The 57,671-nt window shown below is 45.1% G+C and carries 48 protein-coding genes and 1 pseudogene (2 of these 49 cut by a window edge); 25 read left to right on the top strand and 24 right to left on the bottom strand.

The window, feature by feature from the left end; all coding sequences use genetic code 11:
* Positions 1 to 255, bottom strand: the beginning of a protein-coding gene (locus tag L4D79_RS04895) for an RluA family pseudouridine synthase (RefSeq protein WP_428648131.1). It extends 1,425 nt beyond the left edge of the window; only the first 255 of its 1,680 coding nucleotides appear in the window; it begins with the start codon at positions 253 to 255; the stop codon falls past the left edge of the window.
* A gap of 425 nt (positions 256 to 680) precedes the next feature.
* Here L4D79_RS04895 and L4D79_RS04890 point away from each other — a divergent pair, with 425 nt between their 5' ends.
* A complete protein-coding gene (locus L4D79_RS04890; protein ID WP_428648128.1) occupies positions 681 to 1,520 on the top strand; it encodes an EAL domain-containing protein in 840 nt (279 codons plus the stop codon).
* A 107-nt stretch (positions 1,521 to 1,627) separates the two neighbouring features.
* On the opposite strand, the gene L4D79_RS04885 is transcribed toward L4D79_RS04890, so the two are convergent.
* Positions 1,628 to 3,028, bottom strand: a complete 1,401-nt coding sequence (locus L4D79_RS04885; RefSeq protein WP_428648125.1) for a class II fumarate hydratase — start codon at positions 3,026 to 3,028, stop codon at positions 1,628 to 1,630.
* A 272-nt stretch (positions 3,029 to 3,300) separates the two neighbouring features.
* Here L4D79_RS04885 and L4D79_RS04880 point away from each other — a divergent pair, with 272 nt between their 5' ends.
* The gene (locus L4D79_RS04880; RefSeq protein WP_428648122.1) at positions 3,301 to 3,579 is read left to right on the top strand and encodes a PepSY domain-containing protein; all 279 of its coding nucleotides are present in this window, start codon (positions 3,301 to 3,303) and stop codon (positions 3,577 to 3,579) included.
* A 97-nt stretch (positions 3,580 to 3,676) separates the two neighbouring features.
* Here L4D79_RS04880 and L4D79_RS04875 read toward each other — a convergent pair whose 3' ends face one another.
* Positions 3,677 to 5,068: an alpha-amylase family glycosyl hydrolase gene (locus tag L4D79_RS04875; RefSeq protein ID WP_428648119.1), complete on the bottom strand. Its 1,392-nt coding sequence runs from the start codon at positions 5,066 to 5,068 to the stop codon at positions 3,677 to 3,679.
* Between the two features lie 365 nt (positions 5,069 to 5,433).
* On the opposite strand from L4D79_RS04875, the gene glgC reads away from it, so the two are divergent.
* Positions 5,434 to 6,651 (top strand): glucose-1-phosphate adenylyltransferase, encoded by a 1,218-nt coding sequence (gene glgC / locus L4D79_RS04870; RefSeq protein WP_428648116.1) that lies wholly within the window; start codon positions 5,434 to 5,436, stop codon positions 6,649 to 6,651.
* Complete coding sequence (glgA, locus tag L4D79_RS04865; protein WP_428648114.1) at positions 6,641 to 8,158, top strand: glycogen synthase GlgA; 1,518 nt, start codon at positions 6,641 to 6,643, stop codon at positions 8,156 to 8,158. The genes glgC and glgA overlap by 11 nt, the downstream gene beginning before the upstream one ends.
* A gap of 102 nt (positions 8,159 to 8,260) precedes the next feature.
* Here glgA and L4D79_RS04860 read toward each other — a convergent pair whose 3' ends face one another.
* A complete protein-coding gene (locus tag L4D79_RS04860; RefSeq protein WP_428648111.1) occupies positions 8,261 to 8,566 on the bottom strand; it encodes an ArsR/SmtB family transcription factor in 306 nt (101 codons plus the stop codon).
* 436 nt (positions 8,567 to 9,002) lie between these two features.
* On the opposite strand from L4D79_RS04860, the gene rsgA reads away from it, so the two are divergent.
* A complete protein-coding gene (gene rsgA / locus L4D79_RS04855) occupies positions 9,003 to 10,046 on the top strand; it encodes a ribosome small subunit-dependent GTPase A (protein ID WP_428648108.1) in 1,044 nt (347 codons plus the stop codon).
* Between the two features lie 65 nt (positions 10,047 to 10,111).
* On the opposite strand, the gene L4D79_RS04850 is transcribed toward rsgA, so the two are convergent.
* Entirely contained in the window at positions 10,112 to 11,059 is a 948-nt protein-coding gene (locus L4D79_RS04850; protein ID WP_428648106.1) for a bile acid:sodium symporter family protein, read from the bottom strand.
* 285 nt (positions 11,060 to 11,344) lie between these two features.
* A complete protein-coding gene (locus L4D79_RS04845) occupies positions 11,345 to 12,124 on the bottom strand; it encodes a transporter substrate-binding domain-containing protein (RefSeq protein WP_428648104.1) in 780 nt (259 codons plus the stop codon).
* A gap of 312 nt (positions 12,125 to 12,436) precedes the next feature.
* Between L4D79_RS04845 and L4D79_RS04840 the strand changes: the two genes are divergently transcribed.
* From L4D79_RS04840 to L4D79_RS04830, 4 genes and pseudogenes are all read left to right on the top strand, one after another.
* A complete protein-coding gene (locus L4D79_RS04840; RefSeq protein WP_428648101.1) occupies positions 12,437 to 13,468 on the top strand; it encodes an AbrB family transcriptional regulator in 1,032 nt (343 codons plus the stop codon).
* Positions 13,469 to 13,606: 138 nt separating this feature from the next.
* Positions 13,607 to 14,290: pseudogene (locus tag L4D79_RS04835) on the top strand (endonuclease); the annotation flags it as partial.
* On the top strand, positions 14,267 to 14,539 hold the full coding sequence (locus tag L4D79_RS29910; protein ID WP_489685939.1) for a sunset domain-containing protein: 273 nt from the start codon (positions 14,267 to 14,269) through the stop codon (positions 14,537 to 14,539). The pseudogene L4D79_RS04835 and the gene L4D79_RS29910, both read left to right, overlap by 24 nt.
* 340 nt (positions 14,540 to 14,879) lie before the next feature.
* Complete coding sequence (locus L4D79_RS04830) at positions 14,880 to 15,182, top strand: hypothetical protein (RefSeq protein WP_428648098.1); 303 nt, start codon at positions 14,880 to 14,882, stop codon at positions 15,180 to 15,182.
* A gap of 35 nt (positions 15,183 to 15,217) precedes the next feature.
* Here the strand turns inward: L4D79_RS04830 and L4D79_RS04825 are convergent, their stop codons facing one another.
* Positions 15,218 to 15,898, bottom strand: a complete 681-nt coding sequence (locus tag L4D79_RS04825) for a hypothetical protein (protein WP_428648095.1) — start codon at positions 15,896 to 15,898, stop codon at positions 15,218 to 15,220.
* 88 nt (positions 15,899 to 15,986) lie between these two features.
* Complete coding sequence (locus L4D79_RS04820) at positions 15,987 to 16,319, bottom strand: hypothetical protein (RefSeq protein ID WP_428648093.1); 333 nt, start codon at positions 16,317 to 16,319, stop codon at positions 15,987 to 15,989.
* 307 nt (positions 16,320 to 16,626) lie between these two features.
* Between L4D79_RS04820 and L4D79_RS04815 the strand changes: the two genes are divergently transcribed.
* Positions 16,627 to 18,117 (top strand): DUF726 domain-containing protein, encoded by a 1,491-nt coding sequence (locus L4D79_RS04815; protein WP_428648091.1) that lies wholly within the window; start codon positions 16,627 to 16,629, stop codon positions 18,115 to 18,117.
* Positions 18,118 to 18,402: 285 nt separating this feature from the next.
* Here the strand turns inward: L4D79_RS04815 and L4D79_RS04810 are convergent, their stop codons facing one another.
* Positions 18,403 to 20,007 carry a BCCT family transporter gene (locus tag L4D79_RS04810; RefSeq protein ID WP_428648088.1) on the bottom strand — a complete coding sequence of 535 codons (1,605 nt, stop codon included), beginning with the start codon at positions 20,005 to 20,007 and terminating at the stop codon, positions 18,403 to 18,405.
* A 419-nt stretch (positions 20,008 to 20,426) separates the two neighbouring features.
* Here L4D79_RS04810 and modA point away from each other — a divergent pair, with 419 nt between their 5' ends.
* From modA to L4D79_RS04790, 4 genes are all read left to right on the top strand, one after another.
* The gene (modA, locus tag L4D79_RS04805; protein ID WP_428648085.1) at positions 20,427 to 21,209 is read left to right on the top strand and encodes a molybdate ABC transporter substrate-binding protein; all 783 of its coding nucleotides are present in this window, start codon (positions 20,427 to 20,429) and stop codon (positions 21,207 to 21,209) included.
* Positions 21,209 to 21,898 (top strand): molybdate ABC transporter permease subunit, encoded by a 690-nt coding sequence (gene modB / locus L4D79_RS04800; RefSeq protein WP_428648082.1) that lies wholly within the window; start codon positions 21,209 to 21,211, stop codon positions 21,896 to 21,898. Before modA ends, modB begins: the two co-directional genes overlap by 1 nt.
* Positions 21,895 to 22,980, top strand: coding sequence for a molybdenum ABC transporter ATP-binding protein ModC (gene modC / locus L4D79_RS04795; protein WP_428648080.1), 1,086 nt, complete (start codon positions 21,895 to 21,897; stop codon positions 22,978 to 22,980). Before modB ends, modC begins: the two co-directional genes overlap by 4 nt.
* A 492-nt stretch (positions 22,981 to 23,472) precedes the next feature.
* Complete coding sequence (locus L4D79_RS04790; protein ID WP_428648078.1) at positions 23,473 to 24,132, top strand: CAP domain-containing protein; 660 nt, start codon at positions 23,473 to 23,475, stop codon at positions 24,130 to 24,132.
* Between the two features lie 58 nt (positions 24,133 to 24,190).
* Here the strand turns inward: L4D79_RS04790 and L4D79_RS04785 are convergent, their stop codons facing one another.
* From L4D79_RS04785 to malT, 8 genes are all read right to left on the bottom strand, one after another.
* The gene (locus tag L4D79_RS04785; protein WP_428648076.1) at positions 24,191 to 25,471 is read right to left on the bottom strand and encodes an LssY C-terminal domain-containing protein; all 1,281 of its coding nucleotides are present in this window, start codon (positions 25,469 to 25,471) and stop codon (positions 24,191 to 24,193) included.
* 3 nt (positions 25,472 to 25,474) lie between these two features.
* Positions 25,475 to 26,206 carry a glycosyltransferase gene (locus L4D79_RS04780; RefSeq protein WP_428648074.1) on the bottom strand — a complete coding sequence of 244 codons (732 nt, stop codon included), beginning with the start codon at positions 26,204 to 26,206 and terminating at the stop codon, positions 25,475 to 25,477.
* Between the two features lie 98 nt (positions 26,207 to 26,304).
* Entirely contained in the window at positions 26,305 to 27,105 is an 801-nt protein-coding gene (locus tag L4D79_RS04775; protein ID WP_428648072.1) for an alpha/beta fold hydrolase, read from the bottom strand.
* A 21-nt stretch (positions 27,106 to 27,126) separates the two neighbouring features.
* Positions 27,127 to 28,185, bottom strand: coding sequence for a M14 family zinc carboxypeptidase (locus L4D79_RS04770; RefSeq protein ID WP_428648069.1), 1,059 nt, complete (start codon positions 28,183 to 28,185; stop codon positions 27,127 to 27,129).
* 164 nt (positions 28,186 to 28,349) lie between these two features.
* Positions 28,350 to 28,631 (bottom strand): D-fructose-6-phosphate amidotransferase, encoded by a 282-nt coding sequence (locus L4D79_RS04765; RefSeq protein ID WP_428648067.1) that lies wholly within the window; start codon positions 28,629 to 28,631, stop codon positions 28,350 to 28,352.
* Positions 28,632 to 28,774: 143 nt separating this feature from the next.
* Positions 28,775 to 29,419: an outer membrane beta-barrel protein gene (locus L4D79_RS04760; RefSeq protein ID WP_428648064.1), complete on the bottom strand. Its 645-nt coding sequence runs from the start codon at positions 29,417 to 29,419 to the stop codon at positions 28,775 to 28,777.
* 134 nt (positions 29,420 to 29,553) lie between these two features.
* On the bottom strand, positions 29,554 to 30,231 hold the full coding sequence (locus L4D79_RS04755; RefSeq protein WP_428648062.1) for a DUF4336 domain-containing protein: 678 nt from the start codon (positions 30,229 to 30,231) through the stop codon (positions 29,554 to 29,556).
* Between the two features lie 34 nt (positions 30,232 to 30,265).
* On the bottom strand, positions 30,266 to 32,974 hold the full coding sequence (gene malT, locus L4D79_RS04750; RefSeq protein WP_428648059.1) for an HTH-type transcriptional regulator MalT: 2,709 nt from the start codon (positions 32,972 to 32,974) through the stop codon (positions 30,266 to 30,268).
* Positions 32,975 to 33,453: 479 nt separating this feature from the next.
* On the opposite strand from malT, the gene L4D79_RS04745 reads away from it, so the two are divergent.
* The 8 genes from L4D79_RS04745 (at position 33,454) to L4D79_RS04710 (ending at position 46,871) form a co-directional block, all read left to right on the top strand.
* Positions 33,454 to 35,913: a glycogen/starch/alpha-glucan phosphorylase gene (locus tag L4D79_RS04745; RefSeq protein WP_428648057.1), complete on the top strand. Its 2,460-nt coding sequence runs from the start codon at positions 33,454 to 33,456 to the stop codon at positions 35,911 to 35,913.
* 84 nt (positions 35,914 to 35,997) lie between these two features.
* Positions 35,998 to 38,178, top strand: coding sequence for a 4-alpha-glucanotransferase (gene malQ, locus L4D79_RS04740; RefSeq protein ID WP_428648054.1), 2,181 nt, complete (start codon positions 35,998 to 36,000; stop codon positions 38,176 to 38,178).
* 20 nt (positions 38,179 to 38,198) lie between these two features.
* Positions 38,199 to 40,382 (top strand): 1,4-alpha-glucan branching protein GlgB, encoded by a 2,184-nt coding sequence (gene glgB, locus L4D79_RS04735; protein ID WP_428648051.1) that lies wholly within the window; start codon positions 38,199 to 38,201, stop codon positions 40,380 to 40,382.
* A 359-nt stretch (positions 40,383 to 40,741) separates the two neighbouring features.
* Positions 40,742 to 41,641 carry a hypothetical protein gene (locus tag L4D79_RS04730; RefSeq protein ID WP_428648049.1) on the top strand — a complete coding sequence of 300 codons (900 nt, stop codon included), beginning with the start codon at positions 40,742 to 40,744 and terminating at the stop codon, positions 41,639 to 41,641.
* 3 nt (positions 41,642 to 41,644) lie between these two features.
* Entirely contained in the window at positions 41,645 to 42,832 is a 1,188-nt protein-coding gene (locus L4D79_RS04725; RefSeq protein ID WP_428648047.1) for a BamA/TamA family outer membrane protein, read from the top strand.
* 5 nt (positions 42,833 to 42,837) lie between these two features.
* Positions 42,838 to 44,097, top strand: coding sequence for a DUF4056 domain-containing protein (locus L4D79_RS04720; RefSeq protein WP_428648045.1), 1,260 nt, complete (start codon positions 42,838 to 42,840; stop codon positions 44,095 to 44,097).
* Positions 44,090 to 45,043, top strand: coding sequence for a patatin-like phospholipase family protein (locus L4D79_RS04715; protein ID WP_428648042.1), 954 nt, complete (start codon positions 44,090 to 44,092; stop codon positions 45,041 to 45,043). The genes L4D79_RS04720 and L4D79_RS04715 overlap by 8 nt, the downstream gene beginning before the upstream one ends.
* 244 nt (positions 45,044 to 45,287) lie before the next feature.
* On the top strand, positions 45,288 to 46,871 hold the full coding sequence (locus L4D79_RS04710) for a methyl-accepting chemotaxis protein (protein WP_428648039.1): 1,584 nt from the start codon (positions 45,288 to 45,290) through the stop codon (positions 46,869 to 46,871).
* Positions 46,872 to 46,936: 65 nt separating this feature from the next.
* Here the strand turns inward: L4D79_RS04710 and L4D79_RS04705 are convergent, their stop codons facing one another.
* Together L4D79_RS04705 and L4D79_RS04700 are read right to left on the bottom strand one after the other, a co-directional pair.
* The gene (locus L4D79_RS04705; protein WP_428648036.1) at positions 46,937 to 47,596 is read right to left on the bottom strand and encodes an START domain-containing protein; all 660 of its coding nucleotides are present in this window, start codon (positions 47,594 to 47,596) and stop codon (positions 46,937 to 46,939) included.
* Positions 47,596 to 48,756: a glycosyltransferase gene (locus tag L4D79_RS04700; RefSeq protein WP_428648034.1), complete on the bottom strand. Its 1,161-nt coding sequence runs from the start codon at positions 48,754 to 48,756 to the stop codon at positions 47,596 to 47,598. Before L4D79_RS04700 ends, L4D79_RS04705 begins: the two co-directional genes overlap by 1 nt.
* A 328-nt stretch (positions 48,757 to 49,084) precedes the next feature.
* Between L4D79_RS04700 and L4D79_RS04695 the strand changes: the two genes are divergently transcribed.
* A complete protein-coding gene (locus tag L4D79_RS04695; protein WP_428648032.1) occupies positions 49,085 to 49,984 on the top strand; it encodes a hypothetical protein in 900 nt (299 codons plus the stop codon).
* Between the two features lie 98 nt (positions 49,985 to 50,082).
* On the opposite strand, the gene L4D79_RS04690 is transcribed toward L4D79_RS04695, so the two are convergent.
* Positions 50,083 to 51,732, bottom strand: a complete 1,650-nt coding sequence (locus L4D79_RS04690; protein WP_428648029.1) for a P-loop domain-containing protein — start codon at positions 51,730 to 51,732, stop codon at positions 50,083 to 50,085.
* Positions 51,733 to 51,933: 201 nt separating this feature from the next.
* Here L4D79_RS04690 and L4D79_RS04685 point away from each other — a divergent pair, with 201 nt between their 5' ends.
* Positions 51,934 to 52,173: a hypothetical protein gene (locus L4D79_RS04685; RefSeq protein ID WP_428648026.1), complete on the top strand. Its 240-nt coding sequence runs from the start codon at positions 51,934 to 51,936 to the stop codon at positions 52,171 to 52,173.
* Between the two features lie 81 nt (positions 52,174 to 52,254).
* Here the strand turns inward: L4D79_RS04685 and L4D79_RS04680 are convergent, their stop codons facing one another.
* Genes L4D79_RS04680 through L4D79_RS04670 form a run of 3 tightly spaced genes read right to left on the bottom strand, consistent with a single transcriptional unit; the run spans position 52,255 to position 54,585 of the window.
* Entirely contained in the window at positions 52,255 to 53,592 is a 1,338-nt protein-coding gene (locus L4D79_RS04680) for an ATP-binding protein (RefSeq protein WP_428648023.1), read from the bottom strand.
* Entirely contained in the window at positions 53,582 to 54,241 is a 660-nt protein-coding gene (locus L4D79_RS04675; protein ID WP_428648020.1) for a response regulator transcription factor, read from the bottom strand. The genes L4D79_RS04680 and L4D79_RS04675 overlap by 11 nt, the downstream gene beginning before the upstream one ends.
* The gene (locus L4D79_RS04670) at positions 54,238 to 54,585 is read right to left on the bottom strand and encodes a PepSY domain-containing protein (protein ID WP_428648018.1); all 348 of its coding nucleotides are present in this window, start codon (positions 54,583 to 54,585) and stop codon (positions 54,238 to 54,240) included. Before L4D79_RS04670 ends, L4D79_RS04675 begins: the two co-directional genes overlap by 4 nt.
* A 281-nt stretch (positions 54,586 to 54,866) precedes the next feature.
* Here L4D79_RS04670 and L4D79_RS04665 point away from each other — a divergent pair, with 281 nt between their 5' ends.
* The gene (locus tag L4D79_RS04665) at positions 54,867 to 56,753 is read left to right on the top strand and encodes a methyl-accepting chemotaxis protein (protein WP_428648015.1); all 1,887 of its coding nucleotides are present in this window, start codon (positions 54,867 to 54,869) and stop codon (positions 56,751 to 56,753) included.
* Between the two features lie 77 nt (positions 56,754 to 56,830).
* Here L4D79_RS04665 and L4D79_RS04660 read toward each other — a convergent pair whose 3' ends face one another.
* Positions 56,831 to 57,671 carry the 3' portion of an AMP-binding protein gene (locus tag L4D79_RS04660; RefSeq protein WP_428648013.1) on the bottom strand. It continues 854 nt past the right edge of the window, so the window shows 841 of its 1,695 coding nt (coding positions 855-1,695); the start codon falls outside the window, past its right edge; it ends in the stop codon at positions 56,831 to 56,833.

Below are 57,671 nucleotides of genomic sequence, written 5' to 3'. Positions count from 1 at the left end.
GAAGCCGATTTTTCCTTGCTGATTTTTAACCAGCAACACACCAAACATTTTCCCGATAGCGTTCTCGGTATCACCATCAAGGCCAAAATTATGCTGCCAGTCTGTTTGTGTCTCAAGGTGTTGTTGTAGTTGTTCTGCGGCGACAAGACACAATGGGTGTGGCTCGTAGTAGAACGGGTATGTAAAACGCTCGGGCAGTTCATAGTGCTCGATAGAAGACGTAAAAGGCGTAAAACAATGTTCCGTGGCGTGCATAAGCTGATCTATGATGAAGTAATCCAGCCCTATCAAGTCCTATTGGTACTGATAGGGAATAAGGGCGGCAATTCTACCTGTTCGACGAACGGAGATCACCTTTCGTCAGCATTTTCAATGAAAGTGGTTGTAAACTCGCAGAAGTATATGCAAGTTGTTGCTTTTCTAGGGAGGCGCTTCATTATGTAGTTTACTATTTAAGTCGATGTTAATAACAAATTGCGAGAGATAACCTTATACTCAAGCACCTCGAAGTTACTTGGGTGCAAGTAATAAATTGCTCCTTCTCGGTAGGTTGAATTGTCAGGATATTGTAAATACTCTGAATAACGATAAGATGTGGTCTAACCTATTTTAAATAGTTGATAATTTAATCACTAATGGCGATTTAATCGACAGTGCCATTTATTAGGGCAGTAATCTCAGTGGATAAAATTTTAAGAACAAGAGAAGACATAGAACGTCACCTCTTACGTCAAGGAGAGGGTCAGTATATTGCAATATATCAAGGTCTTGTTCTTAAAAGCGCCTTTCAGCCCATAGTAAAAATAGATGGAAGTGTATTTGCCTATGAAGCTCTAATGAGGGTGTATAACAATGGTGGGGGATTAGTGAACAATGGAGAGTTATTAAATTACTATCGGGGAAACCCTGTTCATCTAATGAATATTGACCGCCTTGCTCGGGTAATCCACCTTAGAAACTTCTCTCATTCCCATCTATCGACCAACCTATTTATTAATATGATGCCTGTCACCATCTTATTTTGTGAGAGTGAGGGGCTTGTTGATTCTGTCTTGTTGCCTCGAATCTATGAGCTGGGCTTAAAGCCGGAACAAGTATTTATCGAGATCATAGAGCACCACACAGACGATGATATAGCTTTGGCGAGAGCTATTCGCCACTTGAACCAGGCCGGTTTGAATATTGTCATTGACGACTATGGGGTTGAAGGGTCTTCCGAACAACGTGCTCGGTCAGTGTCGCCAAACATAATAAAGGCTGATAGTTCCTTATTGGCAGAATACCTGCAGGGACATACTCAACCGCTTCTCAATGTTTTCTCGCTGTGTCGAGAACTGGGGGCGAAGCTCATAATCGAAGGGGTTGAAGACTTAAGGGGGTATCATGCGGCAATATCACTTGGAGCCGACTACCTTCAGGGCTTCCATGTCGGTTTTCCACAATATGTACAAGAGCCGAGTCCACAAGCGTTACACCAGAACCAGGGGAACTCTGGGGGTAACGTCGACCAGCCAAGCTAAGGGGCTGCAGGATTCAGAGGGTTGTCAGTAAATTCTCGCTGAACCTGCATCTTGAAGTCGCTTGGGTATAGATATTATTGCTCAGTGGGTTCGCTATATTTCTTGAGTCAACCTTTACGAGACTTATCTGCAACGCCTCCCTGAGTCAAATGGCATGGCTCTAGCAATTTTTCCAATTCATCTCTGCTAATGTCTGTTTCTTGCTCGGCAACATCAAGAATATTACGTTGCTCCTTGTACGCTTTTTTTGCTATTTCCGCAGCTTTTAAGTAACCGATAATCGGATTGAGCGCTGTAACAAGAATTGGGTTTCTGGCAAGTGCTTCGTTAAGCGTATCTTGCTTGACGCTAAATGAGCTAATTGCCTTATCAGCTAGGAGTACAAGAGAGTTAGCAAGAAGCTCGATACTTTGTAATACGTTATAGGCAATGACAGGTAGCATGACATTAAGTTGGAAGTTACCTGACTGCCCTGCGATTGAAATCGTTGTGTCGTTGCCCATGACTTGCGCAGCAACCATGGCTGATGACTCAGGGATAACCGGGTTTACTTTACCCGGCATGATTGACGAGCCGGGCTGCAATGACTCTAATTCTATTTCACCTAAGCCAGCCAGTGGACCGGAGTTCATCCACCTCAAATCATTACTGATTTTCATCAAAGCGACGGCGGTTGTTTTGAGTTGGCCGGATAAGCTAACGATGGCATCTTGACTGCTGAGGTTATAGAAGAAATTATCACTTACCGTGAAATCGACTTCTGTCGAGACGGATATATTGTTGGCAAAGATAGCAGGGAATTCCGGTGCTGAATTGATACCGGTACCGACAGCGGTTCCACCTTGGCCTAATGCGATCACGTTATCCAAAGCCATCACTATCCCTTGGCGGGCTTTGATCAGTTGTGTTTGCCAACCTTCCATTTCTTGCCCCAATGTCACGGGCATAGCGTCCATTAAGTGGGTTCTCCCCGTTTTGGCGATGTGCCCGATGGCGGCCACTTTCTTGTCGAGAGTGTCAATGATGTGATCAAAGGCTGGAAGTAATTGTCGATGGCAGGCAAGTGCTGAGCTTACCTGTATCGCCGTGGGAATGACATCGTTGCTGCTTTGGCCCATGTTAACATCGTCATTGGCACTGACTTGCTCTACTAATTTGCTAGTGGCTAATGTTGCAATGACTTCATTGGCATTCATATTTGAACTTGTGCCTGAGCCCGTTTGAAAGATGTCGACTGGAAATTGCTCTAAATGCTGACCATCTATGATCTCCTGGCAGCTATCGATGATGGCATGGGCTTTGTCAAAATCCAGTAGCTCTAATTCGAGGTTGCTTCTTGCTGCAGCTTGCTTAATAAATGCTAATGCTTGAATGAACAGGTTGGGCATAGGGATGCCACTAACGGGGAAGTTATCAACCGCGCGTTGGGTTTGGGCTCTGTAAAGCGCCTTGGCTGGGACTTTCACTTCCCCCATGCTGTCAACTTCAGTGCGGTATCGTGATGTCATGGTGCCCCCCTACGGAAACAGAAATGAAGGTGTTATCGACAAGCTTAGATGTAATTCGTAAAACTGAGAGAATTTGCTAAGAATTGACTTGCACAGTAGAAGGAATGGGTAAAATCCAACAAATGAAGCGATGCAAAAACAATTTAAGGATCATACTCAGTAATAAAGATAAAAAATGCGTGATGAGTTTCACACCTTACATGCCGTGTAAGCAAGCTATTGCCTGCACTTTTGTTATTATGCGCTGAGTAGTATTAGTTACAGGTGGATGTATGAAAGTATTGTCGAAATCTCTGTTAGCGGTGCTTACAGTGAGTTGTATTTCTCTGCCTGTCTATGCCGATCCGGTAGAGCGTTCTGCTTCACCCGAGTTGACTGTGCCAAAGGCGATGAGAATGCTGCAAAGTCATGGATATCACGATTTTCGTAAGATAAAAGTCGAACGTGATGAGCATGAAATTGAAGTAGAGGCAAGAAATGCCGATGGCCACAGGGTTGAGATTGAAATGGATCTCTTCAGCGGTAAAATTCTGGCTGTTGAGCGCGATTAAGATTTTACCTCATTGACTGTGAATCGCTGAAAGCCGCGTAAACACTTCTTGCTACAAGCAGGGGATACGCGGCTTTTCTATTAACTGATTTTGATGATTAATCTAGCAAGCCTGTAAGAACTAACATCACACAGCTTTGTGCGCTAAGTGTGTATTGCTGAGTTATTTTCTCTGTGGCTAAGGTTTCATTTTCGTCTGAGTGCATCAGGAGCGAAAACTCACCGGCTGGCAATGTTATGCTTAAAGGCTGGTCTCCTCTGTTGATAGCAACAATCCCTTTATCAGCACGGCTAAAGACCAAATGATCTTCGCCCTTTGACATTATTGTCATAGGCAGGGATTGCATCAAGTTATGGAAGCTGATCATTTGGGCGAGTACAGGATCGTTCCAGTTATCTTTCCATCTAGGCAACCCTTGACTGTCATTGATCTTGCTAGTGTTCAGGTCACTATAGACCAGTGGTGCACCGCCATCTCGTCCTAAAATATAGCAGTAGGCGAACAGCTCATGACGTTGAGCCATCACTTGATCCAGGAAAACGTCATTGTTTGGAATATCATGAGTGATGGCAAAAGTAATCGCTCTGTCATACGCCAACGCTTGCCCTACCGAGTAAGGATTGCTTAATTCAGACATTGGCTGACCTTTTTCAAACACATTGTGCATGGCATGAAATAGCGGAAAGTCGTAGGCACCTAAGCTCGTCCCCTTCAAGTAGGGGGCCAAAAAAAGCTCATACTCTTCTTTTGTTGCACCACCATCAGTGATGATTTCACCAAAAATGTGAACATCTGCGCTAATCTCCGTATCCCAGACCAATTGAATATGTTCGAGGGTTAAATGCTTGGCTGCATCAATACGGAAACCTTTTATACCTAATTGTTTTAGGCTGTTGATGTAATATCTCTGTTGCTTTACTACATTTTGGTTGCATTTTAGCGTCGGTAAACCGGGATCTTCATTGCCACCGCTGATCCTACCGTGCTGAACTTCCCACGGATCTGTCCAATTTTTGATTGGGAACGCTTTGATAAAATCCCGCTCAGTAAATAAGGGCTTAGTTAGATCTCCAAATAATTTCAGATCTTCATAATTTTCTGCTGATTGCTGATATTCATCCATCACCTGCTTAGATGGGAAGCATAGATCCTGCCTGAGATGTGATTCGTTGGCCATATGATTGAAGACAACATCAACATAAACATGCACGTCATGTTCTTTTAATATTGCCGTCATCTTACGGAAATCTTCGGTGTTACCCAGCTGGTTGTCTATCACTCGATAATCTTGTGGCTGGTAGCGTTGCCACCATTCTGTGCCATCTTCATGCTTGTATGATTTCAGAGGAGGAGAGACAAGAACGGCTTTATAGCCTGCTTTCGCAATGTCTTTAGCATACTGCGTGACTCGATTGTACGGCCAGTCAAAGGCGTGAAGAATGACATTGGTCGCGTTGATTTTCGTCTTAGTAGTATTGCGGGTTGTCATGGTTTGTGTCCCTTCAATGAACTGAGCGCAGTCTATCGCTAGTTGTTGAAAAAGTATTCAGCTGTTTGACTAAAAAAAGGGGAGGAGGTGTGGGGGAGTAGTCAGCCTACCATTACTAGAATGTATAAAAATAGAACGTACTGTAAACAAAATAATATTTTGTTGGTATTTTTTTGTTGTTTGGTTTATTGATAGTTCTACCACTAGGGATGAGGTGGTAGTAGGTGAAGTAAAAATCAGCGTTCAAAATGTAATAAAACAATATTTTTGAAACTATTCACCAAATTTCATTGCAAGCCTATTCTAATCCCCCATTGGAATATGGTATATATGACTACGATTGCTTACTAACAAGGAGGTACACCATGGCTGGTGTTTTAGGAATGATTTTAGCAGGTGGCGAAGGTTCACGTCTGCGTCCATTAACAGATACGCGAACTAAACCTGCGGTGCCATTTGGTGGCAGTTACCGCCTTATCGATTTTGCACTGAACAACTTTTTGAATGCTGACCTGATGAAGATTTACGTTCTGACTCAGTTCAAATCTCAATCTTTGTATGTGCACATGAAAAAGGGCTGGAATGTATCGGGGATCACAGGGCGTTTCATTGATCCTATTCCAGCACAAATGCGTATGGGTAAGCGCTGGTATGATGGTACTGCAGATGCCATCTACCAGAATATGCGTTTCATGCAGCTAGAAGAACCTGATCAGGTTTGTATTTTTGGTAGTGACCACATTTATAAGATGGATGTTAAGCAGATGCTTGATTTCCACCTTGAGAAAAAAGCGGATCTAACCGTTGCTGCTCTGCGGATGCCTTTAAGTGAAGCCAGTGCGTTTGGTGTTATCGAAGTTGATGAAAACGGTTGTATGGTTGGCTTTGAAGAAAAGCCTGCTAACCCGAAATCAATCCCAGGTGACCCTGAAAATGCACTTGTTTCAATGGGTAACTACATTTTCGAAACCGATGTGCTTTGCCAAGAGCTTGAGGAAGATGCTGTTAACGAAGAGTCAAGTCATGACTTTGGTAAAGACATTATCCCTAAGCTCTTCCCGCAGGGTAAAGTTTTCGTTTACGACTTCATGACCAATATTATCCCTGGCGAGAAAACAGCGGGTTACTGGCGCGATGTGGGTACCATTGAGTCCTACTGGCAAGCCCATATGGATCTTCTTTCTGAAGATGCGCCTTTCTCTCTATATAACCGTCAGTGGCAGCTTCACACTTATTACCCACCACTACCGCCAGCAACGTTGCTAGATAGCGATGATTGCAAGGTTGATACAAATAACTGCATGATCTCAGCGGGTAGCTATATCCGTGGTGCTAAAGTGTACAAATCTGTGTTGGGTTTCCGTACCAATGTTGATCAAAATACGATGATCAGCGAATCAATCATTCTTGGCGATGTGAAAATTGGGGCAAACTGTTCAATCCGTCGTGCAATTATTGATAAGAATGTGATGATTGCACCGGGTACGGTTATCGGTGAGAATCTAGAAGAAGATAAGAAGCACTACCATGTATCTGACGAAGGAATTGTTGTGATACCAAAAGGAGCAAAAATTGGTTACTAGGAAGAAATCTAACTCGAAGCCACTGCAGATATTGTTTGTAGCTTCAGAGGTAGACGGATTGGTTAAAACAGGAGGCTTGGCGGATGTTGCCAAATCACTGCCAGCTGCTCTAAAGGAATTAGGGCATGATGTGCGTGTAGTGATGCCTCTTTATCGCAAAGTACCTAATGGTGCAGAAGCGGTTGAACTGCTGGATACTGAATTACAGGTATCTACCCAGCCACAACCTGTGTCGTATAAAGTAAAACAGCTGCACAATGGTGATGTACCTGTTTATACCGTCGATGCCCCAATGTATTTTGACCGTCCTGAGCTGTATGCGGAAAACAATGAAGGGTACCGTGACAACGGTGAACGATTTGCTTTCTTGAGTGCTGCCGCCTTGGATATGTGTGAAAAGTTGGGTTTCAAACCTGATGTTGTTCACTGTAACGATTGGCACACTGGCCTTATTCCGTTCTTGTTGAAAACTCGCTATGCCGAAGATGCGTTTTATGCTGATACACAAAGCATTATTACCATTCATAATGCTGTGTTCAAAGGGACGTTCAATTACAACCAGTACAGCTTGATTCCAGAACTGATTCAAAAGCGTTATCTTCAATTAGAAGATGGTGCTGCCAATATCAGCATGCTTAAAGCGGGTGTGGCATTTGCAGATAAAGTGAATGCAGTTAGCCCGAATTATGCAAAAGAGCTGCTGACAGAGCTTGGATCGCACGGTATGGCTGCTGATTTCCAGCACCGTTCTGATGTGCTTTACGGGATCGTGAATGGCTGTGATTATGGTGATTGGAGTCCGGAAACAGATCCGTATATCAAACAGCACTTCAAAGCGAATAAAGTCAGCCTTGCTCGTGGCAAGAAAGCGTGTAAGCGTGACTTGCAGCAGAAGGTGAATTTACCTCAGACTGATGTGCCGGTTTACGGAATGGTTTGTCGACTAACAGAACAAAAGGGGATTCAATATCTTCTACCTGTTCTTCGTGACTTCTTGGTTAACGATGTACAGATTGTGCTAGTTGGTAGCGGTGATCCGAAATTGGCTGATGCACTGCGCGAAATCAGTGCCGAGTTTGCTGATAAGTTTGCGTTTATCGAAGCCTATGACAACCCATTAGCCCACTGTGTAGAAGCCGGCTCGGATTTCTTCTTGATGCCTTCTCAGTTTGAGCCTTGTGGCCTGAACCAGATCTACAGCCTTGCGTACGGCACTTTGCCAATCGTCCGTGGTGTTGGCGGTTTGAAAGATACGGTTATTGATTATGATGACACACCTCAGGTGGCGACCGGGTTCATTTTTGATGCACCGACGCCAGAGGCATTGCTGATCAAGATGCAGCGTAGCTTGTTGCTCTACTGCCAGCGTCCTCAAGAGTTCAAGCGCCTGCAGCAAAATGCGATGGCTTGCCGCTTTGAATGGAAAGACGCCGCAGAGCAATACTTACGTATGTACTTAGGTGAAGAAGAGTCTGTGCTTGAAAAAAAGCAGTTTGAGAATGCCTAACTTTTAGCTTAGGTATGCTTAAATATTGATAAAGCCCTCATTATGAGGGCTTTTTCGTAGGGTTAGGTCGTTTGAAAGGCGAAATTAAGAAAAGCAGGAAGATTATTTTTGCTCAGCACAGGTTTCGTCAATACAGCATTCATCCTTTAGAAAACCAATGACACCATCAAGTTGCTCATATTCCGCAACGCAATATAACGTTCGACCTTCACGGCGTTGGGTAAGCAGGCCCGCAGAAACAAGGCTTGAGATATGATGAGAAAGCGTTGATCCCGGTATGGCGAGCTTTTCCTGTAAGCTACCTACAGGTGTACCTTGATATCCCGCGCGAACAACGGCTTTATAAATACATAAGCGAGTAGGGTGACCTAGCTCTTTTAGCGCCTTTGCGACAACTTCAATTTCCATAATTGGTCATTCCAGAAAGAATCTTAATTCGATATTACTGGAACAGTTTCGTCTACGCCAGTTGTAACCTGCCAAATTTTTCTGGAGGGATGAGTTTGGTCTGTTAGCAAGCTCTCCGAATGAAGATACGGGGTTTAAGACTACCCATTTGCCAAAGTTCTGTTATTATTCATCCGAATATCAATGAGACTCACAGGAGATAAAGATGATTGTATTACGTACCCACTCGGCAAAGACAGTGAAGGTAGCACAATAAGCGATACCCTATAAACAGTCACAACTTATAATTTTCAGTGACTTAGAATTATCTGCTTTCCACTTCCTTTCTATTGCCCGGTGTGCCTGAACCCGGGGTCTATATATTTATTTGACCCTCTATTCTCTTTGATACGCATTGTCAAAGCCGCTTATGCTTGGTTTGTGCGTGGGGAAAATAATGAATTCTACAATTACACTTAGCCAACTTGGTTGGCAGCCAGTTTTTCAACAACAACTAACACTAGAAGACTATGAGCAGGCAAGTATTGCCCGCATTCTTGCACATCACCGAAATGGTTATGCACTGCTGACTGAGAACGGTCAAACCACACTTGAGATACACCATTCACTGCCAACGATGACAGTGGGGGACTGGGTGTTGATCGATAGTGAGAATCGGTTTATCCGTTTGTTGGAACGAGTTTCCCTGTTTAGTCGAAAAGCAGCAGGTGCCAAAGTGGCTGAACAATACATTGCTGCCAATGTTGATACTCTGTTTATTGTCTGTTCGTTGAATCAGGACTTTAACTTAAGCCGTATCGAGCGTTATTTATCTATTGCCCGTGAGGCAAATGTCGAGCCTGTTGTGGTTCTAACCAAAGCAGACTTGTGCCAAGACAGTGAAGATAAACGTCAGCAAGTGCAATCCCTTGACTCAATGCTCATGGTTGAAGTGCTTAACGCTTTGGAACCAGCGTCATATTCGGTTTTGGAAACCTGGTGTCGAGCCGGAAAAACTATTGCGTTTATGGGATCATCAGGCGTGGGTAAGTCGACCCTTGTCAATACGTTGATGGGAGGCTCGGTTCAGCAAACTGGTTCCATCCGTGAAGATGATAGTAAAGGGCGCCACACTACAACATCACGTTCGTTGCATTTCATGCCTACCGGTTCTGTGTTGATTGACACGCCAGGAATGCGCGAATTGCAACTGGCCGATTGTGAGAGTGGTGTGAATGAAACGTTTGCTGATATCGAAGCGTTGACTAAACAATGCCGTTTCAGTGACTGCCAGCATCAGGCAGAACCGGATTGTGCAATTCAACAAGCATTAGAAACGGGCGAGGTTGATTCACGGCGAGTACAAAACTATTTCAAGTTGCTTCGTGAGCAAGCCCGTAATACGGCCACACTGAGTGAGCATCGGGACAAAGACAAGCAGCTTGGTAAGATGTACCGCTCGGTTCAAAACCATAGCCGGCAACGCAAAAAAGGGTATTAATCTCTTGATGTGTTAAAACTAAGCCCTGCCAGCAAAGTGTTGCTGCAGGGCTTTTTTCTAGCTAATTAACGTTGTGTTTCACAGGCTGTTGATGTCTGGGGTCTATTGGTTTGTTTACTTGCCCAATAACCCGCCAATAATGAACCAGATATATTGTGCCAAACAGAGAATATGGTGCCTGCAATAGCAGACGCTGGCGAGAAGAACTTCATTGCTAATGCAGTAGCTAGCCCTGAGTTTTGAAGGCCGACTTCAAAAGCGATGGTTCGGCATGTCGATTCACTGAAGCCGAGTATGCGGCAGCTGTAATAACCAGCAGCGAGCCCAATGCCATTGTGGAGAATAACAGCCAGTGCCACCATTGGACCGACTTGGCTTAAATTGTCGGCATTGAGCGCCACAACAATTGCGACGATCAAAACAATGGCGACCATTGAAACCAGAGGTAGAAGTGCATGCACTTTTGCAACGGCTTTTTGCGCAAAGCTATTGATGAGCAAACCGATACCAACTGGTATTAATACAATTTTCACCAGGCTCATGAGCATGGCTGAAACAGGAACATCAACGGTTTCGCCAACCAAGAACTCGACCAGCAATGGCGTGAGGATAACGCCAAGTAAGGTTGAAATTGCCGTCATAGAAATAGACAGTGCGACATTGCCTTTAGCTAGAAACGCCATCACATTGGAAGATGTACCACCGGCGACGCTCCCAACCAGCACCATACCCACAGTGAGTTCGGTACTGAATCCCAACAAGGCGCTGATTAATAGAGCCGTGAGGGGCATGATAAGAAATTGCAGAACGACCCCAACTCCAACCGCTTTCTTATGCTGGACGACATTAAGGAAGTCCTTCGGTGATAAGCTAATACCCATCGCCAGCATGATGATGGTCAGCAAAGGGACGATTTGAGCTTTCAGCTCAACAAATAAGCCGGGGGATATATACGCTAATAGTGCAAATATAACAGCCCATACTGGGAATAATTGGGTGATCCTTCCTATCATTTTGACTTCCTATTCGTTTTCTCCCATACGCTTGGGAAAAATTATTTTTATTTAATGTGTGACAATTATCTTTTCACAAAGCCTATTGATAAAACAGTAAGGGAAGTTAATAAAGCGGTAGATTCTATTTTAGTTTTCGTGGCATGAATGATGTATCAATACCGTGTAATTTCTTAGTTTGAACTGATAGATAGAAAGCACTTACCAGAGTTTAATACTGTTGCAGACTGTCAATATTGGCTAGAGTGCCACTGAGTAGTGGCACTATTTTGCTTGCTTGGGGGCTTATATTTTAATGCCCATATTTTTATCTATGATTTGATCAAGCTGACCGCTTTCTACCAGTTTCGCGAGTACTGCATTTATACGCGCTTTGAGCTCGGCATCTTTTGGCATCATTGCTGCAATGCTTGACTCTGTGAACTGCTGTTCAGGCATAGAGCGGCAAAGCTCTACATGGTGGCGGGCGCGGTAATCCGCTTCAACAGAATCGGTGATCATAAGATCAACTGTGCCATCGAGAATTCGGTCATAAACGTACTTATTGGTAGGCTCTACATGCAGTTTTGCTTGTTTCAGGTTGTTACGGGCAAATTGTGCATTGGTGCCGCCTTCATTAATCACGACAGTGGTTTCTGGCTGATCAATTTTCTCTAGTGTATTGAACTGGTCTACGTGTTCACACAGAGTGATAGGACTTTTACCATAGCGGTAATAGCTGGTAGAAAATTCTGCGAATTCCTTGCGAGCAGGATTCACTGAAATCCCACTCATACCGATATCGTACTTACCGTTTTTGAAGTCTTGCATCAGCGTTGGCCAGCTTGTTGGTACCAGTGTTAGCTTTACACCTAGCTCTTGAGCAATAACCGCGGCAAGATCATGCTCAATACCCACGTAGCTACCATCACTGAGTTTTTCAGAGAATGGCATATAGTCGCCAGTGACGCCGATGCGAATTTCATTGGTTTGCTCGATTCTATCAAGCGCTTCACCGGCAAGTGTGGAAGTGGAAGCTAGTGCAAGAGTCCCTAGCAGAGTGACAGTTAGTAATGTTGGCTTCATGTTCAGTATCTTATGTTGTGTTTTTTCTTAGTTGGGCTGTGATAAGCCTCGCTTTGTTCTCGTAGTCAACATATTCGAACTGAAGTTGCGATGCAAGATAAAATGTCAATACTATTGGTTGTTTCTGGTGTTTGGTGTTTTGTATAAATATATTTACAGTCTTGTCAGTGGCGCTATTTTGCTTGTCATTGTTACCCATATCAATTTTCACATATGTAACCCTATAGATTACGTTGTAGGTCATGTCTATTTCTTGTTTCTATTGATAGATTTATGTTCTAACTGAATGCAGTAAAAGGGATTGTTGTAAGGATGGAATCGATGGGCGTGGCCGTTATTATGGTGCTGGGGTTGTTGGGTGCTTATGTCGCTAGTTTCCTTAATCTGCCTATGGGAGAGTTGTTCGGGGCCACATTGGTTGTTATTGCTTGCCTAAAATTAACAGGTAAAGTTATAAGATTACCTGCCTTCATTATTCTTTTGGTCCAAATAATCTTGGGTGTGAGCATCGGTATTACTGTTCAGTTGAACCAGTTGGTAGCGGCTTTCTCGCCATTGCTGCTAGTAGGATTAATTCTTTGCATGTTATCCCAAACTTTAATTAGCTTTTTGTGGCTAAATAAAAAGGAAGGTTGGCGGCCTTTTGAGTCCTTACTCGGAGCAATTCCTGGTGCTTTGGGCGCAATTTTAGTGTTAAACGAAGAGCAGGAAAAACCATCCCCAAAGGTGATCGTTTCCCATACCATGCGTCTTTTGATGCTGGTGGTCTTGGCCGGTTATATCGCATCACAAGGTGCGGAAGTCATTGCTAAAGATGTTGAATTCCCCTTAAGTTGGGGGCTGCATTTGATTGCGATTGGTGTCATGAGCTTCCTGCTTGGCAAGCTAACTGGGCATATGGGACTACCAGCGCCATTTATGGTGATGGGGTTATTTGTCAGTCTTGCCTATAACAATCTGGTGCTTGGCGGTGAAATTTCCGCAGTACCGAAAGAGCTAATTATATTTGCGACTGCGATATTGGGTGTACTGATTGGCGTCAGGCTAGCCGAGACGACACTACGAGAAGCACTGCGTTATTCTCGAGCGGGTCTCATTATTACCACGATGGGCATTGCTATCACTTTCTGCTATGCCATTGCCTTTAGCTACCTCACTACAAAAGGGTGGGAGGTGCTTCTCCTTGCTTGGCTTCCCGGTAGTGTAGAGGCGATGACGGCTGTCGCGATTTTGATAGGGTTGGAGCCTGCCTTTGTTGCTATTAACCATGTGATGCGTTTGAGCTTGTTGTACATGCTACCGAGTGTATGCAAAGCACCGTTGCAGCAGTTGAGTAAGCGGTAAAGATGATTAAGCCATCTTTACTATCTTCTTCTCATGCTCGAATATCTCATACCTTTTAGTGCTACTGATGTATTTATCGTATTCTTTATAGTGTTATGTCATTCTAGTGTTCTCTATCAATATCATTGCCGATGAAACATGACAAAAACACTGCTTTTACCGCTATTCGCGCTTTTTTTATCTACTGCTACATTTGCTGCACCCAACAATTTTAGCCATGCCAAAGTGTTAGCAAAAGAAAATGTTTACTTCGACCAAACTGATAACGGTACGTTTTACTGTGGCTGTAGCTATACCTTTATGGGGAAAAGTGGCGGCCGAGTCGACCTAGAAAGTTGTGGGTATGAAGTTCGTAAAAACCAAAATCGTGCACAACGTATTGAATGGGAACATATTGTTCCGGCATCTAACTTTGGTCGAGCGAGGCAATGCTGGCAAGAGGGCGGACGCAAGAACTGTGTGAAAAATGATCCTGTTTTTGCTTTGATGGAAGCGGATATGCATAACCTGACGCCTTCCATTGGTGAAGTAAACGGTGACCGCTCAAATTACAATTTCAGTCAGTTTAATGCTTCGAAAAATCAATATGGCCAATGTGATTTCAAAGTGGATTTTAAAAGCCGCTTGGCGGAACCAAGGGATGAGGTAAAGGGGCAGGTAGCTCGAACCTACTTTTATATGTTTGACCGCTATAATTTATCGATGTCCACCCAGCAGCAGCGACTATTGGTCGCATGGGATAGACAGTATCCTGTCTCTAAATGGGAACTTGAGCGAAACCGTCGTATCGCAGAGCAAATGGGCCACGATAACCCGTTTGTGACAGGTAAAGAAGTTTGGCATGTTGGTCATAAAAACAGTGGCTCAGGCTTGAAAGCAACGCTGGTTGCGAAAGAGAGTGTTGATACAGAGTCAATGCTATTTATCCGAGGTAATAAGAACAGCAAGGTGTATCACTTACCAACGGGGTGCCCGAGCTATGACCGTGTCAGCCCAAAGAATGTTGTTAATTTTCATTCTGAGCAAGAGGCATTATCTGCAGGTTATCGTAAAGCCGGAAATTGTTCATAAATCAAATTGTAAATTTGGCTGAGTTTTTTTGCTCAGCCAAAACCTCTCATCCAGAGTGCAGTACTCTTCAGGACCTTCAAGCTGAGCGCATTATATTCTTCAAATTAGAGAAATGAGATTTCATTAACTGTGTCATGAGTTGGCTTATTAGTGATTAATTTTGGTTTTGGAGGGTGTTTCTAAATGTAATACCTTGTTTTCGCTTATTTCTAGTTATATGTTTTGGTAAAAAACGTGTGTCAATCGGACAGGATGCACGTGTAGCAAATCTCATCTTTTCGATAAGCAAACCTAATGATAATTTTAACTTTGTTCAAATTTGTTGATGAGTAGGGTACATATGGAAAGTCTGGTGGTAATCATAGCTGCGATCTTATGGACTGCTGGGCGCTATCGTATCCACACCCCTGCTGAGTGGCAGGCTAAACCCTGGTTTATCAAAGGGCTTGCTATTACACTCGCGATCTTTCCTTCATTATTTTTCTATCATTGGGATGAGCTAATTACCTCGGCTGTATTCTTATCAAAAAATCAGATCATCTTCTGTGAGATTTCACTGCGCTTATTTCTTATTGTCATGGCAATTCAAAGCCTGATGGGTATTGTTTTTATTGTTAGCTCACTAAAGAGTACAGAGAAGTAAACCCAAGCGCTTGGCTTGGGTTAGTCATATATTTGCTATTCAGACTCAGATTCAGTAGTCGAAGGTATATTGATAAGACCGGTACCTGCATCTCGGATAAGGTTTACCGGAGAAAGGAGCACACCTTTCACTGCGCCTTGTGTTGCCTGTTGAGTTAACTGTTCACTTTTTTCAACGATTTCATCTGTTTTCGCTAGGATCACTGGTACGTCTGTGCGTAACTGCTCTGATTCTGCAATGACTGCCGGTATAGTGGTTTCCCTATAGCCCGTACTTTCAATAATGGCCGCCGGAATTATATCCGTTCTATATTGTTTGAGTTCAGTTAGTGCTAAAGGCAGAGTTGTGCTGTTGACGGTTTCAACGGTCTGAATCACCGATGGAACCGTTTCGCTTCGGATCGCTTTGACTTCTTCTAATATCCTAGGGATTTTCCGATCAACCGAGGCAATAGTTTGATTGACTCCCTCGATAGTCGTTGTGATATCGCCTGCTACAGCGAGTGCTTGTGGTGTCAATTCTTCAAACGTGCGTGCTAATAGCAGCCATTGTTCGATTTCGAGTTTATCTGCTGTTGAGTTGATATCTGCCATCATCTGGGGATAGTAATCGACAACGTTATTGATCGTACTGGTAAACGAGTGGATGGTATAACCCAAATAAAAGATAGCGACAGCCAAAAAAAATTGTATTGCGGTGCCCAGCTGGTTTTTCATAACGACATCCGTGTGAATGAATTTACTCTAAGGGAATTATAAGCATTTGAGTGTGGATTGACATAGGAGCAATGTGTTGTTGCCATACTCAATCAACGAGGGTGGTTTTAGCTAACATATTACAAAAAGGCTGTTTTGTTATCATGTCGCTAATATAAATCACCTTAATATCATCTCCTTGTTGAATGAATGCGACCCGACAGCTTAATGTTGAGGTTAGCACTATTTTATATTCTTGTATTTTAACGCCTTTATGAGTCATTTTTTGAGCGAGTTTTATTTTATAACTGTTACTACTTAAAAGTACGGGCAATCTTTCTTCAATATCGAGTTCAATTTCTTTTTTGAATTTTGAGTGCTTTGTAAAAAAACGACGTAAATGATTGTTGTGGTCATAAGTAATTGAGCCAAATAATTGCATGAATTAATCCCACTATTTATAAACTTGTTAGCATCTAGTCTACACCCTCTGAAAAATAACAAAGTGTGATCTAGGTTATGTTTGGCTAGGGTTTTACAGTCTTTCTAAGTTTTACATAATGAGTGTTGCCAATTTCCTTTCCTTCCGTACAGCATCTTGTTGATGCTTACCTGCTAATGCATGTAAATCGTCTTATCACACCATGGCCGAGAACAGAAAGCCAAACTCCATCCATAAAGCAGGCTTTAAATGATGTTTACAGTATGTCATACTAAATATGATTTCAGCGTTGTTAGTGAGGTAGGGGATGGCAAATATTACCAGTTATTGTTCGTGGTGCTTTGAGCAAACTGAGCACACTCAAGTTGTACAAAATTTCTTGAGTAGAAATATTTACCAGTGCACAAGTTGCAAAAACAGTACAGTGCAGTGCCGCTACTGTTCACACATGGCAAAAAGCACACCCAGCCCAGAAACGCTAAAAGATATACAAACAGCCCGTCTAGCTGATGAAAACGAGCACCGAGCTTTAAAAGCAATAGGTAAAATCAGCTCGGCTTTTTCCAAAATAGATCAAAGCTGGAATAATGAGCTGTGCGCTGAACATGATGGTTCTATCGCTTCATTTAAGTCCCTATCTAAAAGACTTAGTGACATATCAGAATACGAGTCACTGTTTGTTCGCGAGCAGATTAACTTAGCAAAACCCGCAAAACATGCAGCTTATGCCGGTGTCGGTCTTGTTAGTGCCGCGGCTATTATTGGCACAGGCGGTACGGCTGGGCCAATTGCTGCCGCGATCGGGAACATGGGGGTGCTAGGCGCTTCTGGTACAGGAGCTACCATTGCAGGCCTCAATGGTGCGGCTTTAACCAGCGCGTCATTAGCCGCGATTGGTGGCTCGGTTGCAGCAGGGACGATGGTAATTACCGCCAGTGGCGGAGCGCTGGGAGGCGTTCTAGGTGGTGTCCTTGCTAATAAATTCCACGGGGATGACACTAGTTTTTCTATAAAGAAGCTCAAGGACGTTAAGAGCTCCGAGGATAGAACCGTTTTCATCAACGGCTTTACTCAAAAAAATGAAACTGACTTCCATGACTGGCAAACTGAACAGTTATTCGCGGGGTTGAAGCACTCTACTTATGGCGTCACTTGGGATGCAAAAAGCAATGCCAGCCTTGGTGCTGCGTTTGCGGGCGGTGTTGGTAAGAAAAGTGCGCAAGCTGCTCTAGCCGCGCTTGCCAAAAAAGGCGGGATTAAGGCAGCGGCAAAGCTGGGCCCAGGAGCAAGCCTTGCTTTAGCAGCAGATATAATTTCAAACCCTTGGCATTCAGCAATGCTTCGTGCAGCACAAGCGGGCACCCAGTTAGCAGAAAGCATATCCCGCACATCAGGGCAAAAGTTTAACCTAGTCGGTCACTCTCTGGGATGTAGGGTCATTTACTACACATTGGCAGCTTTAGGCACTAAGTCCCATAAGTACATAAATGATGTGATCCTATTAGGAGGAGCTGTCGGGAAAGATGATGAAAAAGGCTGGGCAAATGCAGCTTCTGCCATCGACGGCACGCTATACAATTGCTTCAGCAAAGAAGATATGGTGTTGAAAAAACTCTATGAGACAGCCAATGCTAAATTGACCAAACCTATTGGCTATTATCCTATTCCTTTTGATTTACCAAAAGTTAAAAATATTGATTGCACAGACTTAGTGAGTTCCCACATGAAATGGAAAAGTAACTATGCCGATATATTGCAGCGTATTTATTTTACCAATTCTGAAGTTGCCTCGTGCTAAGTGCCGCTCTAACCCCGTTTATTGTATTAATCGTCATGTGGCTAAATGTCTTTTATGACACAATATCAGATAGAGCAATATCTTGGTGGGAATGGGTGTTTGTTGCCACTTACACAGTAGGCGTAGTTACTTATCTTAGTCTTAAAATAAAAACGAAAGACAAACCAAGATAATCAACTCGCTTAGATATAAAAAAGCAACGATCCCAATTGTTTGCAATTTGAGTTAGGTAAAAAAAGGCTTATCGATGCGTTAATTCGATAAGCCTTTTTTGTGTACCTAATCCTAAGCAGGTTTCTTTCGGGATGCCTTGGATTGCTCGACCTCAGTTAATAGGCCTCTCACCAAGCTCAAACTGCCGAGTATTAGGATTATTGTAAATGGAAGGGCTGCAATAATGGTAATGGATTGCAGAGCTTGAATGGAGTCAGTCCCACCAATCCACAACATAACCATAGCAATGGTGGCAGAGATAACCGCCCACACAACCTTTTGTCTAATGGGTAGTTCTAATTTACCACCTGCGGTCATGCTATCGACAACGATAGAGCCAGAGTCAAGAGTGGTGACAAAGAAAACGATGATTAGCGCAACAGCAATGACAGAGAGAATATTTCCGATTGGATAAGCATCTAGCATGTAGAACAAGCTTAACGAAACGTCAGTAATCCCTTGCTCACTGCCAAGTAGGCCAACCTTATCAATGATCTGTTGGATAGCGATGCCTCCAAAGAAAGACATCCACGCTGTCGTAACCAATGTTGGGATAACTAATACACAAGTTAAGAACTCACGGATTGTGCGACCCTTCGAAATGCGAGCGACAAACATGCCAAAGAATGGCGCATAAGCTACCCACCAAGCCCAATAGAAGACGGTCCAACCGTGTAGCCACGTCGTGTCTTCACGGCCAGAACTTTGACTCAGCGGAATGATGTTTTTCACATAACCCACCACGGCAGTCGATAATGAATCTAATGTGGTTGTGAAATTAAGAATGGCGAGAAAGCCCAAGAAAAGAAAGGCAATGATCATGTTGAGATTACTCAACAGTTTAACACCACCGTCCATCCCCCGAACCACAGAGACAATAGCAAGCCCCATGATGACAAGGATAATCAACAGTTGAAGGAAGAGGCTATTTTCAAGACCGAATACGTGGCTTATGCCACTTGCGGCTTGAGAGCCACCTAAACCCAGTGAAGTAGCAAGGCCGAATAAAATAACTAACACGGCCATGACGTCAATTACATCACCAATTTTTCCCCAGACCCTGTCACCAAGTAGTGGGTAAAAAACAGATCGCATTGAAAGCGGCAATCCCTTGTTATAAACGAAATAAGCCAGAGAGAGTGCCGTCATGCCATAGATGGCCCAAGCATGAAAGCCCCAGTGAAAGACTGCTGCACCCAGTGCCAGTTCTCGACCTTCCTGCGTAAAGGGTTCAACATTTAGCGGAGTACCAAACCAATTAGTGAAAAAAGCTGTTGGTTCAGCTACACCCCAGAAAATAAGCCCAATCCCCATACCTGCGGCAAATAACATGGAGATCCAAGATAGAGTAGAGTAGTCAGTCGTGGCTTCATCGCCACCTAAGCGAATTTTACCTAAAGGAGAGAAAGCGATACCAATGGCAAAGAGTAGCAGTATGTTTGCGCCCCACATAAAGATGAAGTCAAACTTAGATAGTGCTGCAGCCTTGACGGAATCTATGGCAGCTTTAGCATCTGCTGGTGAAAGTATTAAGAGTGTGACAATAAAAAGAATGGATAAGCCCGCGGAAGCGGTAAAAACGGTGTTGTGGACATCCATACCCCATTTGGTGACGTTGTCCTGACCAACTTGATAATCTGTAGAATCTATACTGTATTTTTTTGATTTAAATCTCATAGTTATGAGGTTTGTATATTCGAATAAACGAATACAACGACCAACTCCATGTCCAATTAATTACTGATTAGCGTGCAAATCGCATACAAATAATGGGTTCTATCCCATGACCTTCTTTAGGCCTATTTGATGTTCCGTCATCTAATCCCAAGCCGACCACCATAACACAAAATGAGTGACTTTAGATTCAACTTCACATAATACTTTGAATAGGTATGACTCAGTGGACATATGATTAAAGCCCTTCGCAGAAGAGGGGGCATGACGGCGTAACATGGCCGTGTCTCTCATTTTTATCATTAACTATTGCTCAAAGCCTAAATTGTGTTCTTTCCACAATTTCTATCTCGAATTAGGTATTCATCTCTAGCGTTATATACTTTACTATATAACGGTGTTTTTGCTTTTAGGATATAAAGATGAAGTGCTGGAAGAATCGAGTAGCCGTTGTAGCTCTATCTATGTTGTCGTTTTCAAGTCTTGCCGCTGAAAAAGTGACGGTGTTTGCAGCGTCGTCATTGACCAATGCGATGAATGAGGTGGTGTCGGCTTACGAACGGGAAACAGGGCAGAAGCCAACGGTATCTTATGCATCATCTTCAGCGCTTGCTCGTCAAATAGCTCAAGGAGCACCGGCTGATATTTATCTATCTGCTAATGAAAAGTGGATGGATTATCTTTCGGATCAAGGTGTCATTGATACTTCCACCAGAAAATCTTTGTTACATAATAGTTTGGTGATGGTTGCGCCAAAAGATTACCCACAGCAAAATATTACACTGAGTGCTTCATGGGATTTAAGTAAAGCCTTGGATGGTACCCGGCTTGCTGTTGGTGACCCTAATCATGTGCCAGCAGGGATCTACACCAAAGAAGCCTTAGAGAGTATTGGGTTATGGCAGCAGGCAGAGCGTTTACTGGCGCGTGCGAATAATGTACGTGGCGCACTGTTGCTTGTGGAAAGACAGGAAGCAATGCTGGGTGTGGTATATAAAACTGATGCCCTGATTTCCGATAAAGTAAAAATAGTCAGTGAATTCCCCGCTGACAGCCATACGGCGATCAGCTATCCGATTGCGATGGTCGAAGGTCGCCAAAATGAAAGCGCGAATGGCTTTTATCATTTCCTTAACTCAGAAGAGGCTACAGCTATTTTCAGTGAATATGGCTTTGGGGATGTCAGTACTGGAGACATCAATTAGTGCTAACCGACTATGAGATCCAAGCTTTATTGTTGAGCTTAAAAATCGCCAGTGTCGCGGTAGTTGTTAGTTTACCGTTTGGTGTGCTCTGTGCTTGGTTGTTGGCCCGCTGCCAGTTTGTCGGCAAGTCATTGCTTGATGGCCTAGTACATTTACCCTTGGTGCTTCCGCCCGTTGTCATTGGCTATTTGCTGTTGGTGGGGATGGGGCGTCAGGGTGTTATTGGCAAGGTACTATATGAGTGGTTCGGCCTGACATTTAGTTTTAGTTGGCGCGGTGCCGTACTAGCCGTCGCGGTGGTTTCTTTTCCACTAATGGTACGCTCTATTCGCTTGGCGCTTGAAAGTGTTGATTATAAACTCGAGCAGGCTGCGCGCACCTTGGGTGCGAGCCCAATGAAAGTGTTTTTTACTATTACGTTGCCTTTAACGTTACCAGGTATCGTGACAGGTGCGATCTTAGCTTTTGCCCGCGCGTTAGGAGAGTTTGGGGCAACCATTACTTTTGTATCGAATATTCCGGGAGAAACGCAAACCATACCCTTGGCGATGTATTCATTTATTGAAACCCCAGGTGCCGAAGATCAAGCTGCGCGACTATGTGTAATCGCAATTGTCATTGCCTTGGTATCAATATTGGCTTCTGAATGGTTTTCGCGGGCTGCTCGGCAGCGTTTGGAGGCCAGATGATTACTATCGATGTACAGCAGAAACTTGGCGATCTTGATATGGATATCCAACTTGAGCTACCGATGGAGGGGATCACCGCTATCTTTGGTCGCTCCGGAGCGGGGAAGACATCATTGATCAATGTTCTCAGCGGCCTAGCGACGCCTGATACCGGTTCTATTACTCTCGGGCAACATGTGTTGTATAACTACCAATCCGGAATAAACCTGCCTCCTGAAAAACGTCGTATTGGCTATGTTTTTCAGGATGCGAGACTGTTTCCACACTACACCGTTGCGGGTAATCTTCGGTATGGCTGCAAGGGGGAAAATCATGAGCAGTTTAACTCAGTTACCCGACTATTGGGTATAGAGCAACTGTTGAGCCGCTATCCGGCTTCTTTATCTGGGGGTGAAAAGCAGCGGGTGGCAATCGGCCGTGCATTACTTTCCAATCCGTCGATGTTGCTAATGGATGAGCCGTTGGCGTCACTCGATCTCCCACGTAAGCAAGAGCTTATGCCTTATTTGGAACGTCTTGCTAAAGAGGTCAAGATCCCGATTGTTTACGTTACCCATAGTTTGGATGAAATCTTACGCTTGGCGGACCACATGGCGATGATCCACCAAGGAAAGGTAGTGGTTTCAGGCCATATTAATAGTGTTTGGGGCTCGCCAGAAATGCGGCCTTGGCTACCTGCAAAGGAACAAAGCTCGTTACTCAGTGCGCGGGTGAACCACCATCATCCCCAGTATGCATTAACTCAAGTGATGCTAAATCACGATGCTCATTTGTGGGTGAATCGCTTGCAGTGCGTACGAGGAGAGTGGGTCCGGGTGCGTGTGCATTCTAATGATGTTTCACTAACCAAGGTGAGATCTGAGCAAACCAGTATCCGAAATATACTGGCGGCAAAGGTTGATAAAATTCATCCGGTTGATGAGCAAGAACGGATTGAAGTTCGTTTGCGGGTGGGAGAGGCTCAACTGTGGGCTAATATCACTAAGTGGGCGGCTGATGAGCTTGACTTGTCGGTTGGTGACAAGGTGTTTGCACAAATAAAAGGTGTGAGTGTCACCCAAGAAGATCTTGCAACCATGTAGTGCAAACTATCTGGTATTAAATTTGTGAAGCACCAATGAATGTTGGTGCTTTATTATATTAAATTGACATTGGACATGCGATAAAAATTATAATTATAACTTTCTTGGCTATTTAATTGTTATATTTTTGCCTTTGATACTTATTTAAAATCGAAAAGTTTCTTTTCTCTGTTAAGTTTGAATGAATAATTGTACATGTCGGTTTGAATGTGCATACATTACTTTTTATGTACTTCCTTTAATTTTATTAATTGTATTTCATGGTTTTAAGTGAACTTTTGTGGTCGATTGGCGGGGTTAACTTTGTTAATTGTTTGTCAGGTTGGCGAGAATTTCACCGTTGCATATTGAATGATTAAGCGGGGAGTAAGTATAGTGTGCTTCGTAAAAAGTGAGTAGCAAAATTATTTATTGTGTTTTATTTGGCTAAATAATTTATAGCAATGGCTATTTTTAGTTGAATTAAACACCAAGTTAAAAACAAGGTATGTTATGAAAGTTTTACCCATAGTAGCGTTGTCAACATTGTTATTAGCTGGTTGCGGCGGCGGTTCGAGCTCCTCTTCCTCAACAGGTACTGATAACTCAGGTAATCCTGTAAATTTACCTGTGGATGATCAGGATTCGGGAACAAACCCTGGTGACGATAACAATACTGGTGGTGGAAATGATAACAATACCGGCGGTGGTGATGAGGGTAATACAGACCCGGATCCAGCTCCAGGCCCCGGTGAAACCTTCGCCGAGCAGATGTTATACGCAGTGAACCAAGCGCGTTCACAGCAGCAAGTCTGCGGTAGCGATGTAATGCCTGCTGTACCAGCTTTGGAGTGGGACTATAATCTTGAGTCAGCCGCATTCACGCATTCAAGTGATATGGCCAATAACAACTTTATGAGCCACACTGGCTCTGATGGTAGCTCACCAGAAGACCGAATTAATGCAACCGGCTATTCATGGTCAACCTGGGCGGAAAACGTTGCTGCAGGACAAAAAGATATTGATGCAGTAATGACTTCTTGGATGAACAGCCCGGGTCACTGTAAAAACATTATGAATGGCAGCGTAACTGAGATGGGCGCTTCATACGTTGAGAACTCTTCAACACAGTACGGTATTTACTGGACCCAGGTTTTCGCCAAGCCGCGTTAATTTTGTGATGAATTAGTTGATATATCTAAGCCGCCAATTATTGGCGGCTTGTCTACATTTAGCGGATAATAGCGATATTACCGTCGCTAAAATAATGATTGGATTTAGAATAAGCGACTGGTTCGCCTAATCGTTGAAGTTCTGTTTTCCAACCCAGCTGCTTGGCATTATTCATCAACGTATCTCGCTCTTCATCGATATCAGGATCAATACCGTGCAATACGGTTATTAAACCTTTGTAATGAGCTAGTTTGAGTCGGTCATCATAACTGATTGATGCAAGCCAAATATCTTCCTTTGTCTTTTCTGATTCTCCAGCATACCACCATCGGATATGCCGGCGGTTAATTAAGTCGCCTTTAATTTGGTAAGCCAGTAATTGTGGTTGTTGATTCCAATATAAATCGGAGATCGGTGGCTGTTGTTGTGCAATTAACTCAAGGTATTGAGATAAATCCAGTTTGTTGCGAGAAAAGGTTTTATTTTCAATCCAGCCTAGCTCCTCCATTAACACACTAGGGTGCTCGTCTAGCAAAACGAGGTTTATTGGTTGAGCTTTATATACAGGAGATAATCCCGGATAAACGGTGTAGTCCAATTGTTCAAGTAAAACACCACCTTCGTGTAATAGCGCTGTATTACTTTTGGCTTGAGCTTGAGAGATCCACTCAATGTTGTAGGCTTCGCTATGAAAGAAGTGGTAGTAATTGGCTGAACCGAATGCAGTAAGCCAACAGCATGCCATTAGCAGCCATTTTCGCCAGCGGTAGACCCGATACAGTACCAACGACACCAAAAGTGAAATCATACAAGCGGTGATCAGCACGCTATGCTCTTGGAAAAATAACCCAATAGTTTGCCAACTAGGTAGAATGTCGATGCCTTTTCCGATAAAAAAGCCGGCAAGAGTGAATTGGCCGACCCCTAATAATAAGCCAATGGATGAGTACAGGGTAAATGTCGTCCAGCGCATGGCGTAGCTGCCAGCGATAAAAGGCATTATCCAGGCCACTGGGCCAAGTAGCCGGGAGGCAGTGACCACCCAAGGGCCTTTCTTATGCAAGATCAAGCGTGTCTTGGCGATGGGACGTTGTGTTTTACTGAATTTGCGCACTAGCCAGCGACGGCCACGCGAACCACAATGGCGACCAATCCAAAAACTGATTTGGTCACCAATGAAGCCTCCGGCGAGTACTGCCAGAACACCATAGATAGCGCCAGTGCTTAGCAGATAGCCTGCTGCTAGCAAGAAAGGCTCACCAGGGAAAAATAAATTCGGTCCGATCAGGGCATCAAGGAAACTTCCTCCAAAATACCACCACCAAGCGACGTCTTGCATGACTTATTTAGCATCCTTGTAATGATCAAATTTATAATCCATTTCCTTGTTGCGCATTTCGCCCAAGAAGAAGCGTCGAATATTGGCTTTCATGTAAGTCAGCCCCATTTTAATGAAACCGTCCTGCTCAAGACGACGAGGATCGAACCAGAATCGAACTGGGATCATTCGGTAACGCCATGTTTTAGCTGCTCTGTTGGCATAGTCGCAGTCTTCGCAAAGTACAATGCTTTGGTCAAAGCCTTCAATTTCATTGTGGACTCGCTTGGTAGAAAACATGCAGGCCCCTACGGCCGTCGGGAAGAAAAACGACGTAGTGAATAGCCCTGCATTGAATAGCGCATAGCCCATTTTGTAGCCGAGTGATAAATCTTTGGCTTCCATGTAGGCGCCAGCAACTTCGAGTTTTCGGCTCTCCAATTCATACAGTGCATTGGTAAGAAAAGTCGGGCTCAGCCGAACATCTGCATCCAAGAACAGCAGCCTTTCATGTTTGGCAAGTTGAGCGCCGGTATTACGTCCAAGGCTGGTCCCGCGTTGATTCATCTTATGGACGGTCAAACTGGGCAAAGCTTGCTCGAAACCTCTGGCGACTTCACAGGTATTATCGTCGCTATTGGAATCGACCACGATAACCTCGAACTGCTGGTGGCTCTGTTTGCTCAAGTCATCTAATAGGCGACCAATGCGTTTTTCTTCATTCAGTGTGATGATCACAATACTTAAAGGTGTCATAACTATCTCCGGCATTTGTATTAACTGAAGACAGTTTGCAAGTCTTTGATTGAATTAATGCTGAGGGCTTAATTCATATTGCATTCATATTCTTGTTATTAGTTGTCTTGGCGTTGGTAAAAAATCTCTACTTTATTAAGTAGCCAACCCGGATCGTCAAGTGGAAGGTCATGGCCTGCATCTGGGTGGACGAACAATGGAATATGCCATGCTCTTGCTAAGGATTTACTGCATGAAATATCGACTAGTGCATCTTTCTGGCTGCCAATCAGCAAGGTAGTCGATGAAGGTGTCGCCTTAAAACGGTAACGGCTGGCTGCATACAGTTGCCGCAAAGCATTAGATGTTGAGACGGGGTAGGCTCTACGCCATTCAATCCAATACTCTATGATGCTACGAGAGGACTGCCGCGTGGTCATTGCGAAGATAAGAGATTCCTGTTCAGTGGTTGAGGCGAAAAAATAACGAAAGACATTTGTGTATTGCTGCCAATTAAGCCTTCTGTAAAAGGGAGAGTAGTTACTGAGGCTGGCGTTAATCAAAATGGCTGAATGAACATCGTTTGGGTATTTTCTCATCCACTCCAAAGCAATCATACCGCCCATAGAGATTGCGATGATATCGACACTATCGGCATTGAAGCCTGTAGGTGTTGTCTTTGCTGTTGATGCTTGATAGTCGGATAGATGGGATTTCAGATCCTCTACCATTGCCGAAACACTGGTGGAGGATTGCTCTTGGTAACGCGGTCCATTGCCAGCAATATCAAAGGCGATGATCTCTCGCTCAGGAAAGGCCGCTTGCAGTAACTCGGTAAACCTTCCCCAATGGCGTGTTTCTCGTAATAGCCCCCTGATTAACAAAATTGGCCGTTTAGAATTATTGGGTAATGAGCTCATAATATTTTCTTGGTTGCTGGATTAGGTTATTTGGGTTGGGTCGAGTGGATACCAGAGCGATTTGGCTTGTTGGGCAAATACATCGTTTTGCTCGCTCAAATACCAGTGCTGGTATGAATAGGTCGCACTCATTAGAAACTCGGTAAGTGTTAGATGTGTTCGCAGCACGCGTTGGATCCTATGCGGTTTGACAGGGTGAAATAGTCCAATGCGGTCGAGTATTTGCAGTGGATTTTTGCGAACCCATCGCCAAGAGCCCATCTCTAGTGTAATCGGGAGTAGGTGTTGTTGGCGACTTTCTGCTATGTCATACAGGTAATCCCATAAGTCCCCATGGCAGGTGTAATGCTGGGTTTGGGGTTCAAACAAATAATTCTGGTGGGGAAAAGCGTTAAAGAAGAGTTTTCTTAAATGGAACAGCGCCCCAATCTGACTAATGGGCTGCAGTTTGCTTTTAGCATAGGGAAACCAAAGGCGATCTTTGGTACCAAATCCTGAATGACAATCCAGAGCAAGGGTCAGTGGGCTGGTTTGGGTCGTGAGCAGTACTTCGTTAATCAATGCTTGGGATTCCACTTCCATACCTTGCTTTGCTTTACCACGGTACCAAGGGATAAATTTTGATATTCGGTGGCCGCCAACTAGCCATGCTGTTGGCTCTTTACTGTCTACTGGCGCGTTTCTCATTAAATCAATATGGTTGCCGTTGGAGCGGTAACGTTTTGCCATGCCGACAGGGTTCAACAGCGGGATAAATATGAGTTTAATGCGACGTAATTTCAGTTGTAATGCTTCGTCCCAATGAAGGCGCTGGCACAGGCTATCTAACAGAGAGATGACGACTTGACTGCCGATACGCTCTAGCCCATGCACACCGCCAACGAAAAATAGGCAAGGTGAGTGGCTATCAATGGCACCTAGGCTGATTTTGTATATAGGAATTGGGATGTTATCGAGCTCGGAATAGCTAATCACCTCAGCTGAGGTATCAATGTGTTTCAACGTCGGAATCGAATGATTAATTAATGCTTCGAGCTGCATGAGCTCGGGTAATCGTCTGTATATGCCTTCTTTGCTCAATACTATGTACTCCTCGGCCACTGGTACTTAATTTAAGCCCAGTGTTTTACATAGTGATGTCATTATAGGAATTGAGCAGGTAGGTTGGGGGGAGGGAAGAAGCGCTCCAAGCGAGCTGACCGTAATAAACCGAGTCGCTTGCTTGGAGGTGTGGAGCGGAAGCATTAATGTGATTGGCTGAATTTCTTCGCTGATTCTAGCTGATATTGTTCAACATCATGAATCCAGCTTGGACGGTTAATGAACCGGGCGATAGCAATCGAAGGCAGTAAAAAGACAAACAGCGGTATTGCTTCATGTAAATACGTATTGGCTAATACTTCTTCATGAGTGATGAAGTTCAACGCAGCCAGCAGACAAAAGATTATCCCAAGTACAACTAGAATAGCGGAGATAACTAAGCCAATGCCTAATAAGTCCCTTAAGTATAATTTAGAAGCATTCATATCCATTTCCTCATACAAATGAACGGATAAAAATATACGCTTATTTATGCTTTCTGTTGTGATATTGATCACATATGAAGTTTGGCTGAATCATACTTATTACTTTATTGATTTAAGGCAATTATTAGGCGGTTCGTTGCAATTTAGAACACGTATCGTACACCGAGTTGATAGTTGACCATAGAATATTTATCTATCGTTGAATACGAGAAGTTAGCTTCAATATTCATATTGTTAGAAACACTAAATACATTTCCGACGCGAAACTCACTGAAATTGTCTTCAAGTTGATCAATGCGGTACGAAGGCTCGATCATCCAATTGTCCAATGGGATAAAGCGAACCCCCACTTCTGCACTGGCACCAGACTCGTTATATTGTCGTTTTTGGTGACTAATGCTCTCACTTTGCTCTAAATTAAGGTGGGCAACCCCTAATGTTGTGTAGAAGGAAAGTGATTGATTTAACGGTTGGTAAAAGCCAACCCCAGCCATCTGATGTGTTAAAGACATCTGATTACGCTTCGATAGTTCCATTTTTCCGCTTACGTATAAGCGGTGGGTAAAGTTCCAGCTACCTTTCAGGTAGGCACCCGCCATGCTGTCTGCAATGGTGTATTTTTGGGTATCGTTGTCGAAGTAATGAGAGCTTGTGAACTCATGGCTTAAATGCGTGTATTGGAAGCCGCCGCTAATATAGTCAAATTCACTAGTTGAAAGCTGTGCATGCGCGAGGGAGGAGCCGAGGATAAATGTAAGCACAGGTAATGTAAGCAGTGTTGTCTTCATGGATCTATTTGGCAGCAAAGAAGTATTGCTGTACATCATACAATTATAAAAACAACGTTCAATATTTTATTGAACAATGTTCGTATTTAATTGTAAGCGTTTTTGTAATGGGTTAAACACGGTGTTTTCTTAACCTACAAGGCCCATTTAAAAGCACGATGAAAGAATGCTTTACCATCCGTTTCGATATTATGGCCGTGTGAGAGAATGATTCGGTCAAATGGCCAGGTTAGGATTTCCTGTAGTGATTGTCTTAATCTGGTTTTATTCTGAAAAGTCCAACGCCAATAGAGCGGCATAGCAGGGTTCTGGTAGCAACCATTGGCCAGTGCTAAAGCTATAGTAAAAAGATTGGAGGCAGGGCGAAACCAAGCAAGAGTATCACCGACGATCAAGGTGTTGGAGTAAGGATCGCAGAAGATCACTTCTTCCATTTGATCACTTCCTCTTAACAGGGTCTGATACAGCTGGTGCTGCCATATTTCAGGGCTCTTGGCACTGAGAGCATCGTCAAAGGCAAGATCGGTGCGTTTGTTTTGAAGGCCCGGAGGTGCAAAGAAGTATGCCTCTGGGTAAGCGAGCCACCATTCAGACAGAAATAAATGGTGGTTCATATTTGGGGTCACAATGGCTTGAATTGCACCCAGTTGGCTTAACTCAAGCTGTAGCGATGTCGTTAATTGGATAGGGGAGTGGATAAGTAGCTTATCGTTTTCAAGCCGTATTACCGTCATCCTTGCACCAACAGGTATGCCATTCAATTTGAATGGCATATCCCGATACCAGAGTCGATCCTTACTCCATTCTTTCATTGGTTATCCTTAACCACTTTTGCTATCTATCTAGTTAGAAGCCCATGAGTTTCAATAGGTTTTCTGCTGTCTCGATAGCTTGTTGACGGTTGGCAATATTGAGCTTTTGGTACAGATTCCGTATGTGTGTTTTGATTGTCGTCGAGGCGACATCAAGCTCAGAAGCAATTTGCTCATTGCTGTAGCCTGTGTAGATCAGTCCCAGTACTTGCCATTCACGTTGGGTAAGCGGACTAGTACGGATAAGCTCCGGAATATCAGGCAAGTTAAGTAGTTTTTCGACGAAATTTTCGTCAAAGTGCACAGAACGGTTACGTTCTTTACTCGTCATCTCCCGAAGCAGTTGACGGGCACGGTGCAGTTCTAGCTCATTAAGTGCTTTTGTATCAACTAACTCTTGAATGAGGTCACAGATCTGGCTGCCATCACAAAGGAAAATGCCTACCATACCGGTACTATTAGTTAATTCAAGCGCTTGCTTTATCTGAGCCAGAGCTAATTCCTTGTGCCCTTGACTCTTACTCAGTACTGCTTGTACCACAAGATTACGGTTTTTGTCTGTGATCAGGTTATGTTTATTGCAGCAATCATCCAACATGTTAAAGATGGTTTCAGCACGCTCAAATTCGCCGATATTGACGCAAGCACGACCAATATTTCGCCATTGAAGTTGTTGGAAGTGGTTACATGCTGCTTCCGGTTGCTCTGCATGAACCAACCATTGCTGGATACTTTCCATGTCACCCGTATTTTGCCAGAACAGCAAATTGGCCAAGTCAGTATTAGCACGCCAGTCAATGTGGTAGATCGAGCGACTCATTAAGCTGTTACAGAGATCAAGATAGCGGCTGGCTTTGTCCTGCTCGCCACGGGTTATGGCGATACGTGCCAGCATGGAATAAGCATGTAGTGACTTGGTTTCGTCATACGGAGCGAGCACTTCAAGGCTTTTCAGTGCGGCTTCTTCTGCTTCATCAAGGCGGTTCCAGCACCAAAGGATCTGGGCACGTAGGCGCAACAGGAATTCATGTAGCGGAACTTGTTGTAGGTGTTGTTCTTTGACCAGCTTGAAAGCCTGTTCTAGCAATTCGTAGGCATTTTGGACATAACCTTGAGCCAGTAGGATTTCAGCCTGCTGAAGTAAAGCCCACAACGCTTGGTGGTAGACATGATATTGGCGGGCCATCTTTTCTGTTTGCTGCATCATCGGTAATGCGCGGCTTAGATTACCCAAACAATGGTGTACCTCACCGACGACTGACGTTGCAACGATTCGGCTACGGTAGGTTGTCGAAGGCAACTGGCCAAGTGCCTGTTCAGAAAGTATCAGGGCATCATCTGGCTTGCTTTGGTTGATTGCAACCTGAGCGCGTAGGGCATTGAATTCACCCTGCAGGGCGTCGTCAAGCTCAATATCACGTTTGGCAAACTCTTTTTCCGTCTCCACGATCATGTCGCCGACATCATTATATAGGTGCTGACTTTGCAGTAACCACATATGAAGTAGGTTAAGACGCGGTTGGGTGTAGAGTTCTTCAGTGTCGATGTTACTCAAGGCGTCTTGAAGGAGCTTCATTTCACCATGGTGGAACATCTCCCAGCCAAAATCGCACAGAATATGGATAACAAGCGCAGAATCTTCACATTTTTGCGCATGAAGTAGCGCTTGCTGTGGAGAGTTTTGTTTCAACCAAGCTTTGGCTGCCAATGCATGTAACTCAGCTCTCTGCTGAGGGATCTGGGAGTAGCGCTGGTGGCGGAGGAATTCAGCAAACAGGTTGTGGAAGCGGTACCAGTTGTTATCCCCCTCAAGCGTATTGAGGAACAAGCCAAAACGGTTAAGTGATTCGAGAACCGCTAAGGCATCACTACGCCCAGTCAGATCGGTAACAAGTTGTGCATTGAACATATCGAGCACTGAACATTGCAACAGGAATTGCTGGGTTTCTCCATCAAGTAGGTCGAAAACTTCTTCTGCAAGATAATCCCACAGGTGCCCACGGTTAAAACTCGCCATCGATTCGGCTGATTCAACCAAGTTGTGCGGCTTTTGTTGGGCATGTAGTGCGATTAACTGCAGGGCAGAAGGCCAGCCTTCCACTTGTTGGTGGAGTAATCTTAAAACATTCGCTTCGATATTTTCACCGATACGCTTGTCGAAAAAGCGGGTCGTTTCTTCTTCATCGAAGGCCAGTAAGTCGTTATCTACCTCGATCAATAAATCACGGATGCGCAGGTTAGCCGTGCCTAGAGGCGGTAAAGTGCGGCTGGTAACCACTAACGTCAGATTATCTGGCATATGCTTGAGGAAGAAACGTAAACCGTCGTGAATATCATCATTATTGATAAGGTGATAGTCATCGAGCACGATGTAAGTTTGTTCATGGTAGTTAGCGAGCTCGCCGAACAGTTCGCTGAAGAGGGTCGATAGGCATGCAAACTGACGGCGCTCAGCCATAGCCTGAGTTTTCAAACAGGCGCTGTTGGTCGCTTTGTTGATATTTTGCAGTAAGTAGTTCGCAAAGCGGAAGGTGTCGTTGTCATTTTCGTCGATATTAAACCAACCGGTATGCGGGTGCTCATTCAACCATTGGGCTGCCATGGTCGTTTTGCCATAGCCCGCAGGTGATCGAAACAGCACAAGACGGTAAAACGGGGCCTGCTCTAGCGTTTCCAGCAAACGGGGACGCAGAATCGCATTATGAAGGCGTGCCGGACGAGTTAATTTAGATGGTATCCACATAGTCTTGCTATCTTATTGTAAGGTTTCAGTCCATTGTCGCTCAGGAGCGCTGCTCTGAATGAATTATGTTATCTGAGCATTTATGCCGTGTAATCCTGGTCATCATTTCAAAAAATTGCAGTACGGCATTTGATCTAGTCGATAACTTTGACAGCGCATTAGGTTGAATTCAGCAAAAGTTGCCAACTCATCCCCATATTTATGACACAGCTCACATATCTATAATCTTTCATGATCTTGTATCTACCCAATTGCACATGGGAATGTAGTCTGTAATTGTGACTTTAAATGCATATGGATGGGCGTTTAAGTCTTTCTACACCCCAGAATTTTGCATCTTGTCACAGAAAGTGGGGGAGATTCATAACTACGCCCCTCCCACTCATCCCTACTCCTCCCCGATTCGGGAGGATGTTAGCGCTGATAAATACAGGCAACATTGTCAGCAGTTGGAAATAATCCTAGAGCGAGATTGAACCATGCCTAAGAATGGTCAGACACAACAATTTAATAAAGCAGCTTTCCAAGCGGCAGTAGAAAAACACCTAACAACAACTTACGCATCTACCGATGAAACTGCGACGGCTCGCAGTTGGTATTTGGCAATGGGTAAAGCACTGGCTGAAATCAGCACTGGCAACCTATTGGCCACTGAAAAGAATCTTGCTGAGCAGAAAGCGCGCAGTGTGAACTACCTTTCACTGGAATTTCTGATCGGCCGCCTTACCGGCAACAACCTAATCAGCATGGGCCTATACGAAAACGTTGCTGAAGCAATGGAAGAAATGGGCCAGAACCTAACAGACCTATTGGAAGAAGAGCGTGACCCAGCACTGGGTAATGGTGGTCTAGGTCGTCTAGCGGCATGTTTCATGGACTCATTGGCAGCACAGGAATACCCAGCGGTAGGTTACGGTCTACACTACGAATACGGTCTATTCCGCCAGTCATTCGTTGACGGCCGTCAGGTAGAAGCACCAGATGCATGGCGTGGTATCGAAGGTTACCCATGGGAAGTTCTTCGCCCTGAGCTCAGCCAAGAAGTCAGCCTATACGGTCACGTTGAAGGTTACACCGATGAAAATGGTGTTGAGTGCCGCCGTTGGGTACCAGCTATGTCTGTTGAAGGTGTGGCTTGGGACTTACCAATCGTAGGTTACGACAACAAGAGCGTTTACCCATTACGACTATGGGAATGTCGCTCGAATGCGCCATTTAGCCTAGCGCGTTTCAATGATGGTGACTACGTAGGTGCACAGTACTCTGCACTAGAAGCAGGTAACGTGACGAAAGTTCTTTACCCGAACGATAACCATGATCAGGGTAAAGCACTTCGCCTGATGCAGCAGTACTTCCACTGTGCATGTTCGGTTGCTGATATCCTACGTCGCCATGAAGCGGCAGGTAACTCGATTGAGTCGCTGTCTGAGCTGGAAACTATTCAGCTGAATGACACCCACCCAACTATCGCTATCCCTGAGCTAATGCGCATCCTTCTGGATGAGTACAAACTAGGCTGGGAGAAAGCGTGGGAAATTTCTTCAAAGACATTTGCTTACACCAACCACACATTGCTTCCAGAAGCGCTGGAAACATGGAGCGAGGCTCTGATCCAGCAGATGCTACCGCGCCACATGGAAATTATTTTTGAAATCAACCACCGCTTCATGAAGCAGGTTGAACAAACTTGGCCAGGCAACAACGAAGTGAAGCGTAAGCTTTCAATCATTCAGGAAGGCCCACAGCGCATGGTTCGCATGGCTAACCTGTGTGTGGTCAGCACCTACGCAGTAAACGGTGTCGCCGCATTGCACTCGGAGCTAGTGAAGCGTGACCTGTTCCCTGAGTTCAACGAGATCTTCCCTGGCCGTTTGACCAACGTGACCAACGGTGTGACACCGCGTCGTTGGATCAAATACTGTAACCCAGGTCTTTCTGCGCTGATCAGCGAGAAAGTGGGTAATGACTGGCCAGCGAACCTAGAGAAAATCGCCGGTCTAGAGAAATTCGCTGACGATGAAGCCTTCCAGAAGCGCTACATGGCAGTGAAAAAAGAGAACAAGCAGCGTTTGGCTGACTGGGTGGAAGAAAACATGGGTATCGAACTCGATACTGATGCAATCTTTGATATCCAAATCAAGCGTCTGCATGAGTACAAGCGCCAGCACCTGAACTTGCTTAACATTCTGGCGCTATACCACCGTCTGCTGAACGACCCAACGTTCGACATGCACCCACGTGTGTTCTTCTTCGGCGCGAAAGCGGCACCGGGCTACGCATTGGCTAAAGACATTATCTTTGCCATCAATAAAGTGGCTGAGAAAGTGAACAATGACCCACGTCTTGGCGGTAAGCTGAAAGTGGTATTCATCCCTGACTACCGTGTGAGCTTGGCTGAAATCTTGTTCCCTGCGGCTGATGTATCTGAGCAGATCTCGACGGCAGGTAAAGAAGCATCAGGAACAGGTAACATGAAGTTCGCCATGAACGGTGCCTTGACTATCGGTACGATGGACGGTGCTAACGTAGAAATGCGCGAAGAAGTGGGCGACGAAAACATCTTCATCTTCGGCCTACTGGTCGATGAAGTACAGAAGCTGAAACAAGAGGGCTACGACCCTTACCGTTATTACCATGCTGATAGCCTACTGCGCGCAGCACTGGATTTGTTAGAAACGGATGAATTCACACCAGGTAACCCTGGCCAGCTAGCGGCAATTCGCCACAACCTGCTGGAAGGCGGTGACCCATACCTGGTACTGGCTGACTTTGCCGATTACGTGAAAACGCAAGAGAAAATCGATGCGGAATATCGTGATCAGAAGACATGGGCTCGCAAGGCCATTCTGAACACGGCACTGATGAGCAAGTTCAGCTCAGACCGTAGTATTCGAGACTACGCTAACAACATCTGGAAACTAGAGCCAGTGTCACTGTAACGGCTTTAGGCTGTAAAAAGTACGAATTGATATCAGCAAAACTTTAACATCGTAGCGGCCGAAAGGCCGCTAACGGAGAGAACGATGAAAGACGATCAAGTATTAAAACAAGTTGCTGACATGGTAGGCATTGCCGATAGCTATGTCAGTGCTTGGGGGGATGAAGCGCAAGTTGACAGCGATACAATCCGTCGCCTGTTGGCAGCGCTAGGTTACGACACCAAAAGTGATGAGGCGTTATTGGAGTCTGCGCATAAAAGGCAGCGCCCCGATGTATTAGCTTCAGTCAAAGTCGTACGCAGTGGCGAACCAATGCATATTGAAATGCATCTGGGCCAAAGCGCACGAATCAGTGACTTCAGCTGGCGTCTGGAAACAGAGCAAGGTGATGTACTGGAAGGTTGGTTGCAGTCGCAACTTGTGTCCGACGAGCGTTCTGACGGTGGCACGTTGGTGTTCGCTTTGCCCGATGACTTGGCATGGGGTTACCATAAGCTAGAGGTGTTCCGTAAGCGTCGTAAATCTCCATTTGAAATGACTTTGATCGTTGCTCCAGAGTCTTGTTACAAGCAGGATGATCTGAATAGTAACAAGAAACTTTGGGGTACCAGCGTTCAGCTGTACTCAATTCGTACCAATCACAACTGGGGTATTGGTGACTTTGGTGACCTGAAACAATTGGTTGCTGACGTTGCTGCCCGTGGCGGTGATTTTGTGGGCTTGAACCCAATTCACTCCTTATTCCCAGCTAACCCAGAAGGTGCGAGCCCTTACAGCCCATCTTCTCGCCGTTGGCTGAACCTGATGTACATCGATGTGAGTTCAGTCACCGAGTTTGCACAGTGCGATGAAGCACAGCAGCTTGTTGGCAGCCATGAATTCCAGCAGCGCCTCAATGAAGCACGCAATGCTAACTGGGTAAACTACAGTGAAGTGTCATGTCTGAAAATGGCTGTTCTGCCTTTGCTGTTCAAGACATTCAGTGAGCGTCATCTAGATAAGAATACGGCGCGTGCCCAGCAGTTCCTTCAGTTCGTTGAAGATGGCGGTGAAAGCCTGCTTCACCAAGCCGCTTTCGATGCGTTGCATGCTGAGCTGAAAAAAGAAGATGACAATACCTGGGGCTGGCCTGTCTTCCCAGAGCAGTACCGTCACTTTGATAATGCTGCAGTTCAAACGTTCATTAAGAAAAATTACACTCAGGTACAGTTGTTTATGTACCTACAGTGGTTGGCTGACGCCCAGTTGGCTGAAGTGAATGAACTCGCTGAAGAAAAGGGCATGGTCATCGGTCTGTATCGCGACTTAGCGGTAGGGGTGTGTGATTCTGGCTCTGAGACTTGGGCCGATCATGGTGCTCTTTGTCAGGATGTTAGCGTGGGCGCGCCGCCAGATATTCTTGGTCCTCTAGGCCAGAACTGGGGTCTTCCTCCGCTGAATCCTGAAGTGCTGAAAGAACGTGCTTACGAACCTTTTGTTCAGCTTCTACGTTCAAACATGCGTAGCTGTGGTGCACTCCGTATTGACCACGTACTTGGTTTACTTCGCCTTTGGTGGATTCCCAAAGGTGAGTCAGCACAAGATGGTGCATACATGTACTACCCAGTTGAAGACATGATGTCTATTCTGGCGCTAGAAAGTCACCGCTACCAGTGTACGGTGATTGGTGAAGACCTTGGTACAGTACCAGACGAAATCGTTGAGAAGCTGGCTACTGCGGGTATCCATTCGTATAAAGTGTTCTTCTTCGAAACAGCAGAAGATGGTGGTTTTTACTCACCGAAGCACTATGCAGACCAGTCTATGTCAGCATTGTGTACGCATGATATGCCGACACTTCGCGGCTTCTGGCACTGCGATGACCTAAAGATGGGTGAAGAGCTTGGCTTGTACCCGAATAAAGAACAATTGGCAGGTTTGTTTGATAGTCGTGCTGAAAGCAAACAAAAAATCCTTGATAGTTTAGCTTGGCATGGTTATCTTCCTGAAGGGGTTGGGCATAATGCTGCATATGTGCCGATGGATCAGCAATTAAGCGAAGCCATGCAACTCCACCTAGCTGCCGGCTCTAGCGCACTATTGAGCCTACAGTTGGAAGATTGGCTAGAAATGGACAAGCCGGTCAACATTCCAGGTACTGTTGATGAGTATCCGAACTGGCGTCGTAAGCTATCAACCACATTGGATGATATCTTCACCCGTCAGAACATTGTTGACTTGACTCGTCGTTTAACCGAAGCCCGAGCAGAAGCATCGAAAAAATAAGTAATATCAGGAGTAATGCGTTGGACACATCTACAGTGACCCGCAGTGATAAGGAATATTTGCAGCTCGAGAGAGCTGCATTTTCAGACCCATTTTCGTTTTTAGGTCCTCAATTTCAGTCGAATGACATTGCACTTCGCGTGTATGTACCTGGCGCTGATTCTGTTGAAGCAATAACTGAAAACGGTGAATGTTTTACCCTCGCACGCGAAGCTAATAGCGGTTTTGTGCTTGAGGGTGATTTCGATTTTACCACTGCACTATATCAACTTGTCGTTAAATGGCCGCAAGGCGAACAGACGATTTACGACCCTTACCAATTCCATAATTTGATTCAGTCAGGTGAAGCGCTGGCAGATCCGTCACTGATGCACAGTGAAATGGGTGCCCAGCTAGTCACGCTGAATCGAGGCAATTCATCTGTCTCTGGTGTACGTTTTCTTGTCTTTGCACCGAATGCCTCTGCTGTAAGTGTCGTTGGCCACTTCAATGCGTGGGATGGGCGTCGCCATCCAATGCAGCGTTTGGATGATGGTTTATGGGGTGTATTTATTCCTGAACTAGAGGAAGGCACCCTTTACAAATTTGAGTTGAAAGACAGTGCGGGTGAGGGGCTACCTCACAAAGCGGACCCATGGGGATATCAGTCAGAGCAATATCCATCATTTGCGTCCAAAGTTTATGATCAGGCAAACTATCAATGGCAAGATGGCGTTTGGCAAAACCGCCCGGTAACTGCCAAGCATCAGCAAGCGTTGTCGTTCTATGAATTGCATGCTGGTTCATGGCGTAAAAACGATCAAGGCGAGTTCCTTAACTATCGTGAACTTGCTGCTGAACTGATCCCTTACCTGAGCGATATGGGCTACACCCATATTGAGCTGATGCCCGTTTCTGAGCACCCGTTCTATGGCTCATGGGGCTATCAGCCTATCGGTCTATTTGCACCAACGAGCCGCTTTGGTTCTCCAGATGATTTTAAATACTTCGTTGATCAGTGCCACCAGGCTAATATCGGCGTGGTATTGGATTGGGTTCCTGCCCACTTCCCATCGGATGATCACGGTCTGGCGAATTTCGACGGTACCGCATTATTTAACGATCCGGATCCTCGTCGTGGTTGGCACCAGGACTGGAAGAGCTATATCTACGATTACGGCCGTGATCATGTTCGTCGCTTCCTCGTATCCAATGCCTTGTTCTGGTTCGAGCATTATCATATTGATGGTTTGCGTGTCGATGCTGTTGCTTCAATGTTGTATCTGGATTATTCCCGTGAACATGATCAATGGATCCCTAACCATGAAGGTGGCAATGTTAACTTCGATGCGGTGAGCTTGCTGCGTTGGGTCAACGAAGAAGTGTATCGTCAATATCCGAATGCCATGACCATTGCTGAAGAGTCAACGGCCTTTCCTGGCGTGACGAAACCGACCGACATGGGCGGTTTGGGTTTTGGCTTCAAGTGGAACATGGGTTGGATGCACGATAGCCTTTCCTACATCCAGGAAGAACCAGTACACCGTAGCTACCATCACAACACCATTACTTTCCCGATGGTGTATGCATTCAGTGAAAACTACGTACTGTCTCTATCACATGATGAAGTCGTATACGGCAAAGGTTCGTTGCTTGACAAAATGCCGGGTGACGAATGGCAGAAAACGGCAAACTTGCGTTCATACATGGGTTACATGTATGGCCAGCCGGGTAAAAAACTGAACTTTATGGGCGCAGAAATTGCCCAGAGTGCAGAATGGTGTCACGATGGCCAACTTGAATGGCACTGGCTGCAGTACCCGCGCCATAGTGGTATGCAGGCCCTGGTTAAAGATTTGAATGCACTTTACACTTCAGAGCCAGCAATGCATGAGCAAGATTGCGATCCTGCTGGATTTGAGTGGCGTGTTCAGGATGATGCCGGAAACAGTATCTTGGCCCATGAACGTATTGCGCTCAATGGTGACAAGGTATTGGTCGTGTCTAACTTTACCCCTGTACCACGCCAGAATTATATCCTAGGTGTCCCAGTAGCAGGTGAGTATGAATTGCTGCTTAATACGGATGACAGCAAGTACTGGGGTAGTGGTGCTGATGTGAAAGCGGTAGTTGGTACTGAGCCTGTTGAGTCGCATGGCCTTGAGCAATCAATTAGCCTTGATTTACCACCACTCTCGACGGTATTCATGCGCTTTAAAAGCTAATAATATTTAGACTTTCATTCAAAATGTAAACCCATCACTTTTTAAGTGGTGGGTTTTTTCTTTTCATGTCGTCTTTTTGGGAAGAGCGACGTCTTATTAGCTTTGGGTGAACAAACGCACTGGTTTTTTTATAGAAAGCTTAATGTTTGCTTAATAACACACAAAAAGCGTGAGTGACCTCACATAAATCTGCTGGTCAAACCTCAAATTGCTTTATATTAGTCAGCGCTCGAATCACTTGGGAAGAGTGGATTTGTTCTTAATAATCGATGAGTAATCGATTGGAAACAATTTTTGAAGGTATTTTCTTTCAAACGGTAAGCAGGAAGCAGAAACAATAATTTTACTGAGAAAACATTTTGAAACAAAGAGTTTTACTGCTGCTTGCAGTTCTTTTCGCTCCGCTTAGTTATGCGCAGCAATCCTTTTTTCCTATCTGGGGTGATGAAGCAGAAAAGCTTGGCTACACGTTACCAAATCCATACGGCTTTTCTATTTCATATATGGATATGAGTAACCCGATTACGGTCAACAGTATCGACTTGACTGGTCACCCGGTACTTGAAGCTCTGGATATCGATGCTAACCATGCAGACTTTACTGGCTCGAACATTACGCTTCGTGGTGATGTATGGGTTTTCCCGTTTCTTAACGTTTACGGCATTATTGGTTATACCCAAGGCCAAAGCAAAGCAAGAATCAACTCAGTGAGTTGTGACCGTGGTGCAGTGAACGGCATTGTAAATAACGCGTTATGTTCCGTGATCGATCAGGTTGGCGCTAATTTACCTGACAACGCCATGTTCACTCTGGATATGGACGGTGGCACTTATGGTATAGGTACAACAATCGCGGGTGGGGTCGGTAGTTGGTTTGCGCTGTTGGATATGAATTATACCTACACCAGTATTTCCGCAATCGATGGCAACATTAAAACCTTTGTTGCGGCACCGCGTGTCGGCCACCGTTGGGAATACGATGGAGGGCGTGAACTACGTGTGTTTGTTGGTGCCATGTATCAAGATGTTGAACAGTATCTATCTGGCGACTTGAAGAGTTTGGGATTACCGTCTGAGCTCGCCAAGGCAGTTGATGCACTTGCGCCAGATGCGGGCTTTGAAGTTAGCCAAAGTGCTGATGAAAAGTGGAATGGTGTCGTGGGATTCCAATATGCCTTCAACCGTAACTGGGATGTATTGATGGAAGCTGGTTTTGGCCAGCGAGAAACCCTCTTCTTTGCTTTAGGTCGTCGATTCTAAATAATGAAAAAAATACTTCTTCTTGTGTGCTTGGTATTGTCTGGCACCAGCTTTGCTGAGCAGACTGAGCAAGGCTCTGCTGTGCAGGATCCAGAATTGACTGCTTATCAACGTTACCAGCAATGGCTCGATGGAATGCTGCTTGAATTAGGTGCAGATGGCGATTTTAACCCTGAAAAGGGGATCGACTGGAGCGTCATGCCGGGGCCATTTTATACCCCGGAGAAAAAGTTCGGTATCGGCGTGTCTGCAGTAGGTTTGTACATGCCAGATATGAACGATACGGTATCGCAACCAAGCTCTATCACTATCAATGGCTTTGGTTCAATAAACGGTGCCTATGGGGTTGCGATACGCAATGCTAACTACTTAAAGAACGATAAGTATCGTTTGTTTTTCGATGCCGAATTAATGGACTCGCCGGATATTTTTCATGGTGTGGGGGTTGATGCCGGTATGAATAATGAACGTGTAGACTATGACCGCCGTACCTATTCAGGCTCAGTAACAGGTATGGTACGCGTACTGCCCTATACCTATCTTGGTATGGGGTTCGAACTTTCCCGTAACGAAGCATCGAGCGTCGAGCAAGAGAATACGGATACACCGTGGATCGGTGAAGATATTGCTAACTTTCCCGATACTCAGCGTAATGCCGGCGCAATGGTTAGCCTAACTTACGATTCCCGTGATTTTGCACTTAATGCCTCAAAAGGGCGGTTAATTCAACTTGAGTACCAACGTTTTGATACAGCACTCGGTTCAGATAATGACTTCGAGCGAGTTAGGCTAAATTACAGCGATTATCATTCATTGTCGGTGATTCCTGGCGTCCTTGCGTGGCAAGCGCGGGTGGAATCTAACTTCGGTGATGTGAAATGGGATCAAATGGCATTGCTTGGTGGTGCCGAGGCACTGCGTGGCTATGAGCAAGGTCACTACCGTGATAGAAACATGTTGATTTCACAAGTGGAGTACCGTCAGCCGTTATCAGGCCGCCATGGCATGGTGTATTGGGTAGGTGGCGGTACGTTGGCGGAAGAGTTTGATCAGCTGGGTGATGATAAGTGGCTTTACTCCGTTGGGGCAGGCTACCGCTTTGAAATTAAGCAGCGCGTCAACCTACGTTTGGATATGGGCTTTGGCAACGATCAAAGCGGCTTTTACTTTGCAATTAATGAAGCGTTTTAACTGATATGAGCCGTACTTTATTACGCCCGTTATTTGTGGTGGCGCTGCTGGCCTTGATGGCTGGGTGTTCGTCAAATACATGGCAAACCCACGTTGTACCAAGTAATACAGAAGTGGCAGGTATGCTAGCAGGAACACAATCGACAAGTCACCGTTGGCAGTTGGATGAAGCCAGTTACCCGCAATTTACCGTGCCTCAGAATGTGCGTCCATGCTGTGCTTTCGGCGATATGCAGAAAATCAAGCTTGGTCCTGTCCCAGTGCCGTTTTTCCGTTTGAATAACGTTGTTGAGCTTGGTGATATTGGTCCGCATAAGTTCGCTAGCGGGATTTATTATTATACGCAATCCTCTTCGTCGGTACTGGATCATGGTGGCAGTGAAAATAACGGCATCTTGTATACGCAAAAAGGCGGCTTTATCGATCTTGCACATGCGCGCGATACTGCAGATGACACCATTGGCTTGTTCTTTGAAATCTTGGCTAATTTAGGTAAAGCCCATCGCATTGAATTGCCTGCCGAGCTTGGTCCTCGCTACATTGAAATGAAAGCATTCGATGTGTCATCGTTGACTGATGAGCAGAGGTGGTCGGTTGCCGCACATTTGGCGGCGCGCTTGGCGTATTTCAAAGCCGAGTCTCATGAAATAGCTCAGTGGCATGGCTATACTAGTTTTTCTGGTTGGCCAGAAACTATTTCAGCCTTCTCACTCGAAGATCTCTACTCCAACATGCTGGGGGCGAAGATTGTCCTTAACTTGATCCAGCAGCGTAAGGTGTTGAGTGAAGTGGAATACAATCAGAATGTAAGCTTATGGTTGAATGCAAGCTTACAAGAGCTGGGTATTGTGGATAGAGCGCAAGCAAAAGAGGTACTTTCTGCTGTTGATGGAAAATGGTGGAGCTCACAAGAGTCTATACCAAGCAAGTACATGGTATTGAAGCGCCATTATGCTCTGGGAGATCAGCAAACACCGCACTTATTGACACCTGATTTATTGGATGCTCAGTTTGAGCACTTACAGCCATTGACACGCTCAACTGCAACAGTCATTTCACTTCCTGCTTATGCAGAATCGTTGGAGTTGGATCATATTGCCAAGTTGGTATTGGAAATCACACCTCGCTATGCAGCGACGTTTAGCCATATACCAGCGCAGATTTGGTCTGATCGTATTGATCACACCGTGTTTCCAATTATTGCTCATTATGCCGAGCAGCAAGACAGTAAAGAGCTTGAAGCACAAGGAGTTGGCATTGAATAACACTGTATTGCAAAGAAAGGTTCGCCAATTCATTACCCCATTGTTGCTGGTAGGTTTATATGGGTGTTCAACCGTTAATGAATACAATGACCTTACTGCGGTAGATATTGCTATCGTGTCCACGGCAGAGGCGGCACAAGTTGAGCCAGTAAATCCCCCAAAAGCTGATAAGCCTAAGTTAGCTATTGCTTTCGGAGGTGGTGCATCTAGGGGCATGATGCACCTTGGGGTGATGCGAGCGCTAGAAGAAGCTGGGATTAAGGCTGATATCGTCACTGGTACCTCAGTGGGCTCAATTGCTGCTGCGTTATATAGCAGCCATGAATACCTTGATGTTGAGCGGAAGATGTTTGAATTTTCCGAGCATGAGATAGTCGATATCAACCTGTCTCGTAAAGGGTTGATAAAAGGCAAAGCCTTGGCCAAGTGGGTGAATAAGCACACCGGATATGAAGATATCAGTGATTTACCTATCACAACAGGTATTGTTGCCACTAACCTGACTCAGCAGAAGGCTGTAATGTTTACTGCAGGGGATATTGGCGAAGCTGTACAAACGTCATCAAGTGTACCCGGTGTGTTTGTGCCTATTTATCACAATGAAGATATCCTTGTAGATGGGGGCGTGTTGTCTCTGGTTCCAGTGTATGCTGCTCGCCAACTAGGGGCTGATATTGTAATAGGGGTCGACGTATTCTGTAGTTTGCCACCTCCGCTCAAATATACCGCTGTTGATACCATGGCGAATACGTTCTGGATGCAGAGTTGTATTGCGACTAAAGAAGAAATAGAGAGTGCGGATATTGTGCTAGCCCCGGTGTCACCTGATCCAAGCCTTGTGAATTTTGGCGGTTCATTGGAACGTACCGCCGCGATGAATGTTGGTTACAAAGCCATGAAGCAAGCCTTACCAGAACTCAGAGCTATGTTGGGCATGCCGAATTAAATCGAGGCGAATAGCAATATATATCGTAACTACAAACGACGAGGCATCTGCCTCGTTGTTTTTTGATAGGTAGCGTAGTGTTGAAATGATTTGCTCACGCTTTGGCTCGTTACTGTCTGATAGTTATTTAATATAAATCAACTTGATAACTTGGAATAAATGTCACAATAACCGGCAATAAGAAGCGGTGGGTTGCTTTCCTTTGCCTCTTTTTCAACCGGAATAAAAATAATAAGTGACAATAATGACAGCGGATAAATCACATTTTGAGAATACGTCGAGCCAAGGAAAGGAAGTCGAGTATTCAGCCTCGTTGAACCTCATTTCAACCACGGATCCCAGTAGCACTATTACCTATGCCAATAATACCTTTTGCGATATTGCTGGTTACTCTAGTGAAGAGCTAATTGATAACCCCCATAATATCGTTCGGCATCCAGACATGCCTAAAGCGGCTTTCGCGCAACTTTGGCAATATGTCAAAGCAGGTAAAAGTTGGATGGGGCTGGTAAAAAATAAGTGCAAAGATGGTAACTACTATTGGGTTTCTGCATTTGTTACCCCCATCTTGAATGGGGACGGGCAGGTCGTCGAGTATCAATCAGTTCGCAGTAAGCCTAACAGGGAAGAAATAAAACGGGCAGAAGCTAAATATAAATCCCTTCGTGAAGGTAAGCTTAGCGGTAACCGTTTTCGATTGAATTTGGGGGCGGTATTGAGTGGTATCTTTGCACTTGCCAGCCTGTTAGCAATATATGAAGCGATAGTCTCGTCCTCCGGGATCGTTATGGCCGTCAGTGCTATGTTAGTTCTCGGGCTGTTTGTGAACATCTATGCACAGAAGCGGCTAGCTGTTGTAACGGGTCTTGCTCACGAGGCTTACGATAATGCGCTTATGGAGCCGATCTATACCGGTAAATTCGATGATTATTCGGGCATTGAACTGGCACTAAGAATGCGTCAGGCTGAAGTACGTGCCATTGTCGCTCGGGCCAGTGAAACTTCTGCTGATATCCTTCTGTCGGCAGAAGACGAATTTGCTAATACCCAGCAAATTAAAACACATTTACAGCAACAGACCCTTTCGACTGAACAAGTCGGGGTAGCAATTGACCAAATGGCGTCAACCGTTAAAGAAGTTGCTGAGAATGCAGCCAATGCCTCTGAAATGACGGTAAAGGCACAGCAAGTGGCAAACAGTGGACAGGTTAGAGTTGAGGAAACGATCACTTCGGTCAATGCATTGCACAAAGAGCTCGATGATTCTAAACGGGTGATCAACGCCTTGTCAGAGAGTAGCCGCCAGATTGAAGGCATCTTGGATGTCATTGGCACCATTGCCGATCAAACTAACTTGCTGGCACTGAATGCAGCCATTGAAGCTGCTCGTGCTGGTGAGGCGGGAAGGGGCTTTGCTGTTGTTGCTGATGAAGTGCGTTCATTGGCGCAGAAAACACAATCTTCTACTGGTGAAATTCACCAGATGATCACTCAGCTGCAAGATATTGCGGGCCAGGCAGTGGCTGCGGTAGATCGTGGTGGTGAGCAGTCTGAGCATTGCCGACAACAGGCGCTGACAATGGGTGAGCAGTTAAAGGAAATCAATAAGGTTCTGGATGTCGTGACTGATAGTAGCCACCAAATTGCAGCAGCGGTAGAGCAACAAGCGGGCGTTAGTGTCGACATCGCAGAGCATATTCAAAAGATCAATCAATTAGCAAGTGAGACAGAAAAAACCAGCGATACTTCGGTTGAGAGCACTCGCATGCTAGTGGAGCGATTGGAAGGTCTGGAGCGGTTGATGAAACAGTTTCAGCAAGAGCAATGATCAGTAAATAGCTATGTCATTAGCCCCCCAAAAATGGGGGGCTTTTTTGTGACGATAAAGAGTTATTAAAAATCAACAATATGCGGATGGTACTGATTGTGGTATTTCTCTCGTTTGACCATTTGCTTTAAGCCAAGTAAGGAGTTGTACGGCTGGGAGACAGACACTAGGTTGATTAACCACGCAGGTAGATTACCGCCGGGATCGGTCAGAACCTGATAATGTACATGTGTCACCGAGTCGCTGATTGGGCTAAATACCCACTGACTTGTTAAGCTTTTCACTCTGACAACACCGTCTTTAAGCGGCAAATAGTCGGGGATGCCTTCTTGCTCGATAGTCACAACTAAAGTATCTGGGTCTTGAGTGGTTTTATTCAATACCACAGCATCCCGATCGGCAACGGGCCAAGGTGCTTTGCTATAGGTTACAGTGATTGTTTCTGAATCACTGATCACTTTCTCAGTGTGCATTTCATCGACATTTTCAACCCACTCTACGCCCGCATGGGTATCGTTAAAGACAGCAATGATTGTACTGATTTTGGCGTCTAGTGTTGTTTGTGCCATAAACTCTTTAAAGTCGCTGCCTTTGATAGAGCGGTTGTATACCTGTATATCGTTGCGATCACGAACGTTCTTCCATGGGGCTTCTTGGGCAATGGCCTGAGCCGAGAAAGCGTGAACAGAAATAACAGTAAGCAGAGAAAATAGAACCTGTTTCATTATTCCACCACACGCCCTTTCCAAGAGATGGATTTTTGTTTAGCTAAGCGATAGGAGTTAATCACCAGTAACCCCTGTAAAGTGATACCAAATGGTACAAATAGCGCGTAGACCACGGGAACATAGAGCTGGGCAACAAGTACAGCGTAAGTAATAACGAGCACCAACTGCATAAGTAGGTTTATTCCTAGAATGAATAGACCGATTTGAGAAGGGTCCGTGCTGTAAGATAGCCATGACAACAGCAATAAAACCGGTGTAGACCAAGCGATAAAGAGTGACTTACTTGCCGCAGAAATAACGCTGGTTAGGCTATTTGTTGCTACAATACGGCTCATGTTTTTCGAGAAACCGTGCCAGATTTCATTCGCACTGGTGTACATGCGCGTGCTCATCAAGTCATCAGCAAACGCCCAGAAAATTTTAAAGCCCCGCTGTTTCATCGCTTTGGCAAACGCGAGATCTTCTGAGATCTCTGAGGCCACCACGGTATGTCCTTCAACTGCTTGGTAGGCAGTGGTTTTAAACAACATTGCTTGACCGTTGGCTATCGCTTCTTCCTTTTCTGGGTTGTTCGACTCATGGAACTTCATGTATGAGGCGATTGATAGGAAAAGACCTGGCAGGAGGTTTTTTTCGGAAGCGGAAACCATAAGCTGGCGTGGATTAAACGAAAGTAAGTCGATTTCTTTCTCGACGGTGAAACCCATAATGCTTTTCAGCATGCCTTTTTCAGATTGCGTATCGGCATCAACAAAGAAGATATAGTCGCCATTGGCTTGTAGTGCGCCTGCCATACAAGCATTGCTCTTACCAATCCACCCTTTCGGTAGTGGGCGACCGCTGATGCAGCGTGTGTTGAATTCGCTGCCTGCCATTAACTGCTCAGCGATTGCACGGGTCGCATCTTCCGAAAAGTCGTCGACAACTATCACTTCAAGCTTGTTGGCAGGGTAATCTTGTTTAAGAATGGTTCCAAGCGAGTTCTTGATATTGTGTTCTTCGTTGCGGGCAGGAATGACAACGGTGACACTCGGCCAGTCTTCAAGTGAATACTGACCTTGTTTTATATGCACCCGGTGTTTAGCTAAAATGCCAAGCTTGACTAAAAAAATAACAACCCCAAATAACGATAGGGTAGTTAACGCAAGTAAAACCATAAACGAACCTGTTTGAATAACATTATTGACGACCGACGACTAGACTATAGATTAATGCTGAACTTCAATTGACTGGTGTTTAATTAATTGAAAATAAATTGCCGGATAACTATGCATTATCCATAATAGTCATGTTGATAGTTTCAACATAAAGAGCATATTTCACTGAAAATACGAATATTATTGTTCACAGATATTTCGTACATGTGTAATTCTACATGCAATTGAAATGTGTTCAATTAAGGGCCTGTTAAGTCTTGAAGTGTCATCATGTATGAGTGAAGAAGTAACCAGGGACGGTGTTGTAATTGATAACTGAGATATAATTTTGAAAACACAAGCTTTACTGCTATTGAGTCTTTTTGTTGCACCGCTGACTTATGGTCAGGATTCCTTTTTCCCTATATGGGGTGATGAAGCAGAAAAGCGAGGATATACACTCCCCAAACCTTATGGGCTTTCTTTGTCTTATATGGATATGAGTAACCCTATAACGGTCAATAGTATTAATTTAACTGGTCATCCAGTATTAGATGCGTTGGATGTCGATGCCAACCATGCAGACTTTAAGGGATCTAATATCACGTTACGTGGCGATGTGTGGATTTTTCCATTCATGAACGTATACGGCATTCTTGGCTATACCCAAGGTACGAGTAAGGCGAAAATTAACTCAGTAAGCTGTGATCATGCATCGGTCTCGGGTGCAGGAAATAAGGCATTATGCCGGTTGCTTGACGCGGCGGGTGGGGACTTACCTGATAACGCCATGTTTGAACTGGATATGGACGGTGGAACCTATGGTATTGGTACGACGATAGCTGGTGGCGTGGGAAGTTGGTTTGCCTTGGTTGATATGAATTACACCTATACAAGCATTTCAGCGATTGATGGCAACATTAAAACCTTTGTTGCAGCACCTCGTGTCGGCCATCGTTGGGAGTACGATGGCGGTCGTGAGCTGCGAGTATTTGTTGGTGCCATGTACCAAGATGTACAGCAATATTTGTCTGGCGACCTAAAAAGCCTCGGGTTACCCCCGGCATTAGATAGCATTATCGATCAACTTGCCCCTGACGGTAAATTTGAAGTGAGCCAAAGCTCCGATGAGAAGTGGAATGGTGTTGCTGGTTTCAATTATGCCTTTAACCGTGATTGGGAGGTCTTAATGGAAGCAGGTTTTGGTCCAAGAGAAACATTATTCTTTTCGGTAAGCCGCCGGTTTTAAATAATGGTCATGGTCATGGTCATGGTCATGGTCATGGTCAATAGGCATAAAAAACGATGAGGCCTGCCTCATCGTTTTTTATTCAGAGTCGTTTGCGACTACTGGAATTCAGATTTGCGCATACGGTTTAGTACAGCCATTACCTCGATAACACGAGGTTTTGCTATATCGCCGTAGTTTGGCATGGTACGGAACCATTCGTCACTGGCAAGCATCTGGGCAAAAGCTTTACTTGGTGATTTTTCCCAGCCTTTACCTTGGGCAATTTGGAACCACAGCCAGCCAATAGCATGCAATTGGCTTGAATCTGCAACCTGCTCTAGCGCTTGAAGGTCGATCAGCTCACGGCCAAAACGCATAGACGCTTTATCTTTGATCTGAATACGGAATTTACCGTCTTCTAGCTGCGCTTTTAGGCCGGCACGGTTTAGCTTACGTGTACGAGGACGAGTGATTTCAGTAGTGCCTTCAAGTTGGCGGCGAGTTGGGTGGGATTTAACCACTTCTTTCGCTTTTTCTGTCACATCAATCGCCTGGTAGTTGTGCATTTGGATGACAGTATCGGCAACATCCAGATAGTCACCAGAGCCGCCCATAACAAGTAATACAGATACACCCAACTGGTCACGTAGCAGTGAAATACGGTCAACCAGCGGCGTGATTGGCTCATCGTTTTTAGCAATCAATGCCTGCATACGCTCATCGCGGATCATGAAGTTTGATGCAGACGTATCTTCATCAATCAGCAGGGCATTGGAACCTGATTCAATGGATTCTTGTAGCCATGATGCTTGTGATGTGGAGCCGGATGCGTTCTGGGTCGAGAACATGCTGGTATCTTTACCCATCGGCAGGTTGCTGATGTATGGCGTCAGATCGACATTATGTACACAACGGCCATCTTCGGCGCGGATTTTAGACGCCGACTCGTCAGTAACGATATATTCACGGCCATCACCCGGAATGTGATCGTAAACAGAGTTTTCGATCGCATTCAACAGGGTAGACTTACCGTGGAAACCACCACCTACAATCATGGTAATGCCTTTAGGGACACCCATGCCGCGAATTTTACCGCGATGTGGCGCTTCAAGCTCTACTGCAAGGTTTTCGGGGCTGACAAATGGGATTGCATCGGCCATTGGTAAATCGCTGTTACCCGCCAAACGAGGAAGCACGCTGTCATCGGCAACAAACGCCATTAGGCCTTTATCAGCCAGTTGCTTACGAAGGGCGATCTGATCTTCAACGGTTTCACAATGACGCTTGAGCTCATCCATCGGTAGCTCACGCGCTATAGTGGCACGGCGAATAATTTTCGGCATCGTGAACGTCAGTAGGTTCGCTGTCTTCTTGGCAATGATTGTGCGCCCGTCTGAAGGCAGGTTGACGCGGAAACGCAGCTCAAGTGCATCGTCATCAAATACAACAGCGGTACGGTCAAGAACAGCTTGTCCCGGACGGTCGATTTGAATCTCATTAATCTGCTGCGCCAACTCGGCAAATTGACGAGCAATGAAATCACGTGCTGCACGTTGGTAATCAGGGGACTGTTCTTTTAGCCACTCAAGATCCGTCAGCGACCATTTGCGGCGAGCACGTACACGAGAGGCTGGTGCAAATGGGTCTGATTGAGTGATATCAATGAAGAAATCGAAGTCAACGAAATGGTACTCACCGCGTAAGCTGGAATAGCTGCGGTAATTATGACGGTCAATTTTATGTAGTTTTGCTTCGAGTAATTGCATTTCGCCTCGATACCTTCGTTAGAAATTCCGGTGGCGGATTCTACACCAAACGCCTTGAATAAGCATACAAACTTTACTGTTAACGGCATTTTTTCTTAAATTAGCTTCCCGATGAAAGCTGACACTCTACCTTGGTCTAATTGAGCTATTGATGTGAATGGCATTAAATCAGAGTGTAGATGATGAAAAGGGGAGTACACCATGCTGCAGTTATCAATGACAGTTGCTGAATATCTACTGATTTTGGCAGGGTTAGCCATGGTCGTAAACGGGATTATTATATACGGACGCCGGACAAGTGACTGGACCGGTGTGTTGAAGATGTTTTACAACCGTATAGGTATGTCTGTCGAAGAGTTCAAATGGTACCGACTGGGCGTTGCATCTTTGATACTTGGCGTGATTATCAGGATTGTGAACCTTACCTTCTGGCCTGCCTAAGGAAGATGGAACTGGCGAGCGTATGCCCGCCAGATAAGAGCTAACTACCACACAATGGGCGAGATAGAACTATAGGTAAAGTCACTTTCTAGGTTTCGGTAGAGTGACTGATGCCCTCAATCCACCCAGTGGACTACGACTAAGCAACAATTCCCCGCGATAGCTATGGGCCAGCTCACTGACAATGTTCAACCCGAGCCCTGTGCCCGGTGTGGTTTCGTCAAGCCTAATACCACGCTTTACAGCACTTTGGTAAGCACTATCGTCAATACCGGGTCCATCATCTTCTATCACTAGCAAAATATTTTCAGCTGTTTGCTCCGGTTGGTGGACTCGTACTAAGCCTTTTGCCCATTTGTAGCTGTTCTCTATTAAATTCCCTAAAATTTCGTCGAGATCCCGTTTTTCGATGGCAACCAATAAATCACTGTCTAACTCGTTTACCAATACCACACCGCGATCGGCATAGACTTTGTCCATCGCCATGGAAATTGCATCGACTCGGGTTGAGGGTGCCGTTTTAGCCGATAAGATATTGCTAGCGCCAGCCATTCGCGCTCGCCCTAAGTGGTAGTCGATATGCTGCTGAAGTTGTTGGAGCGAGGGCTGTAGTCGTGACTTCTCTTGTTCATTGAGATGGGCAACTTCATTGTTGAGCACGGCTATCGGCGTCTTTAGTGCATGTGACAGGTTACCGGAATGATTACGCGCTCGCTCGAGCAATTCTTGGTAATGGAACAGAAGTGCATTGAGATCGTCGACAACAGGACGGATTTCGGCAGGATATATCCCGCTAAGTTCCGCTGTTTGTCCATCGCGGACATCTTTTAAGTTTTGCTGCAAACGGCGAAGAGGCCAAAGTGACCAGCTAACTTGCAGCCAGATTAAACAGAGAATACCGCCCGCCATAATCAGTAATATCAACCACAGACCGCTGGTAAGCTGTGTCAGCGTTTTCAGTAATCGCTCTTGGTTGATGGCAACCGTCAGGGTGACGGGATCATCGAGCTCGGGCAATAGGACATTTCTGTTGAGTACCAGAAGTGATTGTTCATCAGGACCGATAAATCCTGACTCCTCATCGCCGGAAATACGTGTGTCCCATAAAGAACGAGAGCGCAGTTCTTTGTTGTCAACGCTAACACTCCAATATAACCCGCTATATGGCTGCTGGAATCGTGGATTGGATAATGTATTAGGCGATATTAAATTGCCTTTATCGTCTATCTCAATCTGAGCCGTTAATTCGTCAAGGTAGATATAAAGCTGATGCTTTTCCTGATCGACTAGATAGGTTTTGATGAGCGATGGCATTAGGTAACCCGCAGCAAGGGTAATACCCAATAGCCAAACAGCCGCGGCAATAAGCAAGCGGCTGCGAAGGCTTGGTAGAGGCGTTTGTGGTGCTCTAATCGGCATTGATACGATATCCAAGTCCTCTGACCGTTTTTATTACGTCCCCACCGATTTTACGGCGAATACGACCAATGAACACTTCAATGGTATTAGAGTCTCGGTCAAAGTCTTGCTTGTATATATGTTCCACGAGCTCAGTGCGAGATATGACTTTATCTGCATTGTGCATCATGTAGGAAAGGACTTTAAACTCCAGAGCAGTAAGGTCGATACTTTCACTATTGTGCATCACTTTAGAGGTACGGGTATCGAGGCTTAGTCCACCAATCTGAATAATCGGTGAGGCATTGCCAGTCGAACGACGTACTTGTGCTCGCAAACGAGCAACAAGCTCAATCATCTGGAAGGGCTTGGTTAGGTAATCATCAGCGCCAGCATTAAGGCCATCGACACGCTGCGTGAGTTCGTTACGAGCACTAAGGATAATAACTGGGCAAGTGACGTTTTCATCACGGATGCCTCTAAGAACGGTAAGGCCATCCAATTTTGGTAAGCCCAGATCGAGGACTATTCCGTCCCAAGGCTCTGAGGTAGCGCGGTATAAGGCATCAATGCCATCAGAAGAAAGTTCTGCTACCCAGCCGCTTTGCTCTAAACCTTCAACAATTTGTTCGCCCAAGGCCAGTTCATCTTCAACGACAAGTATTTTCATTGGTCTACCTTGATAATGTTTTCAAGACCCCTGCCTTTTATTTCAAGAATTGTGAGGGTTCGAGCGTCATACTCCACTCTCACAATATTATTGTTGGGGTCGATAAGCTTTAATTCATATATCCAAATGTCGTCATCCTCTTCCAACTCGACTCGAATAATACGGCCATGGAGCTGTTCGTTTACTTTAGATTGTAAAGATGAGAATGGCTGTACCAGCCCTTGCTGAACAGCTCGCATGACGTCGTCATGATCTTCATCAATCTCCAATTCAACGTTTGCTAGCGCAGAAGAGGTGAAAAAGAGAAGCGACAAAATGGTTATGTATTTGCTTTTTCTATTCATACCTTAAATTGTAACTGATTGTACGTGAACCGAAAATGAATATATCCCAGTTATAGCTAATTGATTTTATGACTTTTTCCTGATGCCAGCTGAATGATAAGGGTAGGGTGGATAACACGCGATGAGACGCGTTTAATGAAGATAATTTCTCTTTAAGGATTTAAATGTATATGTCGTTGATTATATTGGAATGAAATTGAATTTTCTGGTGGTAGATCATGAATTTAATGCGTGCTACACATTATAATCCCAACAATTTTGTATCGAGATAAAGGGAAGTTATGCAGTTATCCTTAAAAGCTAAACTGTTGTTATCGAGTTTTGTTGCTATTTCTATTACAGCGATAGCTTTGGGTGGTTTCTCTTACCAGTCAATGAAAAACCAAGCTTGGCAGTCAATTGAAAGTGAAAGCCGAAACACCTCCGTTGCAGTAACCAAAGGTATTGGTGATTGGCTTGAAAGCAAGCAAGCAGCAGTCAATGCCGTGGTGAAAACCATGGCAACGAATGATACGCCGGACATTGTTGAGCATCTTAAGCAAATGCATATCTCGGGTGATTTTAGCCTGAGCTTTTACGGCAACCAGCAAGGAGATATGCACCGCCAGGACCCATCCCTTAACCGCGCAGGTTACGACCCTCGAGAAAGAGGCTGGTATAAAGAGGCTTCTGCGGCGCGGGCACCGGTTGTAACGGCACCGTATATGAGTCACACCATGCAAACCTTGGTGGTGACCCTAGCAGAGCCTGTGATGCAGGGAGGGCAACTCCAGGGCGTTGCAGGTGCCGATTTGGCTCTGGGGGATCTGATGCGTGATGTGCTGAATATCCCAGTATTGGGTGACGGTTATGCCATGTTGCTGGATATGGGAAATCAGGTTGTTGTTGCTCACCCGAACCCAGACATGCAGTTAAAACCGATTTCTGAATTGGGCTTAAATGTCCAATCTCTCCGAAATGAGATGAGTAGCAATGGCTTTTTCCTGAGTGACTTTGACGGACGTGAGCGAGCTGTTGCTATTCACGATGTGCCAAATTCTGGCTGGGCGCTTGTTATGGTGATGGATAAGTCCGTTCTCGAATCGCCGATTCGGGATTTGTTAATTGACGAGTTGCTTATCGGCCTTGTGATCCTTGTCGTGGTGTGCGGTTTGATCAGCCTATTACTGACAAAACAACTGAGCGAATTGAATAAGGTATCAGCCGCTTTGGCTGATATAGCCCATGGTGAAGGAGATCTAACGGCGCGTATACCTGTTAACAGCCAAGATGAAGTTGGTCAGCTAGCTGAAAACTTTAACCAGTTCGTGTCACATCAACACCTAATGGCGACAAAATTGCGTGATATTGCGGTGGAGCTCAACCGCAATGCAGCTGATGCAGCTGCGGCTTCAACCCAACGCAGTCACAACATTCGCCAGCAGCAAGATGAAATCACCATGGTGGCAACGGCAGTCACTGAAATGGCTAGCGCAACGCAGGAAATTGCCGGTAATGCTGAGAATACCGCGAAAACTGCTGAGCAAGCTGTATCACTCGCGGGTGACGGTCACCGCCAGGTCGGACAGAGCCAACAGTCGATTGGCAACCTAGCCAGCGAAGTGACCAGTGCTGCAACTATAATTCAAGATCTTAACGAGCATGCGTTAAAAATCAGCACCATTCTTTCGACTATTCGATCGATTGCTGAGCAGACTAATTTATTGGCGCTTAATGCCGCCATTGAAGCAGCCCGTGCAGGTGAACAAGGCCGTGGCTTTGCGGTGGTTGCAGATGAGGTGCGTGTTCTTTCACAGCGTACGCATACGTCGACGGAAGAAATTCAAAATATGATCGAGACGCTACAGTCTACGACCCATAACGCCGTGACGGTGATGAACGATAGTCATCAGCTTGCCGATACCAGTGTGCAGGATGTTGATGCTGCCGGTGAGAGTATCAATAGCATTGCCAGCGAGATCAATGTGATCAGTGATATGGCGACACAGATAGCATCGGCTGCCGAGGAGCAATCAAGCGTAACGGCTGAAATCAGCCGTAATACGGAAGGGGTTCAGGAAGTGGCAAACCAAATGGCTCAAGAAGCTATGGAAGCTGCCCGCCAAGCGGAATCTTTGAAGGAATTAGCGGGACAATTAGAGACAGAAGTAAAGCGCTATAAGCTCTGAGTTATAAGCTTTGAACTATAGGTAAAGACAGAGCCCCCGCAAATGCGGGGGCTTGTTTTATATAAAGTAGGGTTGAGTTATTCTTCCCACTGTACCAGTTGATCTTTCGGCCAGTTTGCACCTACATCATGGTACTTCTTCTCAAGCAAGTGACGTTTTATCTTGAGTGTTGGTGTCAAGATATTATTTTCCACACTCCAAGGCTCTTTTATCATCAGCACACCTTTGATTTTGGCGTGAGATTCTAACTCTTGGTTGATGGTATCAATAACACGTTGAGCAGTACGGGTGTAACGTTCGCGGTCAAAGTTCGGGAAGTCATGCGGTATCGCAAGCAGAATTGGTGCTGGCATACCTGAACCGACGACACACATCATCTCTATGTTGGCGAGTTCGAAAATACGTTTTTCGATAGGGACTGGTGAGACAAACTTCCCTTTTGCCGTTTTGAAGGTGTCGTTCTTACGCCCCTGAATTGACAGGTAGCCTTCCTCATCCATGAAGCCAATATCACCGGTGTGAAGCCAACCATCTTCATCAAACATCTCTTTGGTCGCATCTTCATTTTTGTAGTAACCGGAAAATAGTCCCATGCCACGTACCAGGATTTCTTCATCGGCTGAAACCTTGATTTCGACTCCTGGACCAGCATTTCCGACTGTACCTATCTTATCACTGCGGAATGGATGGTTAAGGGTACTGTAGGCAAAGCTTTCGGTCATCCCCCAAGCTTCGGTAATATTCAAACCAATATTTTCGTACCAGCGAAGTAGGGCAGGTGAAACAGGCGCAGAGCCGCAACCGAGTACTCGCGCTTTATTAAGACCAAGGCCGTCGGCAAGCTTGCGTTTAATAACACCAGAAATGAATGGGATTTTTAGTAATATATTGAGTTTGGCTTGCGGTAGTTTCTCCAAG

Source organism: Photobacterium satsumensis, from assembly GCF_050336935.1.
Classification (GTDB): Bacteria; Pseudomonadota; Gammaproteobacteria; order Enterobacterales; family Vibrionaceae; genus Photobacterium; species Photobacterium satsumensis.
This window is presented reverse-complemented; position numbering and strand designations above follow the sequence as displayed.

What these genes read in the sequence shown, in the direction of transcription:
- L4D79_RS04725 (WP_428648047.1), top strand. Translation starts at nt 41,645, where the DNA reads ATGAAAAAAATACTTCTTCTTGTGTGCTTGGTATTGTCTGGCACCAGC.
- L4D79_RS04840 (WP_428648101.1), top strand. Translation starts at nt 12,437, where the DNA reads ATGGAATCGATGGGCGTGGCCGTTATTATGGTGCTGGGGTTGTTGGGT.
- L4D79_RS04700 (WP_428648034.1), bottom strand. Translation starts at nt 48,756, where the DNA reads ATGGTTTTACTTGCGTTAACTACCCTATCGTTATTTGGGGTTGTTATT.
- L4D79_RS04785 (WP_428648076.1), bottom strand. Translation starts at nt 25,471, where the DNA reads ATGCAAGACGTCGCTTGGTGGTGGTATTTTGGAGGAAGTTTCCTTGAT.
- L4D79_RS29910 (WP_489685939.1), top strand. Translation starts at nt 14,267, where the DNA reads ATGGGCCACGATAACCCGTTTGTGACAGGTAAAGAAGTTTGGCATGTT.
- L4D79_RS04675 (WP_428648020.1), bottom strand. Translation starts at nt 54,241, where the DNA reads ATGAAAATACTTGTCGTTGAAGATGAACTGGCCTTGGGCGAACAAATT.
- modC (WP_428648080.1), top strand. Translation starts at nt 21,895, where the DNA reads ATGATTACTATCGATGTACAGCAGAAACTTGGCGATCTTGATATGGAT.
- L4D79_RS04820 (WP_428648093.1), bottom strand. Translation starts at nt 16,319, where the DNA reads ATGCAATTATTTGGCTCAATTACTTATGACCACAACAATCATTTACGT.
- L4D79_RS04685 (WP_428648026.1), top strand. Translation starts at nt 51,934, where the DNA reads ATGCTGCAGTTATCAATGACAGTTGCTGAATATCTACTGATTTTGGCA.
- L4D79_RS04875 (WP_428648119.1), bottom strand. Translation starts at nt 5,068, where the DNA reads ATGACAACCCGCAATACTACTAAGACGAAAATCAACGCGACCAATGTC.
- L4D79_RS04780 (WP_428648074.1), bottom strand. Translation starts at nt 26,206, where the DNA reads ATGACACCTTTAAGTATTGTGATCATCACACTGAATGAAGAAAAACGC.
- L4D79_RS04765 (WP_428648067.1), bottom strand. Translation starts at nt 28,631, where the DNA reads ATGAATGCTTCTAAATTATACTTAAGGGACTTATTAGGCATTGGCTTA.
- L4D79_RS04680 (WP_428648023.1), bottom strand. Translation starts at nt 53,592, where the DNA reads ATGCCGATTAGAGCACCACAAACGCCTCTACCAAGCCTTCGCAGCCGC.
- L4D79_RS04775 (WP_428648072.1), bottom strand. Translation starts at nt 27,105, where the DNA reads ATGAGCTCATTACCCAATAATTCTAAACGGCCAATTTTGTTAATCAGG.
- L4D79_RS04705 (WP_428648036.1), bottom strand. Translation starts at nt 47,596, where the DNA reads ATGAAACAGGTTCTATTTTCTCTGCTTACTGTTATTTCTGTTCACGCT.
- L4D79_RS04745 (WP_428648057.1), top strand. Translation starts at nt 33,454, where the DNA reads ATGCCTAAGAATGGTCAGACACAACAATTTAATAAAGCAGCTTTCCAA.
- L4D79_RS04825 (WP_428648095.1), bottom strand. Translation starts at nt 15,898, where the DNA reads ATGAAAAACCAGCTGGGCACCGCAATACAATTTTTTTTGGCTGTCGCT.
- malT (WP_428648059.1), bottom strand. Translation starts at nt 32,974, where the DNA reads ATGTGGATACCATCTAAATTAACTCGTCCGGCACGCCTTCATAATGCG.
- L4D79_RS04790 (WP_428648078.1), top strand. Translation starts at nt 23,473, where the DNA reads ATGAAAGTTTTACCCATAGTAGCGTTGTCAACATTGTTATTAGCTGGT.
- modA (WP_428648085.1), top strand. Translation starts at nt 20,427, where the DNA reads ATGAAGTGCTGGAAGAATCGAGTAGCCGTTGTAGCTCTATCTATGTTG.
- L4D79_RS04665 (WP_428648015.1), top strand. Translation starts at nt 54,867, where the DNA reads ATGCAGTTATCCTTAAAAGCTAAACTGTTGTTATCGAGTTTTGTTGCT.
- rsgA (WP_428648108.1), top strand. Translation starts at nt 9,003, where the DNA reads ATGAATTCTACAATTACACTTAGCCAACTTGGTTGGCAGCCAGTTTTT.
- glgC (WP_428648116.1), top strand. Translation starts at nt 5,434, where the DNA reads ATGGCTGGTGTTTTAGGAATGATTTTAGCAGGTGGCGAAGGTTCACGT.
- L4D79_RS04860 (WP_428648111.1), bottom strand. Translation starts at nt 8,566, where the DNA reads ATGGAAATTGAAGTTGTCGCAAAGGCGCTAAAAGAGCTAGGTCACCCT.
- L4D79_RS04670 (WP_428648018.1), bottom strand. Translation starts at nt 54,585, where the DNA reads ATGAATAGAAAAAGCAAATACATAACCATTTTGTCGCTTCTCTTTTTC.
- L4D79_RS04690 (WP_428648029.1), bottom strand. Translation starts at nt 51,732, where the DNA reads ATGCAATTACTCGAAGCAAAACTACATAAAATTGACCGTCATAATTAC.
- L4D79_RS04755 (WP_428648062.1), bottom strand. Translation starts at nt 30,231, where the DNA reads ATGAAAGAATGGAGTAAGGATCGACTCTGGTATCGGGATATGCCATTC.
- L4D79_RS04850 (WP_428648106.1), bottom strand. Translation starts at nt 11,059, where the DNA reads ATGATAGGAAGGATCACCCAATTATTCCCAGTATGGGCTGTTATATTT.
- L4D79_RS04830 (WP_428648098.1), top strand. Translation starts at nt 14,880, where the DNA reads ATGGAAAGTCTGGTGGTAATCATAGCTGCGATCTTATGGACTGCTGGG.
- L4D79_RS04885 (WP_428648125.1), bottom strand. Translation starts at nt 3,028, where the DNA reads ATGACATCACGATACCGCACTGAAGTTGACAGCATGGGGGAAGTGAAA.
- L4D79_RS04760 (WP_428648064.1), bottom strand. Translation starts at nt 29,419, where the DNA reads ATGAAGACAACACTGCTTACATTACCTGTGCTTACATTTATCCTCGGC.
- L4D79_RS04720 (WP_428648045.1), top strand. Translation starts at nt 42,838, where the DNA reads ATGAGCCGTACTTTATTACGCCCGTTATTTGTGGTGGCGCTGCTGGCC.
- L4D79_RS04815 (WP_428648091.1), top strand. Translation starts at nt 16,627, where the DNA reads ATGGCAAATATTACCAGTTATTGTTCGTGGTGCTTTGAGCAAACTGAG.
- L4D79_RS04710 (WP_428648039.1), top strand. Translation starts at nt 45,288, where the DNA reads ATGACAGCGGATAAATCACATTTTGAGAATACGTCGAGCCAAGGAAAG.
- malQ (WP_428648054.1), top strand. Translation starts at nt 35,998, where the DNA reads ATGAAAGACGATCAAGTATTAAAACAAGTTGCTGACATGGTAGGCATT.
- L4D79_RS04880 (WP_428648122.1), top strand. Translation starts at nt 3,301, where the DNA reads ATGAAAGTATTGTCGAAATCTCTGTTAGCGGTGCTTACAGTGAGTTGT.
- L4D79_RS04810 (WP_428648088.1), bottom strand. Translation starts at nt 20,007, where the DNA reads ATGAGATTTAAATCAAAAAAATACAGTATAGATTCTACAGATTATCAA.
- L4D79_RS04845 (WP_428648104.1), bottom strand. Translation starts at nt 12,124, where the DNA reads ATGAAGCCAACATTACTAACTGTCACTCTGCTAGGGACTCTTGCACTA.